This is a genomic window from Aeromonas sp. 600282 (assembly GCF_049175755.1).
In the GTDB taxonomy this organism is placed as follows: Bacteria; Pseudomonadota; Gammaproteobacteria; order Enterobacterales; family Aeromonadaceae; genus Aeromonas; species Aeromonas veronii_A.
The window spans coordinates 1-57671 of record NZ_JAAKVR010000009.1 but is presented as its reverse complement, the minus strand read 5'-3'; the positions used below and the strand labels follow the sequence as shown (position 1 = coordinate 57671).

Genomic DNA, 57671 nt, shown 5'->3' with positions numbered 1-57671 from the left:
CCTGACAACGGTGCGCCCGTTGCCAGCGCTCGGGAACAGGTGATCGATCGCCAGGCCGAACGGGAGCGAATGGAGCGGGAGATCCGTGCCGAGCTGGAGCGGGAGCGGGCCGAAGCGGCCAAGGCCAAAGCGGCTAACCCGCCAGCCCAGACCGCAGCCGCCGACAGCAGTCGCTATATGATGCAGTGCGCGGCTCTGCGCTCGCAGGATTCCGCAGAGTCGCTAAAGGCACGTATCGCCTTCACCGCCGGTCTCTCTTCCAGCCTGCAGGTGGTCAACACGGCCAACGGCACGGTCTACAAGGTGATGGTGGGCCCCTTCAACGGCAAGGCGGCCGCCGACGCGGCCAACGGCAAGCTGCAGAGCTCCGGCATCAGCGGCTGCATTGCCAAGAAGGGTTAGCATACTGTCAGGCTGAACCAGCAGAGAACCAGAACATGACAAATTCGAAACAGCCACCAAATGGCCTTCCGGTTTACCGCTTGATTACTGGGCCTGATGACGCGGCATTTTGTTTTCGTGTCAGCGAAGCACTAGCTCAAGGCTACACGCTGTATGGTTCTCCCTCGGCGACGTTCAATGGCCAAACTGTGATCGTGTGCCAAGCGGTAGTCTGGTCTGAAACAACATAATGCGGACAGTTTGCAGCAGGGCCGGGTGGCAACACCCGGCCCTGTTCTTTTGGTGTCACTCGCACCCACCCTGATTGCTACCCCGTTTATCCCGACCAAAGGCAGGGTTGAAAAGCCCGTTTGCCATCCCCATCTTTCTTGCCATGCACAGTCAGGCCGTCATTCGGCTCAAGCGAGGTAAGTAAAGTGACTACCATAGTTTCAGTTCGCCGCAACGGTCAGGTCGTCATCGGTGGCGATGGCCAGGTCTCTCTTGGCAACACCGTCATGAAGGGCAACGCCCGCAAGGTTCATCGCCTCTATAACGGCAAGGTGCTGGCAGGTTTCGCTGGCGGTACCGCCGACGCCTTCACCCTGCTCGAACGTTTCGAAGCAAAACTGCAGGCCCATCAGGGTAATCTGGAGCGCGCCGCCGTGGCGCTGGCCAAAGATTGGCGCACCGATCGCGCCCTGCGCCGCCTCGAAGCACTGCTGGCCGTGGCCGACGAACACAAATCCTTCATCATCACCGGCAACGGTGACGTGGTGCAGCCGGAGCACGATCTCATCGCCATCGGCAGCGGTGGCAACTTCGCCCAGTCCGCCGCCATCGCGCTGCTGGAAAACACCGAGCTGGATGCCAGGAGCATTGTCGAGAAGTCCCTCAAGATTGCGGGCGACATCTGCGTCTTCACCAACGGCAACCACACCATCGAAGTGCTGGACTACGTTGCCAAATAAGGCGCCAGCCAACCCAATTTCCCAAGGGGTGGGCACTGCCCGCCCCGGATACAGGAACACCATCATGTCCGAGATGACCCCGAGAGAAATCGTCCACGAGCTGGATCGTCACATCATTGGTCAGGCCGATGCCAAGCGTGCCGTTGCCGTTGCCCTGCGCAACCGCTGGCGCCGGATGCAACTCAACGAAGAGATGCGCCATGAAGTGACCCCGAAAAACATCCTGATGATCGGCCCGACCGGTGTCGGCAAGACCGAAATCGCCCGTCGTCTGGCCAAACTGGCCAACGCCCCCTTCATCAAGGTGGAAGCGACCAAGTTCACCGAAGTGGGCTATGTCGGCAAGGAAGTAGACAGCATCATCCGCGATCTGACCGATGCCGCCATCAAGCTGGTGCGCGAAACCGAGATGGAGAAGATGAAATATCGCGCCGAGGAAGCCGCCGAAGAGCGCATCCTCGACGCCCTGCTGCCCAACCCGCGCAACACCTGGGGTGAGGAAGAGAAAGCCGACAACTCCAACACCCGCCAGATCTTCCGCAAGAAACTGCGGGAAGGTCAGCTGGATGACAAGGAGATCGAGCTGGAACTCTCCGCCTCCCCGATGGGCGTCGAAATCATGACCCCGCCGGGCATGGAAGAGATGGCCAACCAGTTGCAGGGGCTGTTCCAGAACCTGGGCCAGAGCCAGAAGAAGAAGCGCAAGATCAAGGTCAAAGAGGCCATGAAAGCGCTGATCGAAGAGGAAGCTGCCCGTCTGGTCAATCCGGAAGAGCTGAAGCAGAAAGCGATCGCCGCGGTCGAGAACAACGGCATCGTCTTCCTCGACGAGATCGACAAGATCTGCAAGCGTGGCGAGAGCTCGGGCCCCGACGTCTCCCGTGAAGGGGTACAGCGCGACCTGCTGCCGCTGGTTGAAGGTTGCACCGTCAACACCAAGCACGGCATGGTCAAGACCGACCACATCCTGTTTGTCGCCTCCGGCGCCTTCCAGATCGCCAAGCCGTCCGACCTCATCCCCGAGCTGCAGGGCCGTCTGCCGATCCGCGTCGAGCTGACCGCCCTGACCACAGATGACTTCGAGCGTATCCTGACCGAACCGAACGCCTCCCTGACCGATCAGTACAAGGCGCTGATGGCCACCGAAGGGGTCAATATCGAGTTCACCAAGGATGGCATCCGCCGTCTGGCCGAAGCGGCCTGGCAGGTCAACGAGCGTACCGAGAACATCGGTGCCCGTCGTCTGCACACCGTGATGGAGCGCCTGATGGAAGATATCTCCTACGACGCCTCCGAGAAGTCCGGCGAGACCTTTGTCATCGACACCGACTACGTCAACGCCCATCTCGGTGCGCTTGTCGAGGATGAGGATCTGAGCCGCTTTATTCTGTAAGCGCGATCGATGGATCTGAAAACGCCTCCCTTTTGGAGGCGTTTTTATTTCTCCACCGCCTCCGTCATCTACACGGATTCTGGCCCTTATCTGCGGCAACCCATTAAATCAAAAGACGTTTTCAAACCATCCCTTTCGAATGCCCGCCGTTTTTCATCCCTGCTGATATCTGCTCAAAAAAAGATCTATCAACTTCTGTGTGATTGATTTATACATATGTATAAATCTGTGCAGCAGGAACCAGAAAGATGAATCCAACCCGGCAGAAACTGCTCGATACCGGCCTCGCCATCGCCACCGAGAAGGGGCTGCGCGGCCTGACGGTGCGCGAGCTGGCGGCGGCGGCCGAAGTGAACCTCGGCTCCTTTGTCTACCACTTCGGCAACCGCGACGCCTTTATCGATGAGCTGGTAGAGCTCTGGTACGCCCCCCTCTATGACGAGCTCAAATCGGTGGCAGCCAAAGGTTCCTACCCCTCTGCCATCGCCATGTTCGAGGCCACCATGGAGGCGCTGATCGGGCTGGTGGCGCGCCAGCGCGGCTTTATCAACCACCTGTTTGGCGATGCGCTGGCAGGCGAAGGGGCGGCCCAGCGTTTTCTGCTCAGCCTGCCGCGCCGCCATCCCCTGCTGCTGATCGAACAGGTACGGATGGCACAGGCGGAAGGGTCGCTGGTCGCGGGTCACCCGCTCCAGCTGATGATCTTCATCATGGGGTCGGTCGGCCTACCGCTGGTTATCGCCGGCAGCGGTCGTCAGCTCGGCTGGCTGCCTGAACAGGCCGCCCCCTTTATCAGCCAGATAGACAACCCCGAGGCCGCCAGACAGCGGCTGGTATGGGCCCTGCGCGGCCTGCGCCCCACCGACATGAAGGAAGGAGAAGCGGCATGAAACAACGCATTGCAATCGTAGCCCTGCTGCTGGCCGTTCTCAGTGGTTACCTCTGGTTGCAGAGCCATCCTCAAGGAGAAGCGGTATGAAGCAACGCATTGCAATCGTAGCCCTGCTGCTAACCGTTATCGGCGGCTACCTCTGGTGGCAGGGGCGCCCGGCCGACGGCTCCATCCTCTACGGCAACGTCGATATTCGCGACGTCAATCTGGCCTTTCGTGTCGGCGGACGCGTCGATCAGGTGCTGGTCGATGAGGGGGATAGGGTAAAAGCCGGTCAACTGCTGGCCCGCCTCGATCCGGTTCCCCTCACCCACAGCCGCGACAGCGCCCGCGCCAATCTGGCCGCGCTCACTGCCGCCAACGCCTTGATCCACAAAGGCTATCGCAGCGAAGAGACCGACCGTGCCCGGGCCGCACTGGCCGCCGCCGAAGCCGCTGCGCTGGAGGCCGACCAGCAGTGGCGCCGCCAGAGTGCATTGGCCGCCACCGGCGCCATCTCACGCGGTCAGCTCGATACCGCCCGCTCCCAGCGGGATCAGACCCAGGCGCAGGTGCGCTCCGCACGCGAACAGCTCGCCCAGCTCGAAACCGGCTACCGCCCGGAGGAAATTGCCCAGTCCGATGCCCAGCTGGAAGGGGCCAAAGCGGCGCTCGCCAGTGCCGAACTGGCGCTGGCAGATGCCAGCCTGACCGCCCCCAGCGACGGCATCATCATCAGCCGCGCCGTCGAGAACGGCAGCATGGTGCAGAGCGGAGCGACCGCCTTCAACCTCTCCCTGACCGCGCCAGTCTGGGTGCGCGCCTATGTGGAGGAGCCCTGGCTCGGCCACTTCCCGAGCGGCGCCAAGGTGACCCTCACCACCGACTCGCGGCCGGATCAGCCCTATCACGGGGTGGTGGGATTTGTCTCGCCCACCGCCGAGTTCACCCCGAAATCGGTGGAAACGCCGGATCTTCGCACCCACCTCGTCTACCGGCTGCGCATCGTGGTGCAGGATCCCGACCCGGCCCTGCGCCAAGGAATGCCGGTCACCGTCAGGCTGGCGCCATGAGCTGCGCCATCTCCCTTGAGGGGCTCACCAAACGCTTTGGTGAGCGGGTCGCCCTCAACGCCATCTCGGCCACCATTCCGGCTGGCGGCATCACAGGGCTGGTCGGCCCCGACGGCGCGGGCAAGAGCACTTTGCTGCGCCTGCTGGCCGGTTTGCTGATCCCCGAAGCGGGCACCATCCGGGTGCTGGGGCTGGACCCGGTGAGCGAGGGGGATCTGCTGCGCCAGCGCCTCGGCTACATGCCCCAGCAGTTCGGCCTCTACGAGGATCTCAGCGTGCTGGAGAACCTCACCCTCTACGCTGACTTGCGCGGCGTACTGGAGCCCGAACGTACGCCCACCTTCGCGCGGCTGCTCGCCTTCACCGACCTTGCCCGCTTCACCGCACGACCGGCAGGCAAGCTCTCTGGCGGGATGAAGCAGAAACTCGGTCTGGCCTGCGCCCTGCTCGGCACCCCGGATGTGCTGCTGCTGGACGAACCGGGGGTCGGGGTCGATCCCATCTCCCGCCGCGCCCTCTGGCAGATGGTGCGGGAGCTGGCCAAGGGGGGGATGACGGTGCTCTGGAGTACCGCCTATCTCGACGAGGCAGAGCTGTGCGACCACGTGCTGCTGATGGCAGATGGCGAGGTGCGCACCAGCGGCACGCCAGCCGATCTGATGGGGGCCATGGCCAGCCGCTGCTGGCTGCTGGAGGCGGGGCTGCTGGATGGCCGCGAGCGACGCGCCCTGCTGCGCCGGGCACTGGCTCACTCGGCGGTGATGGATGGCGCGGTGGCGGGGGAGCGGGTTCGCCTGCTGCTGCACCCCGGCATGACGCCCCCGCCGCTCCCGGAGCTACATCTCGCCAACGGCGCATTTCAACCGGCCCAGCCCCGGCTGGAAGATGCCTTTATCGACCTGCTCGGCGGTGGCCCCGGCGGGGAGTCGAGCCTGGCAGCCGGGATGCGGGAAGCCGAACTGCCGCAGGGGGTCTCCCCCGAGGCGGTGATCGAGGCGCGCCACCTCACCAAGCGCTTTGGCGATTTTGCCGCCACCGATGATGTCAGCTTTGCGGTGCGCCGCGGCGAGATCTTCGGCCTGCTCGGCCCCAACGGGGCGGGCAAGTCCACCACCTTCAAGATGGAGTGCGGCCTGCTGCGCCCGAGCGAGGGGCAGGCGCTGGTGACCGGCATCGATCTGGCCCACAGCCCCTCGGCGGCACGCCAGCGCCTCGGCTACATGGCACAGAAGTTCTCCCTCTACAAGCAGCTCACCGTGGCGCAGAACCTCTCCTTCTTCGCCGGTATCTACGGCCTGTTCGGCCGCCACCAGCAGACGCGGATCGACGCTATGGTGACTGCCTTTGCCCTCGCCCCCTGGCTCGATCAGAAGGCGGAATCCCTGCCCCTCGGCCTGCGCCAGCGCTTATCGCTGGCCTGCGCCCTGCTGCACGAGCCGCCGCTGCTGTTCCTCGACGAGCCCACCTCCGGGGTCGATCCGGTGACCCGGCGCGAGTTCTGGTCGCACATCAACGCGCTGGCCGACCACGGCGTCACCGTGCTGGTCACCACCCACTTTATGGACGAGGCGGAGTATTGCGACCGCATCGCCCTCATCTATCGCGGCAAGCTGCTGGCCCTCGGCACCCCGGACGATCTCAAGGGGCTGGCCGCCAAAGAAGCGGCGACCTCTTTGCCAACCGGCTCCTTGTCGACCTGTTCTTTGCCAACAATGGAAGAGGCCTTTATCACCCTGGTCGAGCGGGCCAGCGAGGAGGACGCATGAGCATCAACCGTCGGCGACTGCTGGCCCTCTGCCGCAAGGAGACGCTGCAAATCGTCCGTGACCCGAGCAGCATCCTCATCGCCTTCATCATGCCGGTGGTACTGCTGGTGGTAATGGGTTACGCCATCAATCTGGATGTGGACCACCTGCGCCTCGGCATCTGGCGTACCGACAGCGGCGCCCCGGCGGTGCGGCTGGAGCAGGCCCTGCGCGGCTCTACCGCGCTGGAGATCCACAGCGGCCCGAGCAAGGAGTCCCTGCTCGCCAGTCTGGCCCGCGGCGAGATCCGCGGCCTGCTGGTGATCGATGACGGCTTCTCCCGCGCCATGGCCGGTCAGGGCAATGGCACGCCGCAGGCGCTGCTGCTGACCGATGGCTCCGAGCCCAACACCGCCAACTTCGTCACCAACTATGTGCAGGGGATCTGGCAGGGGTGGCTCGCTGGCGAGGGGGTCGCCATACCGGTGTCGATAGAGAGCCGCGCCTGGTTCAACCCGGCGCTGGTGAGCCGCAACTTTCTGGTACCGGGCTCCATTGCGGTGGTGATGACCATCATAGGGGCCCTGCTCACCTCGCTGGTGGTGGCGCGGGAGTGGGAGCGCGGCACCATGGAGGCGCTGCTCGCCACCCCGGTCACCAAGGGGGAGCTGCTGCTCTCCAAGCTGTTGCCCTACTATGGCCTTGGCATCATTGCCATGCTGCTCTGCCTGCTCTTCTCGGTGACGGTGATGGGCGTGCCATGGCGCGGCTCCCTGCTGCTGCTCTTTCTGGTCACCAGCGTCTTTCTCGGCAGCGCCCTCGGACTCGGGCTGTTTCTCTCCACCGTGATGCGCAGCCAGTTCAATGCCGCACAGGCAGCGCTGATCGCCGCCTTTCTGCCCGCCGTGATGCTGTCGGGCTTCGTGTTCGAGATCGCCAGCATGCCGCCGCTGCTGCGGGCCATCACTCACCTCATTCCGGCCCGCTACTTCGCGAGCTCCCTGCAGACCCTCTATCAGGCGGGCAGCGTCTTCTCGATCCTGCTGGTCAACGGTTTCTGTCTGCTGCTGCTGGCGGGTTTCTGGCTGGCCCTGACCGCCCGCAAGACGCGGCGCACTCTGGAGTAACCCATGCTGATCCGACTCTGGTGGCTGATCCGAAAAGAGCTGCAGGCCCTGATGGGCAATACTCAGGGGCGCTTTCTGCTCATCATGCCGGTGCTGCTGCAGACCGCCCTCTTCCCGTTCGCCGCCACCCTGGAGGTGACCGGCAACACGCTGGCCATCTACAACCAGGATGGCGGTGCCCAGAGCCGCGAGCTGCTGGAGCGCCTCACCCATATGCCTGCCTTTACCACCATCATCCCGGTGCAGGGCGAGGCGGGCATGACCGATGCCATCACCGGGCAGCAGGCGCTGCTCGGGCTGATTATTCCGGGGGATTTCTCGCGCCGGCTGGCGCGGGGCGAACCGGCCAAGGTGCAGCTGATTATCGACGGCCGTCGCTCCAACGGTGGTCAGGTGGCGGCGGGTTACATCAGTCAGGTGATCGCCCGCTGGCAAAGTGAGGGCAAGGGGCAACCCGAGCTGGCGGTGCGCAACCTCTACAACCCCAACGTCGAGTTCCACTGGCATATCCTGCCGGCGCTGGTGGCCATCATCACCACCACCGGCTGTCTGATCGTTACCGCCCTCTCGGTCGCGCGGGAGCGGGAGGAGGGCACCTTCGATCAGCTGCTGGTCTCCCCCCTCACCGCAGGCTGGATCATGGCGGGCAAGGCGGTGCCCGGCATCATGGTGGCGGTGGGGCAAGGGTGCATAGTCGCGCTGGCCGCCCGTTTTGTCTTTCACCTCCCCTTTGCCGGCAGCCTCAGCCTGCTGATGGCGGGCATGGTCTGCTACGGGCTGGCACTGGCCGGGATCGGGCTCTTCATCTCGTCGTTCTGCTCGACCCAGCAGCAGGCCTTTCTCGGAGTCTTCTCCTTCACCGTACCGGCGGTGATCCTCTCGGGTTACATCTCGCCGGTGGAGAACATGCCGCAGGTGTTCCAGTGGCTGGCGGCCATCGACCCCCTCACCCACTTCATCGTGCTGCTCAAGGGGGTCTTCCTCAAGGGGTTTGACTGGTCGGCCGCCTGGCCCCTGCTCTGGCCGCTGCTCGCCATCGCCGGCGTCACCCTGTCGCTGGCGCTCGCCATGTTCCGCCGCCATATCGCCTGACGCGCAGCCTTGCTCGGCTGATGCCCATTGATGCCGGTCTCGCCAGTGCGAGGCCGGCCTTTTTCCGCCAGAAGTTTTCACTCCCCGGCTTTTGCTAAAGCGCTCTTGCTCTCCACCATCCCTCACCCCGAGCCAGCGCAGAAATCATCAACTGGTATACCTATTTTTGTATATCTTTGAATTTTATCGAATTACCCCTGACGAGATATATAAATAGACACTTGATTTGCATCAATTGCCCGCCCCGACTGACTGGGTAGCCTAGCCCCAGAATGATGTTTTATTACTCCAAACTAGAGGCAATCATGAGCAAAGTCAGACTGGTCGTTGTGGGCAACGGCATGGTGGGGCACCGCTTCATCGAAGAGTTGATCGAGCGGGCCGACCCGGGCCGCTACGAGATCACCGTCTTCGGTGCAGAACCCCGTCCCGCCTACGATCGCGTCCATCTCTCCTCCTACTTCTCCCATCACACCAGCGAAGATCTCTCCCTCGTCAAACCCGGCTTCTACGACAAGCACGGCATCCGCCTGCTGCTCGGCGAAGCGGTGAAAAAAATCGACCGGGCCAACCGCGAAGTGCACTCCAACAAGGGCACCGTGGTCGGGTACGACAAGCTGGTGCTGGCCACCGGCTCCTACCCTTGGGTACCGCCCATTGCGGGCAGCCAGCACCACGAGTGCTTTGTCTATCGCACCATCGAGGATCTGAAAGCCATTCGCAGCGCCGCCAGGAGTGGCAAGAGCGGGGTGGTGATCGGGGGCGGCCTGCTTGGCCTCGAAGCGGCCGGTGCCCTCAAGGCGCTGGGTCTCGAGACCCACGTTGTGGAGTTTGCTCCGGTACTGATGGCCGAGCAGCTCGACGGTCAGGGCGGCCAGCTGCTGCGCCGCAAGATTGAATCCATGGGCGTGCAGGTGCACACCAGCAAGAGCACCAGCGAGATCCTGATGCATGGCGGTGAGCAGGCGAAACACCGCCTCGCCTTTGCCGATGGCAGCCAGCTGGAAGTGGATGTGGTGGTCTTCTCCACCGGCATTCGCCCGCAAGATACCCTCGGCCGTTACGGTGATCTCGCCATCGCCGAGCGCGGCGGCATCGTCATCGACGATCACTGCCTCACCTCAGACCCCGACATCTATGCCATCGGCGAGTGCGCCGCCTGGCAGGGCCGCTTCTTCGGGCTGGTAGCGCCGGGCTACAAGATGGCCCAGATCACCGTCGACCATCTGCTCGGCGGTGACAGCCGCTTCGAAGGGGCAGACATGAGCGCCAAGCTGAAACTGCTCGGCGTCTCCGTCGGCTCCATCGGCGATGCTCACGGCCGCACCCCGGGCAGCCACAGCTATGTGTTTCAGGACGATCAGGCTGGCGTCTACAAGAAGATCGTGGTGAGCGAAGACAACAGCCGATTGCTCGGCGCCGTGCTGGTGGGTGACGTGGAAGATTACGGCAACCTGCTGCAGATGATGCTCAACGCCCTGCCGCTGCCGAGCCACCCGGACACCCTGATCCTGCCCGCCTACGCCGGAGCCAAACCGACGCTGGGGGTGGATGCCCTGCCGGAAAGCGCCCAGATCTGCTCCTGCTTTGACGTCTCCAAAGGCGACATCGCTCAGGCGGTGGCCGAGGGTCACACCACCCTGGCCGCCATCAAGCAGCACACCAAGGCCGGAACCGGCTGCGGCGGCTGTGTGCCGCTCATCAGTCAGGTACTCAACGCCGAGCTGGTGAAGCAGGGCATCGAGGTCAACAACCACCTCTGCGCCCACTTCCCCCACTCCCGTCAGGAGCTGTTCCATCTGGTCAAGGTGGAGGGGATCAAGAGCTTCGACGAGCTGCTGGCCAAGCACGGTCAGGGCTATGGCTGTGAGGTGTGCAAACCGACCGTCGGCTCCATCCTCGCCTCCTGCTGGAACGAGCATGTGCTGAGCCCGCGCAACATCCCGCTGCAGGACACCAACGACATCTTCCTCGGCAACATGCAAAAGGACGGCAGCTACTCCGTCATCCCGCGCATGGCCGGCGGTGAAGTGACCCCGGAAGGGCTGCTGGCGGTGGCCGAAGTGGCCCGCGACTACAAGCTCTACACCAAGATCACCGGCGCCCAGCGCATCGGCCTGTTCGGGGCTCAGAAGGATGACCTGCCCGCCATCTGGCGCAAGCTGCTGGCAGCCGGATTCGAGACAGGTCAGGCCTATGCCAAGGCGCTGCGTATGGCCAAGACCTGTGTCGGCAGCACCTGGTGCCGCTTCGGCGTGCAGGACAGCGTCGGCCTCGGGGTCTTCCTCGAGAACCGCTACAAGGGCATTCGCACCCCGCACAAGATGAAGTTCGGCGTCTCCGGCTGTACCCGCGAATGTGCGGAAGCCCAGGGCAAGGATGTCGGCATCATCGCCACCGATGCGGGCTGGAACCTCTATGTGGGCGGCAACGGCGGCATGAAACCGCGCCACGCCGATCTGCTGGCTTCTGACCTTGACCGCGAAACCCTCATCAAGCTGATCGACCGCTTTATGATGTTCTACGTCACCAGCGCCGACAAACTGCAGCGCACATCGGTCTGGCTCGGCAATCTGGAAGGGGGTGTCGACTACCTGCGCGAGGTGATCGTCGACGACAAGCTGGGGCTGGCCGAGACGCTGGAGCGCGATATCCAGACCCTCATCGACAGCTACGAGTGCGAATGGTCGCGCACCCTCAACGAAGAGGAGGCGCTCAAGCGCTTCAGCCACTTCATCAACAGCGACAAGCGTGACCCGGACGTCCAGTTCGTCAGCGAACGCGACCAGCACCGACCGGCGACCCCGGCCGAGCGCATCCCCGTCTACCAGATCGAAGTGGAAACCAAATGATGAAATTCGCCTGCCAACTCAACGACATCCTGCCGGGCACCGGCGTCTGCGCACTCATTGAGGGTCGCCAGATCGCCCTGTTCCGCCCGAGCGCGGCCGCCGAGGTGTTCGCCATCGACAACCGGGATCCCTTCTTCGCCGCCAACGTGCTGTCGCGGGGTTTGATCTGCGAACACGACGGCGAGCTCTGGGTCGCCAGCCCGCTCAAGAAGCAGCGCTTTCGTCTGAGCGATGGCCACTGTTTCGACAACCCCGCCATGTCGGTTCAAAGCTACCCCGTTGAAGTGCGCGACCAGCAGGTCTGGGTCGCTGTCTAAAGACAAATTCACTCTCTTTCGGGCTGCCTGTGGGCAGCCCTTTCAAGGACTCACAAGATGTACACGGAAACCATCAACAAGTGCGCCGCCAACGCGGCCCGCATCAACCGCTTCGAGCGCAGCGACAAGCTCGGCTTCTGGCTCAGCTCCGCCATGGCGGGGGCCTATGTGGGCCTCGGCATCATCCTGATCTTCACCCTCGGCAATCTGGTGGATCCCGCCATCCGGCCGCTGGTGATGGGGGCCACCTTCGGTATCGCCCTGACGCTGGTGATCATCGCCGGCTCCGAGCTGTTTACCGGCCACACCATGTTCCTCACCTTCGGGGTGAAGACGGGCAAAATCACCATGGCCGACCTGCTGCGTATCCTGCCGCAGACCTGGGCGGGCAACCTGATTGGCTCCGTTGTGGTGGCGCTCATCTACTCCTACGGCGGCAGCCTGCTGCCGGACGCGGGCAGTCTGGCCCACAAGGTGGCGCTGGCCAAGACCCAGGCTCCGGCCCTGACCCTGTTTATGAAGGGGATCCTCTGCAACTGGCTGGTCTGCCTCGCCATCTGGATGGCGCTGCGCACCGAAGGGGCCGCCCGCTTCATCGCCATCTGGTGGTGCCTGCTGGCCTTTATCGCCTCCGGCTACGAGCACTCCATCGCCAACATGACCCTGTTCGCCCTCTCCTGGTTTGGCGCCCACTCCGAGGCCTACACCCTGGGCGGCATCGGCCACAACCTGCTGTGGGTGACGCTGGGCAACACCGTCTCCGGCGTCCTCTTTATGGGCCTCGGCTACTGGTATGCCACCCCGAAAGCTGAACGCCCGGTTGCAGTGAGCGAGACCACCAGCACCGCCAACCAGACCCGAACCGCCTGATCCGGAGGCCCCATGGACTACTTGCCCATCTTTTGCCGACTCGACAACAAACCCGTGCTGCTGGTCGGCGGCGGCGAGGTAGCGGAGCGCAAGGCGCGCCTGCTACTGGATGCCGGTGCCCACCTCACAGTAGTCGCGCCCGAGCTCGACCCCGAGCTGGCGGAACTGGCTGCCAACGGGAGCATCGAGTGGCTGGCCGGTGAATTTGTGCCGCAGCAACTGGCGGGCAAGTGGCTGGTGGTGGCCGCCACCGATCGGCGCGAGGTGAATGCGCTGGTCTACCAGAGCGCCAATCAGGCGCGGATCTTTGCCAACGTGGTGGATGACCCGAAACGCTCCAGCTTCATCATGCCGTCGATCATCGACCGCTCGCCGCTGATGGTGGCCATCTCCTCCGGCGGCAAGGCACCTGTTCTGGCCCGGCTGCTGCGGGAAAAACTGGAAGCCCTGCTGCCGCAACATCTGGGGGCCGTGGCGACCTTTGCCGGTAGCCTGCGGGAGCGGGTCAAGGCCCGCTTCGCCAGCATGGGGGAGCGGCGTCGCTTCTGGGAGCGGCTGCTCGGAGCGGATCGGCTCGGTCAAGCGCTGGCCCGCGGTGATAGTGCCTCTGCCCACCAATTGGCCGACAACCTGTTTGCCGACGGGAGCCAGACCGGAGGCGAGGTGGTACTGGTGGGAGCCGGCCCCGGCGATCCGGGTCTGCTCACCCTGCACGCCCTGCGCCAGATGCAGCAGGCGGACGTGGTGGTTTACGACCGGCTGGTCTCGGACGAAGTGATGGCGCTGGTGCGCCGCGACGCCAAACGCATCTTCGTCGGCAAGCAGGCGGGCAACCACTGCGTGCCGCAGGAGGGGATCAACCAGCTCTTGCTGGAGGAGGCGAAGAAGGGGCAACGGGTGGTGCGTCTCAAGGGGGGCGATCCCTTTATCTTCGGCCGTGGCGGCGAGGAGCTGGAGACGCTGGTCGGCACAGGCATCGGCTTTCAGGTGGTGCCCGGCATCACCGCGGCCAGCGGCTGCGCCGCCTACGCCGGCATTCCGCTCACCCACCGCGACCACGCCCAGAGCGTGCGTTTCGTCACCGCCCACGGCAAGGGTGGCGCCCGGGATCTCGACTGGCCGCTGCTGGCCAAAGACAAACAAACCCTAGTGTTCTACATGGGGCTATCGAGCTGCGCCACCATCCGCGAGCAGCTGCTGGCCCACGGCAAGGGGGGCGACACCCCGGTGGCGCTGATCGAGCGCGGCACCCAGCCCTGCCAGCGGGTCATTCGCGGCACCCTTGATGAGCTGCCCGCGCTGGCGGTGGGGGTCGAGAGTCCTGCCCTCATCATGGTGGGCTCGGTGGTGACCCTGGCCGACCGGCTCGCCTGGTTTGGCGAGGCCCCGCAGCGCCAGCAAGCCCTCGCCTGAGGGATCCTCGGCAACTCGCCATGAGGCCACCAGCAGGTGGCCTCACTTTTACCTCCCTCTTCTCCCATCACGGTCATAACCTGTTGTTTTAAGTCTGGTATCCTATGGGCATTGAGCCCTTGGCTACCATCTCAGGAATTCATCCCATGTCTCTTCCCATCAAGAACAGCGCCCGGCAGCGCGCGGATGACAGATCCCGCATTCTCACCCTGCTGCTGCGCGATGATGCCCTCACCGACAGCCTGCTCGACCCGCAGGTGGTGCAGGATGCCGAGCAGCGCGATCAGACCAGCGAACTCACCACGCTGGTCAACGGGTTGCCCGCCGCCGACGTCGCCGATGCGCTGGAATCGCTGCCGCCCGATGAGCGTCATGCCCTGTGGGCGCTGGTGGAGGAGGAGAAACGCGGCCAGATCCTGGTCGAAGCGTCGGAGACGGTGTGGGACAGCCTCATCAGCGGGATGAGCGACAAGGAGCTGCTGCACGCCCTGCGCACCCTGGATATCGACGACCAGATCTATCTGGGCCAGTACCTGCCGCGCAACCTGATGGGGCGGCTGCTCACCTATATGGCCCCCGCCGACCGGGATCGGGTGCGGGAGGTGATCCGCTACGGCAAGCACACCGTCGGCGCCATGATGGACTTCGAGATCATCACCATCCGCCCCGAGGTGACGCTCGCCACGGTGCAGCGCTATCTGCGGCTGCGCGGCAAGATCCCCGCCAACACCGACAAGCTGTTCGTCATCGATCGGCGCAACCACCTGCTGGGGGAGCTGGCCCTCACCACTGTACTGCTGCACAAGCCCGCCACCCTGGTGAGCGACGTGATGGAGCGGGATCCGGTCACCTTCGATCCGGAGGATAACGACGAAGCGGCGGCCCGCACCTTCGAACGGGATGACCTGCTCTCCGCCGCCGTGGTGGATGGCAAGGGCAAGCTGATGGGCCGCCTCACCGTCGAAGAGGTGGTGGATCTGGTCTATGAGGAGAGCGACACCGACCTGCGCCGGATGGGGGGTATCAGCGAGGATGAAGACGTGTTCGCCCCGGTCTCCAAGGCGGTCAAGACCCGCTGGGCCTGGCTTGCCATCAACCTCTGCACCGCCTTTGTCGCCTCGCGGGTGATCGGCCTGTTCGAGCACACCATCTCCCAGCTGGTGGCACTGGCGGCCCTGATGCCCATCGTCGCCGGGATCGGCGGCAACACCGGTAACCAGACCATCACCATGATAGTGCGGGCGCTGGCGCTGCAGCACATTCAGGCAGGCAACCTCTCCTTCCTGCTGCTGCGGGAACTTGGCGTCGCCTTTATCAACGGGCTGGTGTGGGGCGGCACCATGGGCATCGCCACCTATCTGCTCTATCAGGATGCGGCGCTCGGCGCCGTGATGACCCTGGCCATGATGCTCAACCTGCTGGTGGCCGCCCTGATGGGGGTCATCATCCCCATGACCATGACCCGCCTCGGCCGCGACCCGGCAGTCGGTGCCAGCGTGATGATCACCGCCATCACCGACACAGGCGGCTTCTTTATCTTCCTCGGGCTGGCGACCCTGTTCCTGCTGTAAACCGTGCGTTGAAAACAACAAGGGAGCCACTGGCTCCCTTGTTGTTTCAGGCGTGTTTGCCCGCCCCTGCCGTTGGGCTGCTTACCGCTTGTCAGCGGTGATCAGCAGGCCATTGGTGTCGGGGAAGCCGATGACCAGCGCCTCTTTTTTGGCATCCGTGGTATAGGTGGTGACATAGGCGACGCGGTTATCCATCGCCCGGGCCAGAGCGGCATTCCAGAGGTTTTCGATCGGCGTGGCGGCAGCGGATTGCTTGAAGTTGCACTTGCCAAACCCGGTCATGGTCAGCTTGCTCAACCCGGTAGTGGCACTCCCCTCGCCCACCAGCGTACAACCTGCCGCCGGAAACTCGATCGCTACCGTCAGCTTGCCGCCGTTGTTGGTGGTATCCACCTTGCCCACCATGTCGCTACTGAAGCCATCGCTGTCCGTGGCACTCCAGCTGGCCGTGGTCACCGCTTTGGTGGTCAGGGCCGTCACCGCCACATGACCGCTGAAACCGGAATAGATGGGTGAGTTGTCGGAGAACTTGGTGCCGGTCCGGGTGAAATCAAAAACCCAGCGCTTGATCTCCTTGCCCTGCAGATCGATGACCGGCTGATCCTGGAAGGTGATGAGGTTGTGGTCGTTGGTCACCGAGCTGAGCGCCGTGCTGGTACCGAGCCGTTCGCTGTTGCGGATCAACTGCACCGGGTAGATCCCGTCTTTGTCGGCTTTCTGGTCAGCCTGGCCCAGCCACTGGCTGTTGGTCTCGACCTTGCCCACCTGATGATCCACCCAGACACCCCAGTACTGCACGGTTTCACCCTTCGGGTAGACCAGCGCCAGACCATCCAGATCCTTGATCATGCGCGGCGTCGCCTTGTCGCCGTCGCGGCTCAGCAGATTCGCATGGTAAAGACCCGCCTCCGGCAGAGCCAGCGGCACCCGCTTGGCAATGCTGTTGGCAGCTTTTTCGCTGTCACAGGCAGACAGGGCGGCGGCGCAGGCGATGGCCAGCAGCGCTTTGTTGTGCATTTTCATGAGTTTTTATTCCTTGCTGTCGCTTTGTAATTTTTAGATGCAATCAATCGCCGCTGAATTTAAGGGAAAGGTCATCTATCAGTCGAATGGAGATCTGTAACCAACCATTACAGCCTCGCAGGAGCGGCAGACCGCGCCGCTTGCCCCGACCGCACGGCGGTGACTACCAAGTGACTCACTGCGGAAAAGCAGCGAGGGTGGTGGCCCTGAAGGAAGAGAAAAAAGAGATGAAAATCAGAGCCATAACTCTATTAACAGGAAGGCAATTAACCCGAATTGCCAGCCGGCTCACAATAGGATTCTTTTGCTATCGATAGAATGCACCACGCTGGCATACCCATAACAAGAGAATTCAACAATGAAAACCACCCTCAAACTGAGCGCGGTGGCAGTTATCTTTTTGCTGTCCGGCTGTGATGACAACAACTCTCAGGCCCCCGGTGATCTCACCCTGCGGCTGATCGAAACCTCTGATATCCACTCCAACCTGCTGAGCTACGACTACTACCAGAACAAGCCGGATGCCTCGCTGGGCTTTGCCCGCACCGCAGTGCTGATCCGCAAAGCCCGCGAAGAGAACGCCAACAACTTGCTGATCGACAACGGCGACCTGATCCAGGGCACCCCGCTGGCCGACTATATCCACGACCAGCAAGTCAAACAGCAGTGGCTGAGCAAGCAGACCCACCCCGCCATCAAGGCGCTCAACACCATGAGCTATGATGTCGGCAACCTGGGCAACCACGAGTTCAACTTCGGTCTCGACTTCCTCTCAGAGACCCTGAAAGGGGCCAACTACCCCTACATCAACGCCAACGTCTTCCAGGCCGATGCCTTCAGCCGTGATGGCAAGGGCACCATCGACTGGAGCAAGCAGAAGTTCAAACCCTATGTGGTGCTGGATCGTCAGGTGAAGGATGCCAACGGCAATACCCAGACCATCAAGGTCGGGGTGCTGGGCCTGACTCCGCCCCAGATCACCCAGTGGGACAAGCGCAATCTGGAAGGCAAGGTGGTGGTGGCTGATATGGTCGAGACCGCCGAGCACTATGTGCCCGAAATCCGCGCCAAGGGCGCTGACATCGTCGTGGTCGTGGCCCATACCGGCATCATAGGTGACCCGCGCGAACCCATGATGGAGAACGCCGCCCTGCCGCTGGCCAAGGTGAAGGGGGTCGATGCCCTGCTGCTGGGCCATGCCCACCGCACCTTCCCGGGTGACTACCCCAACATGACCGACGTGGACAACGAGAAAGGCACCCTGGCGGGGGTACCGACCGTGATGCCGGGCGTCTGGGGTAACCACCTCGGCATCATCGACCTGCACATGACCTGGAAAGAGGGTCGCTGGCAGGTCAGCTCCAGCCAAGCACAGCTGCGCAAGATCGACAGCAGCGCCACCAGTGTGGAAGATCAGGCTGTGGTCGATCAGGTCATTGCCGAGCACGAGCAGGCCAACCAGTGGCTGGACGAGCCCCTCAGCAAGATCACCAAGCCGATCCACAGCTTCTTCGCGCTGGTGCAGGATGACCCCTCCATCCAGATCGTCAGCGACGCTCAGCTGTGGCACGCCAAGAAACTGCAACAGGATGGTCAGCTCAAGGAGAAATGGCCCATCCTCTCCGCCGCCGCGCCATTCCGTGGCGGTCGCAACGGCCCGACCGACTTCACCTATGTACCGGCTGGCGATATCTCCCTGCGCAACGTGGCCGACCTCTATGTCTACCCCAACACCCTGCAGGTGGTCGCCATCAATGGCGCGACCGTACAGGAGTGGCTGGAGAAGAGCGCCGTCCAGTTCAACAAGATCGATGCCGCCAGCACCGCTACCCAGTGGTTGGTGAACGAGAAGTACCGCACCTACAACTTCGACGTGATCGACGGGGTGAACTATCAGGTCGATGTGACCAAACCCGCCCGTTACGATGTGGATGGCAACAAGGTGAGCGACAGCTATCGCATCACCAACCTCACCTATCAGGGCAAGGCGATCGACCCGACCCAGATGTTCTACGTGGTGACCAACAACTACCGCGCCAGCGGTGGTGGCAACTTCCCGGGCATCAACGCCAAGGTGATCGTCCATGAAGATCAGTTCGAAACCCGCGAAGTGCTCTCCGAATACCTCAAGGATCTGGCAGAGAAGAATCCGGCCGGTTTCGAGCCCCCGGCAGACAACAACTGGCAGCTGGCACCCCTGCCCGCCAATCTGGATCTGCGCATCTACAGCTCGCCACGCAGCGAGGCGCAAGCCCTGACCGGTGGCAAGCTGAACTATGTGGAGACCCTGCCACCCACCGATGCCAAACACCCCGGCTTTGGCGTCTACAAGCTGGTGCTGGCACCCTGAACCTCAGGGTTAATCCGGCAATAACCTCTGCAACCCCCTCCTGATACGAGGGGGTTTTTAATGGTACTGGCAGCGGGATATGCACCTGTAAGCCAGCCGCTCCCCGCAGCAACTCACGCAGCCCCTTTATCCCTTCACGCCATCGCCTCCCTCTATCACACCATCCAGATCCCGACTGTTCTGTCCCATCCCGCCCATAAAAAAACAGGCCCACCGAAGTGGGCCTGCTGTTATCTGTGTAGTCGGGACTATCGCGATAGAGGGCGCTACTCCCGTTCCTTCACATAGGGGGTGCCGAGCGCCTTCGGCGCCACCGCACGGCCGATAAAGCCGGCCAGCAGGAACACGGTCAGGATGTAGGGCAGTGCCTCGATGGCCTGCACCGGAATGGCGAAGCCGCCGATGCTGACCCCTTGCAGCCGGATGGCGACCGCATCGAGGAAGCCGAACAGCAGGCAGGCTGCCATGGCATTCCAGGGACGCCACTTGCCGAACACCAGCGCCGCCAGTGCCATAAAGCCCTTGCCCGCACTCATGTTGGGGATGAACTGGGCCGTCTGGGCGACCGCCAGATAGGTGCCACCGATACCGGCCAGCAGGCCGCCGATAAGGAGCGCGGTGTAGCGCATCCGCACCACAGAGATACCGGCGGTATCGACCGCTGCGGGCGCCTCACCCACCGCCCGCAGACGCAGACCGAAGCGGGTACGGAACATCACCCACCATGCCAGCGGCACGCAGGCGAACGCCACGTACTCCAGCAGGGAGTGGCCGCTCAGCAGCTCGCTGTAGAGCTGGCCGATCACCGGCACATCCCACAGCTCCTTGGCATAGGGCAGATCGATGGGGGCGAAACGGGCATCACCGGAGAGCGCCGGGGTCTGGCCACCCTGATCGAACCAGTAACGGCCCAGGGTCACGGTCAGACCGGCCGCCAGAATGTTGATGGCCATGCCGCTCACCACCTGATCACCGCGGTGGGTGATGGTGGCAAAGCCGTGCATCAGGGCAAACAGCACCGAGATGGCAACCCCGGCACCCAATCCCACCCAGGCGGAACCGGAGACCGCTGCCGCCGCACCACTGGCGAACGCCGCCGCCAGCAGTTTGCCTTCCAGCGCAATGTTGACCACCCCGGAGCGCTCGCAGAACATGCCGGCCATGGCAGCCAGAATGAGGGGCGGCGCGGTACGGATGGTGGCATCCAGCATCAGGATCAGAATTTCAAACATGATCAGGCCCCCTTGACTTGCGCAGAGCGGTTGGCAAACGCCAGATAGAGCTGCTCGATGCGCGGACGCATCATGTGCTCAAGGGCGCCACAGAACAGGATCACCAGACCCTGCAACACCACGACGATGTTGCGGTCGACACCGAACTCGAAGCTGAGCTCGGCGCCCCCCTGATAGAGGAAACCGAACAGCAGGCTGGCGATGATGACGCCGACCGGGTGGTTGCGCCCCATCAGCGCCACCGCGATACCGGTGAAGCCGAACCCTTCCACGAAGTTGAGCTTGATCTGGTGCAGCTCACCCTGCAGCACGTTGAGGGCGAAGAAGCCCGACAACATGCCGGAGATGACCATGGCCAGGATCACCACCTTGGGATAGGAGATACCGGCGTAAGCGGAGGCGCTTTGGCTGGCGCCGACCGAGCGGATCTCGTAGCCCCAGCGGGTGTGCCAGATAAAGACCCACACCAGCGCCGCACAAATCAGCGCCCAGAAGAAGCTGATATTGAGCGGGCTGTTCGGCATCTCGACGCCAAACAGGCTCGCCAGCCCGGTCATCTTGGGCAGCCAGCTCGCTTCGGCGAAGACCCGGCTCTCGGTCGCCATCGAACCGGGCGGCTTGAACACCTCCACCAGCAGATAGGCCATCAGCGAGGCGGCGATGAAGTTGAACATGATGGTGGTGATAACGATGTGGCTGCCGCGCTTGGCTTGCAGCCAGGCCGGAATAAAGGCCCACGCCGCACCGAACAGACCACCGGCAACGATGGAGAGCGGCAACAGCAGGGAGAACGGCAGCACATCGCCGAGGGTCAGACAGACCAGCCCCACCCCCAGACCACCGATATAGGCCTGACCTTCACCACCGATGTTGAACAGACCGGCGTGGAAGGCGACCGCTACCGACAGACCGGTGAAGATAAAGCCGGTTGCGTAGTAGAGGGTAAAGCCAAACCCTTCACCGGTGCCAAACGCGCCGTACCACATAATCTTGGCGGCATCGACCGGGTTGATCTCGAGGTAGTAGAACAGGATGGCCGACACCAGGAAGGCCAGCAGGATGTTGATCGCAGACACGACGCCCACGGAGACCCAGGCAGGAATACGTACTTGGCTCATCAGTGGGCCTCCTTGGCAACTTCATCCGGCACTATGTTGGCCATCATCAGGCCGATAGTGCGCTCGTCCGCTTTGGCGGCATCCAGCTCGCCGACGATGCGACCGTCGGCAATAACCAGAATGCGGTCAGAGAGACTCATGATCTCGTCCAGCTCTACCGAGACCAGCAGCACCGCCTTGCCCTTGTCGCGCATGGCGATGATCTGCTGGTGGATATACTCGATGGCACCGATGTCGACCCCACGGGTCGGCTGGCCGATCAACAGCACATCCGGGTCCTGCTCCACTTCACGGGCGATCACCAGCTTCTGCTGGTTGCCACCGGAGAAGTTGGCGGTCTTGTGGTCGGGATGGGGCGGGCGCACGTCCCACTTCTCCATCTTGGCCTGGCAATCCTGCAGGATCGCCTCCTTGTTCTGCAGCCACCCCTTGTTGTACTGCGGACGGCGGTGATAACCGAGGATAAAGGCCTCTTTCGCCTCGAAGCGGTTGATGAGCCCCATCTTGTGGCGATCTTCCGGCACATGACCGAGGCCGAAGTTGCGTACCATCTCGGGATCGGCTGCCTGCTCGGCGCTCACCTTGTGCACGCCGCTGCGGCTGCTGATGGTAAAGCCGCCCTTGCTCGGCTTGATGATGCCGCCAAGCAGGCTGAGCAGCTCGGACTGGCCGTTGCCGGAGACCCCGGCGATGCCAACCACTTCACCGGCGCGCACCTCGAAGCTGACCGATTTGACCCGCTCCACCTTGCTGGCGTCGAAGTAGCTGAGCCCCTCGACCTTCAGCTTGGCTTCGCCCGGCTGGGTCGGCCCCTTGTCGACCTTGAGGCGCACCTTGCGGCCCACCATCAGTTCGGCCAGCTGCTCCTTGTCGGTATCCTTGGTGGCAACGTGCGCCACCATCTCGCCGCGGCGCATGATGGAGACCTGATCCGTGATGGCCAGGATCTCGCGCAGCTTGTGAGTGATGAGGATGATGGTCGCCCCCTGATCCCGCAGCTTCTCCAGCACCTTGAACAGGTGATCCGCCTCTTGCGGGGTCAGTACCCCGGTCGGCTCGTCGAGGATCAGGATGCGGGCGCCGCGATAGAGCGCCTTGAGAATTTCGACCCGCTGTTGCAGGCCCACCGGCAGATCTTCCACCTTCTCGTGCAGCGGCACTTCGAGACCATAGTCCCGCGCCAGCTCGCCGAGCAGCTTCTCTGCCGACGCCACGCTCTGCTGAAGGTGCCAGCCATTTTCAGCGCCGAGGATGACGTTTTCCAAAACCGTAAAGTTGTTCACCAGCATGAAGTGCTGGTGCACCATGCCCACGCCTGCGGCAATCGCATCTTGTGAACCGTGGGGTTTGAAAGGATTCCCGTCGATGAACATCTCGCCTTTATCGGCATGGTAGAAGCCGTAAATGATGCTCATCAGGGTGGATTTACCGGCGCCGTTTTCGCCAACGATGCCGTGAATACTGCCTTTCCGAACCTTAAGGTCGATCAGCTTGTTGGCGTACACTTCGCCGAACCGCTTATCGATACCTCTTAATTCGATGGCATAGCGATCTGTCTGGTCCATGATGCAGCCCTGCGTTTCATGAAATAAGACTGTAAAAACCGGCCCGTGCGGGCCGGTCGGTGCGTTGAGAGTCGTAGCAGCAACTATCTAATTAGTATTTGCAGGTATTGTCGCTCATGTAGTCATGAACCTTGACCTTGCCTGAAATAATCTCGGCCTTGATGGCATCCACCTTGGCTTTCATCTCCGGAGTGATCAGCTTCTCGTTGTCCTTGTCGAGCGCCCAATCCACACCGCCTTCGGCCAGACCCAGGTTCTTGATCCCCGGTTTCCACTGGCCTTTGGCCGCGTCATCCCAGGTTTGGTAAGCAGCCAGACCCACAGACTTGACCATGGAGGTCAGCATGGTGCCCGGTTGCAGGTGGTTCTGGTTGGAGTCTACGCCGATGGCAAACTTGCCGCTGTCCTTGGCTGCCTGATAGACACCGATACCGGTACCGCCGGCTGCGGCGTAAACCACGTCAGCGCCCTTGGCGAACTGGGACTTGGCCAGCTCGGCACCTTTGGCCGGGTCAGCAAACGCGGCCGGGGTGGAGCCCGCCATGTTCTGGAACACTTCGATCTTCGGATTGACGTACTTGGCGCCCTGCTCGTAACCACACTCGAACTTGCGGATCAGCGGGATATCCATGCCGCCCACGAAACCGACCTTGCCGGTTTTGGAGGCGATGGCAGCCAGCGCGCCCACCAGGAAGGAACCTTCATGCTCCTTGAAGATGACGGACTGGACGTTCGGCTTGTCGACCACCATATCGATGATGGTGAACTGGGTTTTCGGGAATTCGGTCGCAACCTTCTCTACCGCAGAACCCATGTTGAAGCCGACCGCTACGATCGGGCCGTTGCCACGGCTGGCCAGACGACGCAGACCCTGCTCGCGCTGGGCTTCGTTCTGGGGCTCAAACTCTTTGACCTTTACCCCTTTGTCCTTGTTGTAAAGCTCGACGCCGTTACGGAACACGGCTTCGTTGAATGATTTGTCGTACTTGCCCGCGGTGTCATAGATCACGGCCGGCTCGGAAGCAGCCTGAGCAGAGAGAGCAGCGAGAGTGAGGGAGGCCACAGTGGCCAGTTTGAGCACTTTAGTCACGATCGTATCCTTGATTGTTATTAAGTGAGGGAACTTGCTTGCCCGCCGAAGCGGGTCATCTAGCACGCAGGGTTACTCTAAGTCAGCCCCGGTGCGGGTCAAGCAAATGATAAGGGAAAAACGTTTGCGTTAACGGTTTGAATTATAAGCAAATAACCTTATAAGCAGTTGTTTTTTAGCTACTTTTCAGTTGTTTATGCTGACAACTCAGAGACCCAAACGACATTTCTCTTATTGTTCAATTGGTTACTCTAAACCGTTTTCCCCGGTTGGGCATCCGCCCCACCCATCGCCCCGTGATCCGGCTCGCAAAATAACCGCGCGGCGCGCAATCCTGCCGCTGGCTACAGCTGGAAACCATCCCCTCTCCGCAACCATTTTGCCAACCAGAAACCGCCGCAGTCGCCCTGCCCGACTCCCCTCACCTGCCCGCCATGCGGAGTTTGCAGTTGGTCTGACGGGGGGATGGCCGTATAATCGCCGCCTGTATAAATAAACAGGAGTGGTGATGGACGTTTCAACCCTGCTCGACGGGCTCAACGACAAGCAAAGAGATGCCGTTGCGGCGCCCCGCAGCAACCTGCTGGTGCTGGCCGGTGCCGGTTCGGGCAAGACCCGGGTACTGGTGCACCGTATCGCCTGGCTGATGCAGGTGGAACGCTGTTCACCCTTCTCCATCATCGCGGTCACCTTTACCAACAAGGCGGCGGCCGAGATGCGCGGCCGGGTCGAAAAAGTGATCGGCGACGGCGTGCGCGGCATGTGGATCGGCACCTTCCACGGCATCGCCCACCGCCTGCTGCGGGCCCACCATCTGGATGCGGGCTTGCCGCAGGATTTCCAGATCCTCGACTCCGACGACCAGTACCGCCTCATCCGCCGGGTGCTCAAAGCGCTCAACCTCGACGAGAAGCACTGGGCCCCGCGCGCCGTGATGGGCTACATCAACGGCAAGAAGGATGAGGGCTTGCGCCCCGGCGACATCGACCTCTACGGCGATCCCGTCACCCGCACCTATCAGCAGATCTACAAGACCTATCAGGAGACCTGCGATCGCTCCGGTCTGGTGGACTTCGCCGAACTGCTGCTGCGCGCCCACGAGCTGTGGCTGAACAAGCCGCACATCCTCGAGCACTACCGCGACCGCTTCCAGAACATCCTGGTGGACGAGTTTCAGGATACCAACGGCATCCAGTACGCCTGGCTGCGGATGCTGGCGGGCAACAGCGGCAAGGTGATGATCGTCGGCGACGATGACCAGTCCATCTACGGCTGGCGCGGCGCCAAGATCGAGAACATCCAGCGCTTCCTGACCGACTATCAGGGCGCCGAGACCATCCGCCTCGAGCAGAACTACCGCTCTACCGCCAATATCCTCAAGGCCGCCAACTGCGTTATCGCCAACAACGCCGAGCGCCTTGGCAAGGAGCTGTGGACCGAAGGAGCCGAGGGTGAGCCGATCTCCCTCTACGCCGCCTTCAACGAGGTGGACGAAGCGCGCTTCGTGGTCGGCCGCCTCAAGGATTGGAAGGAAAAGGGCGGCCTCCTGGCCGACTGCGCCATCCTCTATCGCTCCAACGCCCAGTCGCGGGTGCTGGAAGAGGCACTGATGCAGGACGCCATGCCCTACCGTATCTACGGCGGCCTGCGCTTCTTCGAGCGGCAAGAGATCAAGGACGCCATGGCCTACCTGCGGCTTATCAACAACCGTGGCGACGACGCCAGCTTCGAGCGGGTGGTCAACACCCCGACCCGCGGCATCGGCGATCGCACCCTCGAGATCCTGCGCGGCAACGCCCGCGATCAGGGGCTCAACCTCTGGCAATCGGCCAAGGCCCTGCTCAACGACAAGGTGCTGACCGGTCGCGCCGGTAACGCGGTGCGCGGCTTTGTCGAGCTGATCGACGCGCTGGAGGAGCAGGTCGCCATGCTGCCGCTGCACCAGCAAGCGGATATCGCCATCCAGCACTCCGGCCTCAAGGCGATGTATCTGGCGGAAAAGGGCGAGAAATCCCAGGCGCGGGTAGAGAACCTGGACGAACTGGTCACCGCCTGCCGCCAGTACCAGCGCCCGGACGAGCTGGAGGACATGAGCGATCTCTCCGCCTTCCTCGCCCACGCGGCGCTGGAGTCCGGCGAGAATCAGGCCGACGAATATGCCGACGCGGTGCAGCTGATGACCTTGCACAGCGCCAAGGGCTTGGAGTTCCCGCTGGTGCTGCTGGTCGGCGTCGAAGAGGGGATGTTCCCCAGCCAGCAATCCACCGAGGAGTCGGGCCGGCTGGAAGAGGAGCGCCGCCTCTGTTACGTCGGCATGACCCGCGCCATGGAGAAGCTCTACATCTGTTATGCCGAGAGCCGCCGTATCTATGGCCGCGAGATGTTCCACAAGCCGAGCCGCTTTATCCGCGAAATGCCCGCCGAGTGTCTGGAGGAGATCCGGCTGCGCACCCAGGTCAGCCGCCCCACCCAGTACGGCCGCTTTAGCCAGAACGAGGTGCAGCAGAGCTTTGACGCCAGCGGCATCAAGCTCGGCCAGCGGGTGCTCCATCCTAAATTCGGGGAAGGGGTGGTACTCAACTTCGAAGGGGTCGGCCAGCAGAGCCGGGTGCAGATCCAGTTCGATGACGTCGGCGCCAAGTGGCTGGTGACGGCGTATGCCAGATTGGAAGCGCTTTGATTTTTCCCGTCTTTTGATACAACCAACCCGGCTTAGGCCGGGTTGGTTGTTTAGTCCTCCTCCTCCGCCCAAATACGCCCTAAGTTGATATTCAATATCCATTTTGTGAGCTATCGGCGCACTACATAGATTTTATAGCTTCATATAGAACTTATTTCTTAGTAAACTAAGTTATCAATAAGGTGCGTTTCTAGCTTGAGGGTTCAGTTAAAAATGGGCGAGATGATTAGTATTGAAGATGCTGATTTTGACATGATGAAACAAAAAGCTGTATCACTACTGAATGACATTTCATGTCGAGTACCTTGGAGCATTTTTTCAAAACTCTTACTTGAAGACGCCATGATCAAGGCGAGAGGCTTCGAAAGACTCTCAAAAAAATTATTAGATTTGAATAATAGCCTAGTTAATAGAATCTTGCTGGGACGATTTCTTGCATTATCTAGCGTACTAATTGAACATTATCTCTCTGGGGAAAAATCCCTCAGACTATTTAAAGTCCACGACTCTCTAGATACGGCGAAGTTTAAAGCGACCCTAGACTCAATAAGACCAGACCAAAAGTACAAAGGCATACTATTAATTAACAAAGATGACTTTGTTGCTAGCCCTACCCTTGTATACAAAAAAGTAGATGGCCTTGGGTACTATTTTGGTTTTGCATCAAATCGTCGTGTAAAATTAAAACAGAAAATCCCATCAGATGCTCTTACAGAAGAGTACTCAAAGGGTGTTCCTTTGGGCTCAGAAATGTATATTATCAAAATGGAAGAGAAATTCTGTTTTGATGTTATATTTATACCATTGGGTATGGACAGAATTGAGTTTAGAATCGATACAACTGAGGGATTAACACCAGAATACAGATCTTTGGCATACTCTCAATTAAGCTCACTATTTTTCTCTGAATGTAGAAAACATGGTTTTGAAGTAACCGGTAGCCTAATAGACTTCTATCCCGCCATCAGAAAGGTTTTAGAAATCCCAGTTGGTGATGGTCGAGTTGTGGAGCTTAAGTTCACCACCGATGAAGGTGCAATGAAACACCATAAAAACAGACGTGGTAACAAATGCATTCTCAGAGATAAGTACCATCTAGCCGGAGCAGAGGTGATAAAAGATCAATTCGATCCATATTATATTTCTCGAGTATGGACTAATCCCACAACTGGTACTGAACCTGAATTAGTATTGCCTGGATCGATGAGATCTAATAGTGCTTATGGGGCAACTATTTTAGATGAGGCAATTATCACAAAAACACTAAATGAGGATGATTATAGATTTATAGTGATGAAACTTTTAGATATAATGATCCATTAACAACCGCCGAACATAAAGGGCTATTGGTATGAAGGTGGCAGATAAAAACTATATCATGGAATATGCTAAAATCTGGCATAATAAGCCTATGCATATGTCTGCTGCTTACAAAATACTTGTCCATCTGGTTGAACAACCATTATATAATTTACAACACTTAAGTTTTTCTTCAATAAAAAGAATCACTAATTCAGAGTTAAATGACTACGATATCATGTCCATCACAATGTCAATAGCTCTTGTTTCTGGACTACTAGAGATAAAGCATGAACTAATTGATGGTGATGATCAAATTGACATCGATGCAGAAGAAATAAAATCAGCCGAACAATCTGGCTACTTAGTTCATCCTGTTACCGGAAGGGAAATTCACGACTACAAATCTCATGTTTTCATTTATTTTGAATATAGCAGCATGCTATATGCTATGAAAGAGAGTGACTCTAGCGGAAGTGTGGAGGCCCTATCATGAATTGTAATATATCCCTGCAAGACATTGATAGAATGGCACAACATCCACAATATCAAAGCATGATATTTGAGTGGCAGTACAAAGTCATGGGAATCGAGCAGAGCTACTCTGATTTTGCAGATAGGATAGAATCCGAAATTGAAAGCATAGTTCTGGATATTGAGTCTAATAGGCCATATTACACAGAGAGTGAAGAAGACCAAATATCTTCCCACATTGTAAGTATGCTTAAACAAAAGTGTATTGATGCTACTCATGGTAGTTTTTATGCTGGTTCTACAGACATTTTAGTAAAACATGGCAGCTGTCAGTGGATCGGCGAGGCAAAATGGCACAGAAGCGATGACAATATTCTAGAAGGGATGAGGCAACTATCTACAAGATATAGCAGTGGGTCTGATAAATGCTGTCGAGGGGGGCTGATAATCTACAATAACACCTCCAACGTAAATGAAAAGATAACGCGCCTGAAAAAACACTGGGAAAACAATGGTGCTAATGAGTACGTAAACATGAAAGTACTAACGTGTCTTAAATCTTCCAGCTCATTTCTGACCACGCATGTACACTGCTCTTCTGGTCTTTCATATCTAGTGAGACATCGCTGGATATCCCTTCATCATGACCCGCAAGATAAAAGTGCCAAAGCCAAGAAAAATAGAGAGCCGTAGGTTCGATTAGCGAAGCGTAATCGGACGATCGCGTAAGACGTTCGCGTAATCGAACGCTTACAACGGAACAACCCTTTAGGGGTTTACTCCAATCCCCCCAACACTCCATCCACCGACCCGCACCAATCCGGCGGATAGATGCCGCTCGCCACGTAACGATGGAAGGTGGAATACGGCCAATCGACCACCCTCGTGACATGACCATGTTTGAGCGGGTTGATATGGACGTAATCCATATGGTGACGGTAATCCTGCTCATCCCGGATCAGGTGTTCCCAATAATGGCGTTGCCAGATGCCCCGCTCCCCGTGACGTAACCGCGTCTGGCTGCGGCGCTCGTTTACCGGCAAGGCGCGGGAAAAGTGACTTTTGATCAGCCGCCAACGCAGGGGGAAATCGGTATCCCCCTCCGGCAATGAGAGAATGCAGTGGAGATGGTCGGGCAACACCACCCATGCGTGAATGGCGAAGGGGTGAGCCTGTTGCACCTTGGCAACGCTGTGGCGCAGCAGGTCGATCTGCTCCACCAGCAGCCGGTTGTTGCGCCGCTCCAGCAGGTTGACCGTAAAGAACCAGGTTCCTCCGGGCCACCATGCCCGCCGCCAGTTGGCCATCCCTTTCCCCTCATCGAGACCGAAAAGCCAAGCATAGCCTTGCCTCACTTCGATCTGCTTGCAGGCGTGATGGTGCGGATGTTCCATTACGAGATTGTTCGATTACGCGATCGTCCGATTACGCTTCGCTAATCGAACCTACATGGCAACTCAAACCGGCTTGAAGCATTGCAATAGAAAGGTGGGTAAAACAGAAAGGGAAACTTAGAAACCCGGCCGCCAGATGGGGCGCGGCGGCCGGGTGAATTGTAAAGAGTAGGGTGACAGGGAAAGGGATCAGCCTAGTCTAATCAACTCGATGGGGGCGTAGCGCTCACCGGAGTTTGCCAGCAGCACGCACTTCTCATGCTCCGCCTGATAGGGGGTCATATTGTCGGTGTGGGCCTCTTTCAGAAAATCGACTGCGCCAGTGGCGGCAATCATGACGCGCTGACCCAGGTTCAGCACATTGCGGTTACGGTCATAGATCTTCATTTCATTCTCCTTTTCTTGTGTCCTGGCGGATGCGCAGGCGTCTGTCCAGGACAACGGCATTCAGCCTACGCCCCTGAAAAAAGGTGATTTATGTCACAGATCAAAAAAGGGGCGATAAGGGACTCATAGGTTCAAAAAGCGAGCATGGCCGCTTGGCCAGTGGTTGTCGCGCGAAGTAGCGCTACCCTGCCCTTTTCATCGTGGCAGGCTCGAACCCGGCAGCGGTTGGGGTATATTGGTGGCCGATTAGCCAGTCTCATTCACCGTGGCCGCGCACGCGGGCCGCTGTTTCAACAAGATGGAGAGTGCTCATGAATCGCGATATCACCACCCAGTTCATCAAGATGCTGACCAATCTGGATCACTGTCTGGCCAAGGCCGAGGCCCACGCCGCGGCGAAGCAGTTCAACGTGGACAACTTCTTCGGCGATCGGCTGATCGTCGATATGCTGCCGCTGTCCAAGCAGGTGCTGATCTGCTGCGATTCGGCCCGCGCCGTGGTCGCCACCGCCAGCCACAGCGAGCTGCCGACCATGGGCGATGACCCCAAGACCATGGCGGATCTACGCGCCCATATCGGCAAGACCATCAGCTATCTGCAAGGCAAGCTGGACGCGGACTACAGCCAGTACGCCAGCGGTCGTTACGTGCCCCACTGGGCGGGCGGCAAGGGGATGGATGGCCATACCTGCGTCCATGAGTACGGCATTCCCAACTTCTACTTCCACCTCACCATGGCCTACGCCCTGCTGCGCCGCGCCGGGGTCGATCTCGGCAAGCGCGACTATCTGGGCGGGCTCAACCTGCAATAAGCGCCGCTCGCCACAAGCGGCAAACAGATAGCAAAAGCCTGCCACGCGGCAGGCTTTTTTATATCGGGTGGTGCAGGGCTGGTGCGCAGAAGAGCTCTGCCCTAGAAGGGGACGTTGCTCTCGCGCAGCTTGTCGGGCAGGCCGTCGTGATCCCCCAGCTCGCGCTCGGGCACGTCATCCCAGTGCAGCTTGCCGAGGGTGATATTGCGCTCGGGGTGCACGGCGTAGTGGATGCGGTTGTCCTCCCGATCGGTATCGCCGATGCAGAGCAGCCGGACAGTCTCTTCGGTGTTGTTGATAAAGGCGTGGGCCAGCCCGTCACCGGCCTTGAAGCCCACCGAGTCGCCCGGTTGCAGCCGATAGAGGACGCCATCGAGCCAGACATCCGGCGTCCCTTCCAGCACGTGAACAAACTCGTCCTCGGTCTTCTCGGCATGGGGCCAGCTGGTGCGATGGCCGGGCTCGACGATCTCGTGGTGAATGCCGATGCGGCTAAAGCCGAAGTGTTTGCCGAGGGCGCAGCCGCGAGAAAGGGGCTCCTGACTGCCGGAGTAGTAGCGCGGCGTCTGCTCTTGCAGCTCGCTCCAGTGTTTGATGCAGGGGTGGCGATTCATAGCGGTTCCTTTTCCATGAGGATGCAGTCACGGGAAGGGTCATCCTGACTGTCAGAATGCGGGGAGAAAAGCAGAAATTTTCTGGTCAGATGAGCCCCTCTGACGAGGGGCTCATCAAGCAGGAATTACTTGGCCTTGACGCAAGGCAAGGGAGGAAGCTCGCCCTGTGCAGCCGGGCGGGTCATCTGGTAGTTGCCGGCAAGATCCCGATAGACACGGGTGTTCCACACCTCTCCGTTGTCGAGCTGGAACTCGATGTCGTAGTTGACCCCGGAGACCACCTGGCTGCGCACCTCGCGGATGCTCTGCAGTTTGGCGGCCGTGTTCATGCGAGCCAGCACGCTGGCCAGCGCAGCCTCTCCTTCCGCATTGGGCAACGGCTGACTCTGCCAGCCACCCGCCATCGGCGCACACTCAGGCGTGGGTGACGAGATGCTGCAGGCACTCAACAGGCCAGCAACAAGGATGGGTAACAACACGCGTTTCATATCATTTTCTCCTGCCTGCAAAATGACCACCTTATCAACATCTTGCCATTATTGCAGCCCAAAAGGCTCCCGCTGCGCCCCGCTTGGACGCACCAATCGATCAGCGCCCCAGATTGTCCGCCAGCTGTTTGGCGCGGCTGGCCGCCCACTGGTCGATCATCTTCTCCATCTCCTCGGCGGTGATGGGCTCATCCTTGTGGGTGCTGTCCGGGCTCTCGCGGGCATCCATCACCCGCACCAGCAGCTTGCCGCTCTGGGAGTCGAGCAGCTGGGCCATACTGCCCACCTTGAGCAGGTAGGGCTCCTTGCCGATCACTTCGCGGGTGACATTGATGGCGATCTTGGCTGGCAGCAGGTCACGCAGCTTGGGGTCGGGGCGGGTCAGGTCGAAGTTGGTGACGGCGGCCTGGATCCGCATCACTTTCGGGCCGGGGGCGGTGGCAATCTTGACGCCCTGCTTGATCAGCTCGCTCTGGAACTTGTCGTGGTAATAGCGGCCAATCTGGTTCTGTTCGTTGGCGGTCAGCAGATACCACTGGCCGTTCTCCTGACGAATAAACTGCAGCGGATCGAGCAGCACCTCATTGTATTGGCGCAGGTCAACGCCCGGCTCCTTGTAGACGCGCTGATTGGGGTTGCTCTCGCTCTGCTGGAAGGCTGTCAGCGGGATCGCCTGCAAGCTGTGGGATACCTGATTCTTGACGGCGCAGCCACCCAGAAGGGCTGCAGCCACGGCAACCATCACGACCTTTTTCATATTTGCTCCTGCATTTTACTGTTTGTTTTTGCTGTGGATTTCGCACCACATGGCTGGAGAACCCGTGCCGGATGCCGCCAATGTCACAGAGAAATAACCTATTCATCACCTTCCCACAAGGGACAGATCAGGATTGTTCAGCTCACATCCAAGTTGTCACAATTGAGGCACTTTTGTACAGGGTCAGCCAGGGTATGAACGGCAATCTGGCGAGGGTTCGGTTGTTTAATCCGGCTAAATGGGATTGCGGAAAGCGCGCAGTTTTTTCAAACGATGGGGGCCAACGAGCGGCGTGAGTTGAACGGGGGAATGCCCTGGAACGGGCGATGACCGATCATCAGCCATCTTGCGCAAACTTGCCTGCCGCCGGAGAAGCGGCAGGCTCATTCATCAATTATCGAGATCCCAGGGGCACTGCTTGACCAGCCCCTCTTTGCCGCTGGCGACGATCGCCTGCTGCACCATCCGTTTGTAGCGATTCTTGATATGGGCGGGCAACGCGGGCACCAGCAGCCGCTCGTCAAACTCCGGCAGCGGGCGATCCGGCAGCACCGCCTGCTCCTGCGGGCTGAGGGGTGGCCGGGAGGCAATATTGCTGGCCGAAATGGTGGGCGTGCCCACCAGCATCTGGCGTTGCAGCGGCGCGCTCAGCAGAAAATCCACCAGCAGGTAGGCCGCCTTGAGCCGTGCGGGATCATCCCCGACATGGCGGGCGATGGAGATCGCATCGAGGGCATAGATGGCCCCCTCCTGCACCATGGCGATCCGCCACTGCTGCTCGTTCTGCTTGTTGCACTCCACCAGCTCCAGCCCCCAGGTGGTGGCAAAGGTCTGCTGGCGCAGATCCTCACAGCGGTTGGCCTGATTGAACCAGAAGCCGCGACTGGCTTGCAGCCGCTGCGAGAGCTGCTGCTCCACCTCTTGCTGCAAGGTCTTGTCGGCCAGCATCTCGCCGCTGGCAAACAGGGCGGGCGACTTGCCCAGCGAGAGCAGCACCGAAAAGAGCAGCGGCTCGAACTGGTCGCAGAACTCGGCAAACTGGCCCGACGGCGAGCTGTTGGCGAGCACCTGCCAACTGGTGGGCGCTTGCGGCACCTGCTTGCTGTCATAGGCGAGGCTGAACATGGCGTAGGAGAAGGGCACCGAGTAGTTACGCTCCCCCTGCTTGTCATACTCGGTGTTCTTGAGGGCGGGCTTCACCTCGGCGTAGTGCTGCAGGCGGCTGAAATCGATGGGGAGCAGCAGCTTGAACAGCGGCTGGTGATGGGCCTTGTAGAAGTAGCTGGTCGGCAGCACCACATCGGCGCTGCGGGTGCGCAGGGAGCGGTAGACGCTGTCGAAATCGGTCAGCAGCGGCTCGATCCGGCTGACCGTCGCCTCCACCCCATGGGCTTTGGCGTAGTCGGCAAACTGTTGTTCATAACCCGCTGGCAGATAGCCCCACTCCAGCAATTTGAGCTGAACCGGGGCCGCCAGCGCCGGGGTCATCCCCAACAACCAGCAAAGAGGCAGTAGACGCATGGCCGGGCACTCCTGACAGGTAAACCTTGTTGGAGTATAGGCCCATGCGCCGACTCGTCAGGCCACCAGCTCGGCCCCCATGCTCGCCAGAATGGAGAGGCTGACCACCGCAAACAGCACGCCAGTCACCAGATTGAGTGGTCGCTGTACCCGCAGCAGCAGGCGCTGGGCACGATCGGTGGAGAGGCTCCACGCCAGCAACCCGAACCAGCAGAGGGAGATGATAAAGAGCTCGCCCACCAGCAGGCTGCGGGTCATCCCATCCACCTCTGGTGTCACCATGGCGGCCAGCAGACCGATAAAGAAGACCAGCGCCTTGGGGTTAAGCAGGTTGGTGGCAAGGCCAGTGCGCACGCCCCTGCCCCAGCCGCGCAGCTCGTTGGCGGCGTTGGCCATCACGGTACTGCTCTGCTGCCGAGCCGCCATCAGGGCGCCCCACCCCAACCAGCCCAGATAGAGGGCGCCGCAGCACTTGATTACCATAAACAGCAGCGGATGGCTCGCAATCAGCATGCTGATCCCGGTCAGGCTCAGGGTGGCGTGCACCATGATCGCCAGCGAGATGCCCAGCGCCGCGCCAAGGGCGGTCGGCCGGTGCAGGCTGGTGCGCAGGATCAGGGCGAAATCGGGGCCGGGGCTGGCCAGTGCAATCAGGTGCATCAGGCCGAGGGTAACGAACAGACTGGTCAGCATAACAACTCTCGCTTTAACGACGGAGAGCCAGCATGGCGGATCAGCGGGGGGCGCGGCTTGTAAAAGATTGCATCTGGGCACGAAATTCGGCGGGCGTCAGACCGAATGCCTGGCGAAAACCGTGGTGGAAGTGACTCTGATCGAAGAAGCCAACCGCCAGCGCCACCTCGCTCACCGCCATCCCGCTCGCCAGCAACCGCTTGCCCTGCTCCAGCCGCAGCCGCTTGAGCCAGGCGTAGGGGGTCATGCCGCTGCGCTTCTTGAACTGGCGCAGGAAGGCGAAACGGTCAAGCCCGAGCAGCCCCGCCAGCTCTTCCAGCGAGTGGGGCTCGTCAAGGGCGGCCATCAGGTAGTCGCGCAGGAATCGCAACTGAGGATCCGCCAGCTGGTGTACCTCGGGGGCCAGATGCAGCAGCTCCCCCAGCAGGGCGAGCAGCTGGCTCTCGATCAGCAGGCCATCGGCCTTGGGGTTGTCGAGATAGCCGTGCAGCTGGGCAAAGCCCTGATAGAGGTCGGGGCGGCTCTGCAATCCCTTGTCGAAGAAGGGTTCCGGCTGCTCCGGCAGCCAGAGCGCCAGCTGCTGCGGATCGATGGCAAAGACCCGTACCTCGTACCCTTCCGGCAGCAGGCTGAGGCCGTCGTGCACCTCGTCCGGGTTGACGGTAGAGAGCACCCCGCGCACCAGATGGTGGCTGTTTCCCTTGTGGATAAACTTCTGGCCACCCCGCTGCACCAGCCCGATATGGTAGTCGAGATGGACATGGCGGCCGTAGCTGAACGCCCTGTGGTGGGAGTGTGACAGCTCGACCCCCGGCAGGTGCGGGGATTGCCAGTAGCGGATAAGGGAATCGGTGGTATTCATGGGTTATAGATACACCGCAAACAAGCTGAAAGCTTGTAGATTATTGCATTCCGGCTATGCCTTTGCAGCTGGTGCAATGGCAACCAAAGCAGGTCGGCTACGCCACCAGCGATAACCGGCAACCACAACCCGCTTATTGAGCTACCGAAAAAGCAAAGGGAGGCAGTACGCCTCCCTTCGACTGATCACACAACCCAGTTACTTGGGTTGCAGCTTCATCTCCTGCAAATACTCCTGCACCTGCTGCTTGTAGTCCGCCTGATAGGAGAACTTGGTGCTGTCGCTCGCCGCAATCAGGTTCACAGCGGTGCAGAACAGGGTGGCTGCCAGCAGCCCCTTGCCAACCCACTGAGGATGGTTGCGGCTCCAGCTAACCAGCAACAGCAGGATCGGGAACAGGGCATAGGGGAATATCAGCATCAGGTGCCAATAGTTAAAGATGATGGGCGAGAGCGCCGCACTCACCAGCACAGCCAATACGGCCGCCAGCGCATAGAGGCCGAGCCAGCTCGTGCCGTCCACTGATGCACGGTCGCTGCGCAGCAGACGCGGCTTGAGATCCCGCCACAGTTGCCAGTTGGCCTTGGCCGCCAGCAACACGGTGGCAGAGCCCACCCCGTAGATCACCACCCGCCACAGCCAGACTGCTGTCATCTGCAAATATTCATGACCCGCCAGCCAGATGAACTGGGTGTCGTTGACCAGCTTGCTGGCAAACAGCCAGGAGCCGTAACGCAGCCAGTAGATCACCGATTTCAGCACCGGATAGACATGCACCAGCCCCCATCCGATATAGCGCTGACGCGCTTCGGGATCGACGTTCTGGGTGATATGGCTGTTGCTCATCACTTCCATGGCGTAGGGGATCAGAGATGCACCGATCAGCAGGGCAGCGACCACCACCCCGCTCCAGCTCACCTTGAGGATGCGGCGCCAGAAGAGGTAGGTGGAGATCACAGCCAGCAACGGCCAGGAGTAGTGCAACTGCATCGCCATACCGATAGCCAGCAGATGAACAATCATGTGCCAGAAGGAGGCTCGCTCGCGCATATGCCAGGCCGACCAGCAGTGCATGGCCGAGAAGAGGAAGAGATAGGAGGGGTTGTAGAGCAAACTCTCGTACTGGAACCAGGGGTTGAGCCAGCAGAGCACCAGAAACAGCAACCGCGCATTGCCCTTCGATACGGGGTCAACAAACACCTGGCGGATAACCGCATCAAATAGCAGAAAACCGACCAACCGCATCACCAGCAGCAACACCATGGGGGCATAGGGAGAATCCCACAGTAGCAGCGGCCCACCAATCAGCCAGGCCGACAAGCTCCCCGGCACATTGCCCACCGCACTCGCCGCATTGCCATAGCTGAGCCAGACCCCCTCATAAGCCCCTAGGTAACCCTTGTAGAGCATCTGGGTCTGATCGCCGGTGAGGAGCTGATTAACAGTAAACAACCAGGAGAGCAGCAGCCCAGCAAATATACAGGCCGCGAATAATGCGTTATGGTAGCGCCCACTAAGACCAATCATTGATCCACACCTATTGAAAAAATTGCTAACGACTTTAACAGTTGCCACCTGATTTTGCTCGTTTACGATTCACATTTTTAGTAGATTTACCAGTCAGTTATGAGACCCGCGGAGCAGTTATGACCCCACCAGTTAAAAAGTTTTTATTCATTGTTGAAGACTTGTATGGTGGTGGTGCGGAAAAGGTTCTGCTCAATACCGCATCCTTGCTAAAAGATGCAGGTGTCGATGTTACCTTGTTTACCTTGCGGGAAAAAATAGACCATACGCTACCTGACAACATTCACCCGATTAATCTTGGCATTGTCACAAAGCTGACTAAAGCCATATCCAATGTTGCGGTTGAAAAAATACAAGCATCTCTGATCTTGAAAAAAGTCCAAGAGATCTCGCCTGACGTAATTATCTCATGCTCATGTGACAAAATTACCAGACACCTGCCTGATACACTGAATATTTATTACTGGATCCACGGAAATGTCACCGGCTTTGCCAAAGACAATGCCAAAGGATATGAAAAATTCAAGCGTTTCTATAATGGCAAGAAACTGATCTGCGTATCTCGAGGCATCGCGGACGACATTTTGCACAATGTAAGAGCCACACCAAAATCGTGTCAGGTTATCTACAATCCGTTTGATATCGAGAAAATTCAGGCGTTGGCCGATGAGCCTTTCAACAAGCCATTTGAAAAGTATTTCATCCATGTCGGCACTTTCGAAGAACGAAAACGCCACGATCGTCTCTTGCAGGCATATCAGCTAAGCGGCGTTGCTACGCCACTCGTTCTGATGGGCAAAGGGGAGCGACGCCCTCACATTGAAGCCATGATCGAGGAGATGAACCTTGCCAACAAGGTGAAGATCATCGACTTTCAGAAGAACCCCTACCCCTATATCAAAGCCGCTCAGGCGCTCATCCTGACATCCGATGCTGAAGGGCTGCCAACAGTGCTTATTGAAGCACTCATCTGCCATACCCCGGTGATCAGCGTGGATTGCCCGTCTGGGCCGGCAGAAATTCTTACTGGGCCACTGCAAGATAACCTTTGCTCCCTTTTTGACATTCCCAAAATAGCGCAAAAAATATCTCGTATGGATATTGATAAAATGCATATACCAGATCATTTTTACAGCCCATTCTCTAGTACAGAGACCATAAAATCATTTATGTCACTTTAGTTTATTAAATTTAATGAAATAACATTGAAATGTCATTTTGAGAGCTAATCCAATGAATATCCTATTAATAGGTATCGATAACGCAGGGCTCATTACCCCGATAGTTGAAGAGATGCGACAACAAGGACACGTGGTTACATTTATTGAGAATGGAGAAATATCTAGATATGATTACCTGCACCCAGTAGAGAGAATATCAAACTTAATTTCAAAGGCTCTGTTTAAAAGAAATTTAAAACAAGAAAGAAGCTGGCTGTCGACCACCCAGTTTTTGAATGGTTTTACAAAAAACCGCCACTTTGATATCACTATCCTCACTAATCCTGATATTTACACGGCAGAACATCTGACACAGCTCAAAAAATGCACCAACAGGATGATTTGCCACCTGTGGGACAGTACTCTCAGAATGCCAAATAATATCAAAAACATTTCACTTTTTGATAAAGTTTTGAGCTTTGATCCGCAAGATGTTAAAAAATATGGCTTTACACCAGTAACTAACTACTATAAAAAGAATTTAACCCCACTCCAACCAAACAGAAACTATGATGGTGATGTGTTTGGTATTTTTAGCTTTGATCGTGAACGCTACGCCTTTATGACTGCATTTCTGGATGCCAACCCAGACTTAAAAATTAAAATCATGATTTATGTTGATCACCACCGAAAGATCAAAAAAATAAGAGACAAGAGAATCGAAATAATTACCAAGCCAATTACTGGTGATGAACTATTGGCAATCTCATCGGCTTATCACTGTATTCTTGATATAGGATACCAGTCACAAAAAGGCTTGTCTTTTAGATTCTTTGAGTCTCTTGCCTATGAACAAAAAATAATATCAAATAACAATACCGCAGAGACATTTCCGTTCTTTCATCCCAACAATATATTTTGCATAACAGATACAGATCTAAAAGTCTCACCTGACTTTTTAACGATCCCTTATCATCACATATCTGACGAGATAAAAAATCAATACAGACTAGATATATGGGTAAATAAATACATAAAGGCGATGCTTTAATTTTTATTCTGCACCAGGCTATGGTGCAGAAATCTAAATTATTGTGCTATGTACTGAACATACCAATCATTAAATTGATTCTCAAACTCCTCCATATTAATGTAGTTTACATTTTGTTCTTTTTTGGCATCAACATACATTACCATGGCTTTCTCAAAATTTGGTAACCACTCCCGGTTTTCACCTTTACCAAAATTATCATTATATATTCCAAATATAGGTTTTTTCAGCCCTGCGGCAATGTGTACTGTCGCCGTATCTACAGACACGATACCGATACTATTTCTTATTTGAGCGAATAGAACACCTAAAGAATGGGATGAGTCATGTGTGATAACTCTTTCCCTTAAGATATCAGGCATTCTCCTGATATTGTGTTCTGTTTCAATTTTCTTTATCGGTGGATAGAGCAAACATACATTATATCCAGGCTTGCTCAACATAACCTTCAGGATCTCGATAATTTTTTCATCATTAAATGTTCGTGAGCTGCCACTACCGTAAGGATTAAAACAGATTGTGGGATTATCAGGCCAGCTAGATTTAACGCTTGACTCATCTTCAAGATATTCTGGAACAATATAATCTGTATCGGGGTTATCAACCCCCATTTTATTAACGGCCAAGGCAAACTTCTGTGAGAAGTGAATATTCTTGGTTAAATGACCAATTTTAATATTCACACATTTTATTTTGTCATCTATACCAATAACATTTTTTACAGATAATTTTGAGATAAAGAAAATATCTTTCATCTTCATTTCATTAGTAAGATGAACAAGATATTCAATATCTCCTATATCTCTAGCCAATGAGGCGAGTGCTGCATAACTTGGTCTTTTCGGAATAGAATAAACTTCATCAAAAAGAAACTGGTTTTTAAATAAAGACCTCATCTCAGGGGTTGTAATTGCAACTACTTTTTTGCCTGGAAACTTCTTTTTTATTTCACGAGTGACCCAAGATGATACTATGGCATCACCCAATTTGGCATCCCAACGAACAAAGACTATAGCACCATCTTCATTTGAAGACGATCTCAAAGATCGGTCAAAAAGCACAATCCCTATTTTACGACGAATGATATCGCGCCATGATTGCAATTTCTTAATCATTTTCTTCCCTCCAAAGGCGATACCTTTATTGTGGTAATTAAAGCCGAAAATAAAAACATGAAGAATATCATCCCGGAGTTATGGCTTATAAATGCTTGACTCAAGCTATAATCAACAAGAGTTAATGATGAAATCGCCAACATACTACTGACCAATAAGTTATCTCTATTTTTACTCGCAACCCAAAGTGGATAAAAGTACAGCAGGGCTAACATCAAGAAGCCTATAATGCCGCGTTTAGCCAATTCATCTAAAAATTGATTATGTGCATGTGAGTTAAAATTATAAATGAACTCGGATATAGAACCATTATTATATTGGTTTAATTGTGATAAGCGAATTCCGTTATTTCCCCAACCAAATATTGGTTTTTCCAAAAAAGAGTTATATGCACTTTCCCACAACTGCAATCGAATGCCTAGAGATGTATCCGGATTCACACCATCAAAATAATGAACAACATCTGCTTTGGCATTATATATCCTATCCATTACGCCACTTTGCGGAAGCATAGCCAAGAAAAGCAACAAGGCACATACAGTGCTTGCATAGAGACCATCTTTCAGGGATAGCTGTTTTCTAAAATAAAAAACTATTGTAAACAAGACGATTGGAAGTAAAACCCAGCCACCTCTGGTCCCGGAGAGAAAACTGCCTATACCCCCCATTAAAAATGAAAGAAGCATAAAGGTAGCAATGTTTTTCTTCCCTAAATGGCGGAACCAGAAAAAAGCACACAGACATAACAATGCCAATGTCATGCTGATGTTTCCTGACTGAATTGGCATGCTTTCATCAAAAGCTCGAGGCATTCCAAGATAAAACTTTTCATATATTGCGATTAGACCTGAACTCACTGCTCCTATAGAGAGGCCAGCAATAAGAACGTTTATGTTAATGGGGAACACACTTAATAAAGGTAAGGTCATTGCAGCCATTAACAAGCGACTTGGTCGGTCTAACTCTTTGAGAGCGCCACCATCAATCCCGATTGATACTGCTTGGATGACAAAAAAAGAGATGAATATATATGATAATATTTTCACCTCTGAACTCATTGCCAAATAATATTTTTTACGCCAAAAGACAAAAACACTTGTCAAAACTAAAATGCTGGGCCCATATCCATAGCCACTGGGGACCGTTAAAACTATTGCGCCAAATAAAAAAGCTGCAAATTGCACAATAATATTTAGTCGTAGGCAATTATTATCTAAATTCACAAGTTATTTCCTGAACACATAATTCCCACGAATTTTTCGCCACAGCCCGAATACATCGGTACGGGGGAAGATGGCAATCCGGCGGATCTGGAAAGGGTCCTGGTGCATTGCTTTGGGGCCGCTATTGGTAGCGACGGCAAAACGATACCCGGCGGCGATAGCCTGCTCCTTGGCACTCTCGTTCATATCTCCGTAAGGGTAGGCGAACGAGAGCAGCGGATGGCCAAGCAGGGCCTCCAGTTGGCGTTTATTCTCCTGAATTTCATGGGCTTGTTGTTCGGGTGTGAGCTTGCTCAAGCGGGGGTGAGTCAGGGTATGACCCCCAATCTCCACATGACCGCTAGCGGCCAACGCCTTGACCTGCTCACCACTCATCAATGAAACCTTGGTGTCCGGATTGGTCGGATGCTCCACATCCCAACGGTTATAGCCTTCACCGGTGACCACGTACACCACAGCTTTGTAACCATATTTTTCCAGCAGTGGCAGCATGCGGGTCAGATTGTCCTGATAGCCGTCATCGGCAGTGATCATCAGGTACTTCTTGCCGTATTGCAGACGGTGGATAAAGCCTTTGTCCGCCAGATCGCGGAACGTCAGGGTTTCGTAGCCGAGCCACTTCATCAGGCGCAGATGCTTCTCGAACATGGTGATCGGCATCCAGGTACCGTGCACCCCTTTCTCGCTATCCTGTTCGATAAAGCGGTGGTACATGATGACGGGCATCTCGCGGCGCAGGGTTTCGACTACGGCATCCTGATAGATGGTTTCTAGGCCAGATACTACCCCCTGCAAGCCATACTCATCCTGAATGCGTTGGCGAATGACTTCCGGCACCGTCTTGCTGGCCAAGGCGGTCTCGATTTCTCCCTTCAGGGCAGCAAAATCGATAGCCAGATCCTTGGGGCCGATATCACCAAAATTACTCGCCAGAGCATCATCCAGATTCTGTTCGGTCACCAGACCAATGGCCCTGGCTTCACCAATGGCAAAGGCGGGCCGACCACAGAGCAGTGCTTCCATCGCTACCCGACCGGCGCCGATCACCAGATCGCAACTCGCCAGCAGAGCGGGTACATCATCGACATAGCCAACAAACTCGGCGCGTCCTTCGAAACGGGCAAAACGCTCCGGTACCTTGGTACCGCTGACAATCCGCACCTTGCAGGCATCCAGATCGAGCACTTCATCGAGCAGACGGTAACAAAGCTCACCTTTGGGGCCGCTCAAACGGCCAATGATGGCAATCACCGGCTTTGGGTTGTCCGGCGCTGGCACAGGCTGGAATTTGTCGGTTTCGATACCATTGCGCAGCACCTGTACGATCGCAGGATCGACCCCCAGATTGTCGACAATCTGATGGGCAATATCCTCACAAACGGCAACCGCCCTAAGCCCAAGGGCATGGAAGGCTTTGCGGGATGCGTGTACCGGCTGACGACCATGAACCGTGGTGATCATCGGGGTGCCAGTCAGCTTGCAAGCCACATAGCTGCTCCAGCCGGAGGCGCGGGAGTGAGCATGCACCAACTGAATATGATGCTTCTTGATGAGATAGATGAGGTAAAAGACGTGCCAGAAGCGGCGCAGTATGCTGCGCTTGTTGAATCTCAGTTTGAAGACGGGGCCAAGCGTCGGCTTGGTCAGAGTATCTGAAACGTAAAAAACGTTGTGACCACGCCGGGTCAGTTCGTTACCGACCGTGGTGGCATAGACCTCAGCTCCCGTTACCTCGAGCTGGGAGAGTGCCATCAATATATTCATCGCGCGGTTACCCGGTAGAGAAGAGAGGAACGGCAAGCAGCCACAGAGACCAGAAACCGGAAGCAGGCGAGTGCCCACTTCCGGTTTTGCGCTCAAACTGCCGCGTTGTGCTCACCTGTTAGCGGTTGAGCCAGGCCATGTAATCCGCTACCCCTTCGGCAACGGTTTTAAACTCGGCGTCATAACCCACGCTGCGCAGCTTGGTCATGTCAGCCTGGGTGAAGCTCTGGTAGCGACCCTTGAGGTGATCCGGGAAGGGAATGTACTCAATGGATCCCTTCTGATGATGCTTGATCACCGCTTCGGCCACGTTCTGGAACGGCTCGGCACGGCCGGTACCACAGTTGAAGATGCCGGAGTGCTGCGGGTTCTGCCAGAACCAGAGGTTTACCTTGCAGACGTCGTCAATATAGATGAAGTCACGCATCTGACCACCGTTCGGGAAGCCATCGCAACCTTCGAACAGCTTGGGATTCTCGCCCTTCTTCACCTGGGTATTGAGGTGGAAGGCAACGGAAGCCATGGAGCCTTTATGCTGCTCGCGCGGGCCGTAGACATTGAAGTACTTCAGGCCAACGACCTGAGAGTTGATCTCCGGCATCCAGCGGCGCACGTACTGGTCAAACAACTGCTTGGAGTAGCCGTAGACGTTGAGCGGCTGTTCGAACTTGGGATCTTCGATGAAGTTGTCGTTGCGGCCACCGTAGGTCGCGGCAGAAGAGGCGTAAATGAACGGAATTTCACGCTCGATGCAGTAGTGGAACAGATCCTTGGAGTACTCGTAGTTGACCTCCATGATGAACTTGCCGTTCCATTCGGTGGTGGCAGAGCAGGCGCCTTCGTGGAAGATCACCTCGATGCCGTTATCCCACTCTTCAAACTCGTCACCGGAGACGATCCGAGCCTGAAACTCGTCCTTGTCCATGTAGTCAGCGATGGTCAGATCGACCAGGTTGACGAACTTGGTGCCGTCGGTCAGGTCATCAATGACCACGATATCGGTCCGTCCTTGAGCGTTCAGCTGCTTGACCAGATTGCTGCCGATAAAGCCAGCACCGCCAGTTACTACGATCATGGAGTTTGCCTCTCGTACGTTGATGGCTACATGTGACTGCTTGTTAAAGCTGTGTATAGTGAGCCAATTTGAAATTGCCGAAAAGTTTATCACGGGCCGTCCGGGGATTCGACCTTGTTCAAAACTGCCCCGAGCGGAACCTGTTGGAGGAATGAGTGATGAAAACCAGAGACAGGATCATTCACAGCGCGACCGAGCTGTTCAACGATCAGGGTGAACGCAACATCACCACCAACCACATTGCGGCGCACATGGGTATCAGCCCGGGCAACCTCTACTACCACTTCCGCAATAAAGAAGACATCATCCACTCCATCTTCGACCAGTATGCCCGTCACCTTAGCGAGAGCTTCGTGCCGACCCGCAACCGTGAAATCACCCTGCAGGATCTGATGGGCTATCTGGATGCCATCTTCTATCTGATGTGGCAGTTCCGCTTCTTCTACGCCAACCTGCCGGACATCCTGAGCCGTGACGAGCCGCTGCAACAGAAGTACCTCAAGGCCCAGGAGCAGATGCGCTCCTCCGTGGTCGCGCTGCTCAGAAGCCTGCGCGAAGGGGGCATCATAGATGTCAGCGATGACGACCTGCCGGATCTGGGACAGACCATCAAGATGGTGGTGACCTGCTGGATCCCCTTCCAGATTGCCCAGGCCCCCAACACCCGCATCACCAAACCTCTGCTCTATCAGGGCGTATTAAAGGTGCTGTTCCTGCTGCGCCCCTATGTGCAACCCCAGGTGGCCGGACAGATCCAGCAGCTGGAGCAGCACTACCGCCAGCTGGCCCAACCAGCTGGGTGAGATCTGTTTCACATTTGTTGAATATCAGCACAATCATTTGAATTTACCGCAACAGATTGCAGTAAAATGTCGCCCTCTGTTGATACGCAGCTGAAATAGCCACTAAGGATCGAGGATGTCTAACGGATTCTATCGTCACCTGACCGAGCAACTGAACCAGGTGCAAACTGAAGGGTTGTACAAGCAGGAGCGCATCATCACCTCCGCCCAGCAGGCCAGCATCGCCGTCGGCGGTGAGCAGGTACTGAACTTCTGTGCCAACAACTATCTGGGGCTGGCCAACCACCCGGATCTGATCGCTGCCGCCCATCAGGGACTCGACAGCCACGGCTTCGGCATGGCCTCGGTGCGCTTCATCTGTGGCACCCAGGATCAGCACAAAGCGCTGGAGCAGAAGATGTCTGCCTTCCTCGGCACTGAAGACACCATCCTCTACTCCTCCTGCTTTGACGCCAATGGCGGCCTGTTCGAGACCCTTTTTGGTGCCGAAGATGCCATCATCTCCGATGCCCTCAACCACGCCTCCATCATCGACGGCGTGCGGCTGTGCAAGGCCAAGCGTTATCGCTACGCCAACAACGACATGGCCGAGCTGGAAGCCCAGCTCAAGCAGGCTGACGCCGATGGCGCCCGCTTCAAGCTGATCGCCACCGACGGCGTCTTCTCCATGGATGGGGTCATCGCCGACCTCAAATCCATCTGCGATCTGGCCGACAAATACGATGCGCTGGTGATGGTGGATGACTCCCACGCCGTCGGCTTTATCGGCGAGAATGGTCGTGGCACCCACGAATATTGCGGCGTGATGGATCGGGTCGACATCATCACCGGCACCCTGGGCAAGGCGCTCGGCGGCGCATCCGGCGGCTATACCTCCGGCAAGAAAGAGGTGATCGACTGGCTGCGTCAGCGATCCCGCCCGTACCTCTTCTCCAACTCGCTGGCCCCCTCCATCGTTGCCGCCACCATCAAGGTGATCGACATGCTGGCGGAAGGTCACGACCTGCGCGCACGTCTGAAAGAGAACAGCCGTTACTTCCGCGAGCGGATGAGCGCAGCCGGTTTCACCTTGGCAGGCGCCGACCACGCCATCATTCCGGTGATGCTGGGGGATGCCAAACTCGCCTCCGAAATGGCAAGCCGCATGCTGGCAGCCGGCATCTATGTGGTGGGCTTCTCCTTCCCGGTCGTGCCCAAGGGTCAGGCGCGCATTCGCACCCAGATGTCTGCCGCCCATACCCGCGAGCAGCTGGACAAGGCGATCGACGCCTTTATCCGCATCGGCCGTGAACTCGGCGTTATCTGATTTGAATCAAGGGGCTGCAGCCCCTTTTTTCTGCATTCATATTGAAGGAACAGCCATGAAAGCACTCTCCAAACTGCACAAAGAGGTCGGCATCTGGATGACGGATGTGCCGGCTCCCGAGCTCGGCCACAACGATCTGCTGATCAAGATCCGCAAAACCGCCATCTGCGGCACCGACATCCATATCTACAACTGGGACGAGTGGTCCCAGAAGACCATTCCGGTACCCATGGTGGTCGGCCACGAATATGTCGGCGAAGTAGTCGCCATCGGTCAGGAGGTGCGCGGCTTCGCCATCGGCGATCGGGTCTCCGGCGAAGGGCACATCACCTGCGGTCACTGCCGCAACTGCCGCGCCGGGCGCACTCACCTGTGCCGCAACACCATTGGTGTTGGTGTCAATCGCCCGGGTGCCTTCGCCGAATATCTGGTGATCCCCGCGTTCAACGCCTTCAAGCTGCCGGACAATATCCCGGACGAGCTGGCTGCCATCTTCGACCCGTTTGGCAATGCGGTGCACACCGCCCTCTCCTTCGATCTGGTGGGTGAAGATGTGCTCATCACCGGGGCTGGCCCCATCGGCATCATGGCCGCCGCCGTCTGCCGCCATGTGGGTGCGCGCCACGTGGTGATCACCGACGTCAACGAATACCGGCTGGAGCTGGCCCGCAAGATGGGCGCCACCCGCGCGGTCAACGTGGCCAAGGAGAAGCTGGCCGACGTGATGAGCGAGCTGGGCATGACCGAAGGGTTCGACGTGGGGCTGGAGATGTCCGGCGTCCCGAGCGCCTTCCAGGAGATGCTCGACAAGATGAACCACGGCGGCAAGATCGCCATGCTTGGCATCCCCCCCTCCACCATGGCCATCGACTGGAACAAGGTGATCTTCAAGGGGCTGTTTATCAAAGGGATCTATGGCCGCGAGATGTTCGAGACCTGGTACAAAATGGCCAGCCTGATCCAGTCAGGGCTGGATCTCTCCCCCATCATCACCCACAGATTCCACATCGACGAATTCCAGCAGGGGTTCGATGCGATGCGCTCCGGCCACTCCGGCAAGGTGATCCTGAGCTGGGATAAATAACCCTTTTCACCCTTTGGTTACTCGAAACCCGGCGAATGCCGGGTTTCTTTTTATCTCCACCACCAGAATTGCCGTGAGATCGCCCAAAACTTTGTACGCAGAGTGTTTAACACTTCACACACAAGCGTTTAAATGGCTGTAACTATTCGGTTATAATCCCGTCGTTTACATGGATAATAAAAGACTGCTGGGAGTATATGAGCGTGTTGAAAAAACTGAGCTATTTGCTGGCTGTCGGGATGACGGCCGCCAGCTTGTCTGGGGCAGAGCTTGCTGCCGATGAGATGTCACCGGAGGCCATTGCCGAGCGGATCAAACCGATCGGTCAGGTCTATACCGCCAAGGATCTGGAAGGTATTGCCGGCGCGGGTGCTGCACCTGCTGCGACCGCCTCTTCCGGTCCCCGCAATGGCGAAACGGTATACAAGGGCGCCTGCTTTGCCTGTCACGACACCGGCGCCGCCGGTGCCCCCAAACGGGGTGACAAGGCAGCCTGGGATCCTCGCATCGCCCAAGGCATTGATACTCTCAAGAAACATGCCATTGAAGGCTTTACCGGCAAGTCCGGCATGATGCCTCCGCGCGGCACCTGTGCGAACTGTAGTGATGAAGAGATTGAAAACGCCATCCACTACATGATCGACAAGCTGTAAGTATTTGAAAGGGCCGCAATTGCGGCCCTTTCAATCTATCGGCTTCCGACTACTCTTGTAGGGTAGGCATAGTCGGGAGTTGCTCATGTCGCCCCATTCCACCGAATCCCACTACTCAACTCCTCTGCTGGCGTTGGTCTCTGCCATTATGGATTTTCCGGCTCCCCCTACAGCGCAGAGCAGCGATTATGATGATCTGATAAAGCAGATAAACCAGCTCTGCCCGTTGCAGCATTTCGGCATGCTGGGCCTCTCCGACAGTGGTCTGAACTGGCTCTACGCCTACAAAATCAGCGATACCTTCAAGCAACAACTGGGGCGGGAGCAGTCCCGCATCACCGATCAGCTCACCCAGCTCGATGAGGCCGAAGGGTGGTGCGTCTTTCCTATCGAACATGGTCAGGTGCAGTGGCTGCTGGCTCGCGGCGAACCATCCGACCTGCCCACATTACGCCTGCTGCTGGAGTGTCTATCCAAACGGCTGACCGAAACCCAAGCGGGCTCCCATCTCACCGAGCTGCCTTCTCCGCTGATCCGCAAAGACCCGAACTGGAAAAAGAAAATCGAGAGCATCAGCCGCATCATGCGACTGGCCAACACCCTGCCCGGTCAGGCGCTCTTCTCCCAGCTGGAGGCGGTGCTGCGCCAGATGCTCGCCATTGAGGATATGCTGCTGGTCAGGCTCCACAGCCATACGCTTGAGAAGATTTATCCCGCACATCCTCGTCAAAGCGACGAATTCATCAGCGGTTTGTGCCACAGCACCAGCAATATCGAGGTCAACAGGGAGGCAACCTACTGGCACAGCATGCCGCTACGGCTGCAACAACAGTACTTCGCCCACTTCATCATCAGCACCGCGCAACCGCTGGAGACAGACGACAAGCTGTTTCTCGACTTCCTGCGTGGTCAGCTCACCCTGCTGTTGGAGCTGAAGCGGATCCGCCAGCAGCTTAACGACATCAATAGTGAAGACTCCATCAACCAGCGGCTGCAACAGCTGCGTCAGACCAACCTCAGGCTGCAAAAGCAGCTCAAGCAGCATCAGGAGCTGGAACGGCGGCTGCAATTCGATGCGCTTCACGACCCGCTGACCCAGCTACCGAACCGGGCACTGTTGATGAACCACCTCAATCAAGCCATGACCCACTACAACCGCTACAAGTCACCGGGGTTTGCGGTGATCTTCATCGATGTGGATCACTTCAAGCAGATCAATGACACCCTGGGCCACAGTGCTGGTGATCAGCTGCTCAAGGAGGTAAGCCGCCGCCTCCAGACCTGCATCCGGCAAAACGATATGGTGGCCAGATTGGGGGGCGACGAGTTCGTCATCTATCTCGATAGCAGCAAACATGAAGATGACATCAGCCCGGTGCTCAACCGTATCATCAGCCGCCTCTCCTATCCGTTCCGGCTGCTTGGCAATGAGCTGAGTATTACCGTCAGCCTGGGGGTATCGAGTGTGTCCGAACAGACATCGGATATCAGCCAGTTACTCCACCAGGCCGATCTGGCCATGTACCAGGCCAAACGCAATGGCCGCAGCCGCATCGTCAGCTACTCGGATGATTGCATCAACCAGAACTGGAATTCGCCGGAAGAGATGCTGGCTCGGGCCCTGCGGGAAGGGCGTATCGTCCCCTACTACCAGCCGGTGATCCGGCTACAGGATAGCCGCCTGACCGGTCTGGAGGTGATGGCGCGCTGGCTGACCGAAGAGGGAATTCTGAAGGATGCATTCGACTTTATTCCGCTGGCGGAGCAATGTGGCCTGATTCTGGAGCTGGATTATCAGATCCTGCGCCACACCTGCCAGCAACTGAAAGTGTGGCTTCCGATCTCGGGCCAGAGCAAGTTCAAGGTCGCCATCAACCTCTCCGGCAAACATCTGGTCAACCATGATCACATCATGCGGTTGGTGGACATTATCGATGAGGAGGGGATAGCACCAGGCTATCTGATCTTTGAATTCAACGAGCGGGAGCTGTCGCGGCAGGATTCCGATGCGCTGGCCTCCCTGCATGAACTGCGTGCCAAGGGCATTCAGATCAGCCTGGACGACTTTGGTACCGGCTTCTCCTCCCTCAACGCCCTGTTCCATTTCCCGGTAGATTACATCAAGGTGGATGACAGCTTTACCCAGCGGATGCTGCAGTCCCCCAAAGATCTGGCGCTGATCCGCGCCATGCGGGATATCTGTCAGGATCTCGATTACACCCTGGTGGTTGAAGGCATTGAGAACCAGCAGCAGTTACAGAAGCTGATAGATATCGGCTGCCGGATGGGGCAAGGACGCTATATATCTCCCCCCATGCCGGGAGCAGACATCATTCCACTGCTATCCCCCGGCAACGCAACCTCCTAATCTTTCTTGAACATGGCGCGCAGATTGGCCACCGCCATCTGCCCCTTCTGCTGGCGCTCCTCGGCAGTCACCTTCTTCTGGTTTTCCCATTCAAGGTCATCCTGCGGCAGCTCCAGCAGGAAGCGGCTCGGCTCTGGCCGTACCGACTCGCCAAACTGGCGCCGCTCCTTGCAGAGGGTAAAGGTCAGCTCGGTCTGGGCCCGGGTAATGCCCACGTAGGCGAGACGCCGCTCCTCCTCCACGTTGTCTTCATCGATGCTGGTCTGGTGGGGGAGCAAGCCCTCCTCCATCCCCACCATGTAGACATAGGGGAACTCCAACCCCTTGGAGGCGTGCAGGGTCATCAACTGCACCTGATCGGCATCATCCTCCCCCTCGTTGCGCTCCATCATGTCGCGCAGGGTGAGGCGAGTGACCACCTGAGCCAGCGTCATCGACTCCTCCAGCTCATCCCCTTCCAGCATCTCGGTGATCCAGCGATAGAGGGTGGAGACGTTCTGCATCCGCATCTCGGCTGCTTTCGGGCTGGGGGAGGTCTCGTAGAGCCACTCTTCATAGTGGATCTCCTTGATCATGTCCCGCACCGCCTCCACCGGATTGCCGCGCAGCGCCTGATCACCAAGGCGAACCAGCCAGTTGGTAAAGGCCTGCAAAGCCGTCAGGCCACGGCCGGACAGGTGCTGTTCCAGCCCCAGCTCGAAGCTGGCGGCAAACAGGCTCTTGCCGCGCTGGTTGGCGTATTGGCCAAGCTTTTCGAGGGTGGTGGGGCCGATCTCGCGACGCGGCAGGTTGACCACCCGCAGGAAGGCGGTATCCTCGTCCGGATTCACCAGCAGTTTGAGGTAGGCCATGATGTCCTTGATCTCGGTGCGGGAGAAAAACGAGGTGCCGCCGGAGATGCGATAGGGAATCCGGTTGGTCATCAGCGCCTTCTCGAAGATGCGCGACTGATGGTTGCCCCGATAGAGGATGGCGTAATCCTTGAACCGGGTGCGGTTCATAAACTTGTGGCCCATCATCTCGGCAGCGATCCGCTCCGCTTCGTGCTCCTCGTTCTTGGCGAACAGCACCTTGAGCTTCACCCCCTCATCCAATTCGGAGAAGAGCGCCTTGTCATAGACGTGCGGGTTGTTGGCGATCAGGATGTTGGCGCACTTGAGGATCCGCCGCTTGGAGCGATAGTTCTGCTCCAGCTTGATCAGCTTGAGGCTGGGGAAATCTTCGCTCAGCAGCACCAGATTCTGCGGCTTGGCACCGCGCCAGGAGTAGATGGACTGGTCATCATCCCCTACCACGGTAAAACGGGCCCGCTCGCCAACAATCTGCTTCACCAGTTCGTATTGGCTGGTGTTGGTGTCTTGGTACTCATCGACCAGCAGATAGCGGATCTTGTTCTGCCAGCGCTCGCGTACCTCCTGATTGCTCTTGAGCAGCAGGGTGGGCATCACGATGAGGTCGTCAAAATCCAGCGCGTTATAGGCCACCATCTGGCGGTGATAACGTTCGTAGAGCTGGGCCATCAGCACCTCTTCCGGCCCGCGGGCGATGCGCATGGCACGGGCGGGCAGGATAAGGTCGTTCTTCCAGTTGGAGATTTGGCTGATAAGGGCCGAGAGCTTGTCCTTGTCGTTGTCGAGCTCGTCTTCAGTCAACTCTTTCAGCAGCGCCAGCTGGTCGGTGTCGTCGAACAGGGAGAAGTTGGCCTTGAGATTCAGGCTCTTGTGCTCACGACGAATGATCTCGAGCCCCAGAGTATGGAAGGTGGAGACCATCAACCCCCGCGCCTCCTTGCGACCCAAAGTCTGGCCGACCCGCTCCTTCATCTCCCGCGCCGCCTTGTTGGTAAAGGTGACGGCAGCGATGTTGCGCGCACTGTAGCCGCACTGCTGCACCAGATAGGCAATCTTGTTGGTGATGACGCGGGTCTTGCCCGATCCGGCACCCGCCAGCACCAGGCAAGGGCCGGAGACATACTTGACCGCTTCGTTCTGATTGGGGTTGAGCTTCATGGGCCGGATCTCTTGGCTTATGATGAGGGGCGGCATTGTACCAGAAATCACCCGATGAGCCGTACCTGCTGCACGGCAGGCAACTGCCCATCGGGCTTATCGCGCCTTGTGTTCGGGCGCTATTTTCAGGATCATGACCGACCTTTCGAGATAATGACTTTTTCCAGATGATGAGGGGAGCATGAATCAGCAACAGCATGACCAACTGCGCAGCCAGTTTCCGGCCTTGGCGCAGGAGGTAAACGGCCACCCTCTGGTCTATCTGGACAACGCCGCCACCACCCAGAAACCGCAAGCGGTGCTGGATGCCATCGCTCACTACTATCGGGCCGACAACGCCAATGTACACCGCGCCGCCCACGCCCTGAGCGGCCGTGCCACCCACGCCTTCGAAGCTGCCCGCGAAACAGCCGCCCGCTTTATCAATGCGCCCCGCAGCCACGAAGCTATCTGGACCCGTGGTACCACAGAAGCGATCAATCTGGTGGCCCAGAGCTGGGGGATGAGCGAGCTCAAGGCGGGGGATGAAATCATTCTCAGCACCTTAGAGCACCACGCCAATATCGTCCCGTGGCAACTGGTCGCCCAGCGCACCGGCGCGGTGATCCGGGTGATCCCCCTCGATGAGCGGGGCGATCTCGATCTGGCCGCCTATCACGCAATGCTGGGGCCACGCACCCGGCTGGTGAGCGTGGCCCACGTCTCCAATGCCCTCGGTACCGTCAATCCAGTCAAAGAGATAGTGGCTGCCGCCAAGGCAGTCGGCGCCGTGACGCTGATCGACGGCGCCCAAGCGGTGGCCCATCTCGAGGTGGATGTGCAAACTATCGGTTGCGACTTCTACGCCTTCTCCGGCCACAAGCTCTATGGCCCGACCGGCATCGGTGTGTTGTGGGGCCGCACCGAGCTATTGGAGCGGATGCCGCCCTGGCAAGCAGGTGGTGAAATGATCGACCGGGTCAGTTTCAGCGGCACCACCTTCAATAGCCTGCCCTTCAAATTCGAGGCGGGCACCCCCCATATCGCTGGCGCTATCGGCCTCGCCGCCGCCATCGACTTTGTGATGGGGCAAGATCGGCAATGGCTCGCCAGCCATGAGCAGACACTGACCGACTATCTGGTCGCTGGCCTGCAACAGGTGACGGGGCTGCGTCTGGTCGGCGAACCCGGCCAACGTGCCGGTGCGGTCTCTTTCTTGCTCGACGACATCCACCCGCAAGATGCTGCTACCCTGCTCGACATGCAGGGTATCGCCCTGCGAGTCGGCCATCACTGCGCCATGCCGTTGATGGAGTCGCTCGGAATCGGCGGCACCATGCGCGCCTCGCTGGCCTGCTACAACAATCGGGACGATGTCGACGCCCTGCTGGCCGCCCTGCACAAACTCAGTGACTTCTTCTAAGGCAGACAACCGAATGAGTGACCTCGCAAGTTATACCCAGATTGGCCTTGAGCCCAACGCCGACACCATCCGCCAGCAGTTTGCCGCCGCTCATGGCTGGGAGAACCAGTACCGGCTCATCATCCAGCTCGGCAAGCAGCTGCCAGCGCTACCCGCCGAATGGCAGCAGGAGGAGTTCCGCCTCAAGGGGTGTGAAAGCCAGGCCTGGCTGCAGGGAGAACAAAGCGAGGATGGCTGCTGGCACTTTGCCTGTGATTCCGATGCCCGGATCGTGCGGGGCCTTATCGTCATCGTGCTGGCGGCACTCAACCACCAATCGTCTGCGGCGATCCAGGCTTTTGATATAGAAGGCTATTTCAGCGAACTGGGACTTCAGAAACACTTGAGCCCGTCACGAGGTAACGGGCTCAGAGCGATCGTGCTGGCGATCCGGGAGCAGGCAGTCTAATCAGCTTTGTGCAGAGGTCGATTAGGCTTCGCCAATCGACCCTACTTCTTCATTCCCGGCTTCTTTCTCAGCGCGGGCCCCCCGCTCGGCAATCTTCTTCAATACCCGGGACGCGGCAACCAGCCCAAAGGTTGCCGTCACCGGCGTCACCGCGCCAAAGCCGGAGGCGCAATCCATCTTCATGGTGCCATCGCTGGCCGCTTTTGCCTGACAGGTGCCACCATTACCATCCGGATAACTCAGCTGCTCGGTTGAGAAGACACATTCCACCCCGAATTTGCGCGCCGGATTCTTGCTGAAGTTGTGCAATCGGCGCAGGTCGGAGCGCACTTTCGCAGCGAGCGGATCCTGAATGGTCTTGGCCAGATCGGCCACGGTGATTTGAGTCGGATCCATCTGCCCGCCGGCACCACCGGCCACAATTACCGGTATCTTGTTGCGCTTGCAGAAGGCAATCAGCGCCACCTTGGCCTTGACCGAGTCGATGGCGTCCACCACATAGTCAAACTCCCGCTTGATATGCTCGGCCAGATTATCGGCAGTGACGAAATCATCCACCTCGATCACGTCGCAATCCGGATTGATGGCGCGAATACGCTCGGCCATCACCTCGGTCTTGAGGCGACCAACAGTCCCCTTCATGGCGTGGATCTGGCGATTGGTGTTGGTGATGCAGATATCGTCCATATCGATCAGGGTGACCTGGTTGATACCGGCGCGGGCCAGCGCCTCCGCCGCCCAGGAGCCCACGCCACCGATCCCCACAACACAGACTTTCGCCTGGCTAAAGGAACGCAGGGCATTCTGACCATAAAGACGGGCAATGCCCCCGAATCGCTGTAGATATTCTGCTTTCATACCACCACCTTGCTTGAGGGCGGCCATTATAACGACAACCAACGCCAGCGGCGATGGCAGAACCGGAGAAAGTCGAGGAGGAAAAATGGAGAAAACGGCAGGGAAGAGAGAATAAAAGGTCAATTATCAGACGACATGCTGAATTGCAGCCAATAAGAAACCCCGCTCATTGAGCGGGGTTTCTTGTATTGGGTGCCTGGCAGTGTCCTACTCTCGCATGGCGAATGCCACACTACCATCGGCGCTACCGCGTTTCACTTCTGAGTTCGGCATGGGATCAGGTGGTTCCACGGCGCTATGGCCGCCAGGCAAATTCTTAATCTAGAAAGCTGACGTGAGTAGTGATGTTGCGCTTGGCTTGTCACTATCACTGAATTTGAGTAGTTCGTTCATTCGCTACAAGCCTTAGAACACTTCTTGGGTGTTGTATGGTTAAGCCTCACGGGTAATTAGTACGGGTTAGCTCAATGCATCGCTGCACTTACACACCCCGCCTATCAACGTTGTGGTCTCCAACGGCCCTTTAGGACCCTCAAGGGGTCAGGGATGACTCATCTCAGGGCTCGCTTCCCGCTTAGATGCTTTCAGCGGTTATCGATTCCGAACTTAGCTACCGGGCAGTGCCACTGGCGTGACAACCCGAACACCAGAGGTTCGTTCACTCCGGTCCTCTCGTACTAGGAGCAACTCCCTTCAATCATCCAACGCCCACGGCAGATAGGGACCGAACTGTCTCACGACGTTCTGAACCCAGCTCGCGTACCACTTTAAATGGCGAACAGCCATACCCTTGGGACCGACTTCAGCCCCAGGATGTGATGAGCCGACATCGAGGTGCCAAACACCGCCGTCGATATGAACTCTTGGGCGGTATCAGCCTGTTATCCCCGGAGTACCTTTTATCCGTTGAGCGATGGCCCTTCCATTCAGAACCACCGGATCACTATGACCTACTTTCGTACCTGCTCGACCTGTCCGTCTCGCAGTTAAGCTGGCTTATGCCATTGCACTAACCTCCTGATGTCCGACCAGGATTAGCCAACCTTCGTGCTCCTCCGTTACTCTTTGGGAGGAGACCGCCCCAGTCAAACTACCCACCAGGCACTGTCCGCGAGCCCGATTCAGGGCCCTGCGTTAGAACATCAAACATACAAGGGTGGTATTTCAAGGACGGCTCCAGCGCAACTGGCGTCACGCCTTCAAAGCCTCCCACCTATCCTACACATGTAGGTTCAATGTTCAGTGCCAAGCTGTAGTAAAGGTTCACGGGGTCTTTCCGTCTAGCCGCGGGTACACCGCATCTTCACGGCGAATTCGATTTCACTGAGTCTCGGGTGGAGACAGCATGGCCATGGTTACACCATTCGTGCAGGTCGGAACTTACCCGACAAGGAATTTCGCTACCTTAGGACCGTTATAGTTACGGCCGCCGTTTACCGGGGCTTCGATCAAGAGCTTCGCTTGCGCTAACCCCATCAATTAACCTTCCGGCACCGGGCAGGTGTCACACCCTATACGTCCACTTTCGTGTTTGCAGAGTGCTGTGTTTTTGATAAACAGTCCCAGCCATCTGGTCACTGCGACTCCCAACTGCTCCATCCGCAAGGGACTTCACTGTCAAGAGCGAACCTTCTCCCGAAGTTACGGTTCTATTTTGCCTAGTTCCTTCACCCGAGTTCTCTCAAGCGCCTTGGTATTCTCTACCCGACCACCTGTGTCGGTTTGGGGTACGATGACTTGTAATCTGAAGCTTAGAGGCTTTTCCTGGAAGCAGGGCATCAATGGCTTCC

Annotated in this window: 49 protein-coding genes and 2 rRNA genes (1 of these 51 running past the window's edge); 29 read left to right on the top strand and 22 right to left on the bottom strand. The window is 57.9% G+C overall.

Features of this window, described 5'->3' with window-relative positions; all coding sequences use genetic code 11:
- The 14 genes from G5137_RS10305 to mgtE form a co-directional block, all read left to right on the top strand.
- Positions 1 to 402, top strand: partial view of an SPOR domain-containing protein gene (locus tag G5137_RS10305; protein ID WP_227341619.1) — the 3' portion only. 441 nt of this gene lie to the left of the window's left edge; the window shows 402 of its 843 coding nt (coding positions 442-843); its start codon lies off the left edge, out of view; the stop codon is at positions 400 to 402.
- A 35-nt stretch (positions 403 to 437) separates the two neighbouring features.
- Entirely contained in the window at positions 438 to 632 is a 195-nt protein-coding gene (locus tag G5137_RS10300) for a DUF1737 domain-containing protein (RefSeq protein ID WP_227341620.1), read from the top strand.
- Between the two features lie 186 nt (positions 633 to 818).
- Complete coding sequence (gene hslV, locus G5137_RS10295) at positions 819 to 1352, top strand: ATP-dependent protease subunit HslV (protein ID WP_204384878.1); 534 nt, start codon at positions 819 to 821, stop codon at positions 1350 to 1352.
- Positions 1353 to 1416: 64 nt separating this feature from the next.
- Positions 1417 to 2745 (top strand): HslU--HslV peptidase ATPase subunit, encoded by a 1329-nt coding sequence (gene hslU / locus G5137_RS10290; protein WP_421221979.1) that lies wholly within the window; start codon positions 1417 to 1419, stop codon positions 2743 to 2745.
- Positions 2746 to 2993: 248 nt separating this feature from the next.
- On the top strand, positions 2994 to 3635 hold the full coding sequence (locus G5137_RS10285; RefSeq protein ID WP_005355553.1) for a TetR/AcrR family transcriptional regulator: 642 nt from the start codon (positions 2994 to 2996) through the stop codon (positions 3633 to 3635).
- A gap of 85 nt (positions 3636 to 3720) precedes the next feature.
- Positions 3721 to 4689, top strand: coding sequence for a secretion protein HlyD (gene hlyD / locus G5137_RS10280; RefSeq protein ID WP_216949952.1), 969 nt, complete (start codon positions 3721 to 3723; stop codon positions 4687 to 4689).
- Positions 4686 to 6455, top strand: coding sequence for an ATP-binding cassette domain-containing protein (locus G5137_RS10275; protein ID WP_421255343.1), 1770 nt, complete (start codon positions 4686 to 4688; stop codon positions 6453 to 6455). Before hlyD ends, G5137_RS10275 begins: the two co-directional genes overlap by 4 nt.
- Complete coding sequence (locus G5137_RS10270) at positions 6452 to 7561, top strand: ABC transporter permease (protein ID WP_201995014.1); 1110 nt, start codon at positions 6452 to 6454, stop codon at positions 7559 to 7561. The genes G5137_RS10275 and G5137_RS10270 overlap by 4 nt, the downstream gene beginning before the upstream one ends.
- Before the next feature lie 3 nt (positions 7562 to 7564).
- A complete protein-coding gene (locus G5137_RS10265) occupies positions 7565 to 8653 on the top strand; it encodes an ABC transporter permease (protein WP_041209775.1) in 1089 nt (362 codons plus the stop codon).
- Between the two features lie 305 nt (positions 8654 to 8958).
- On the top strand, positions 8959 to 11505 hold the full coding sequence (gene nirB / locus G5137_RS10260; RefSeq protein ID WP_421255342.1) for a nitrite reductase large subunit NirB: 2547 nt from the start codon (positions 8959 to 8961) through the stop codon (positions 11503 to 11505).
- On the top strand, positions 11505 to 11822 hold the full coding sequence (gene nirD, locus G5137_RS10255; protein ID WP_039039697.1) for a nitrite reductase small subunit NirD: 318 nt from the start codon (positions 11505 to 11507) through the stop codon (positions 11820 to 11822). Before nirB ends, nirD begins: the two co-directional genes overlap by 1 nt.
- 57 nt (positions 11823 to 11879) lie before the next feature.
- Positions 11880 to 12692, top strand: a complete 813-nt coding sequence (gene nirC, locus G5137_RS10250; RefSeq protein ID WP_005340778.1) for a nitrite transporter NirC — start codon at positions 11880 to 11882, stop codon at positions 12690 to 12692.
- Positions 12693 to 12704: 12 nt separating this feature from the next.
- Positions 12705 to 14105, top strand: a complete 1401-nt coding sequence (gene cysG / locus G5137_RS10245) for a siroheme synthase CysG (RefSeq protein WP_421221988.1) — start codon at positions 12705 to 12707, stop codon at positions 14103 to 14105.
- A gap of 146 nt (positions 14106 to 14251) precedes the next feature.
- Positions 14252 to 15676, top strand: coding sequence for a magnesium transporter (mgtE, locus tag G5137_RS10240; protein WP_219296754.1), 1425 nt, complete (start codon positions 14252 to 14254; stop codon positions 15674 to 15676).
- 81 nt (positions 15677 to 15757) lie between these two features.
- On the opposite strand, the gene G5137_RS10235 is transcribed toward mgtE, so the two are convergent.
- Complete coding sequence (locus G5137_RS10235; protein WP_219296753.1) at positions 15758 to 16699, bottom strand: hypothetical protein; 942 nt, start codon at positions 16697 to 16699, stop codon at positions 15758 to 15760.
- A gap of 358 nt (positions 16700 to 17057) precedes the next feature.
- Between G5137_RS10235 and G5137_RS10230 the strand changes: the two genes are divergently transcribed.
- Entirely contained in the window at positions 17058 to 19049 is a 1992-nt protein-coding gene (locus G5137_RS10230; RefSeq protein ID WP_421221990.1) for a bifunctional 2',3'-cyclic-nucleotide 2'-phosphodiesterase/3'-nucleotidase, read from the top strand.
- Between the two features lie 266 nt (positions 19050 to 19315).
- On the opposite strand, the gene G5137_RS10225 is transcribed toward G5137_RS10230, so the two are convergent.
- The 4 genes from G5137_RS10225 to G5137_RS10210 form a co-directional block, all read right to left on the bottom strand.
- The gene (locus G5137_RS10225) at positions 19316 to 20281 is read right to left on the bottom strand and encodes an ABC transporter permease (RefSeq protein WP_421255341.1); all 966 of its coding nucleotides are present in this window, start codon (positions 20279 to 20281) and stop codon (positions 19316 to 19318) included.
- 2 nt (positions 20282 to 20283) lie between these two features.
- Positions 20284 to 21399 carry an ABC transporter permease gene (locus G5137_RS10220; protein ID WP_421248347.1) on the bottom strand — a complete coding sequence of 372 codons (1116 nt, stop codon included), beginning with the start codon at positions 21397 to 21399 and terminating at the stop codon, positions 20284 to 20286.
- Positions 21399 to 22964: an ABC transporter ATP-binding protein gene (locus G5137_RS10215; RefSeq protein ID WP_049046807.1), complete on the bottom strand. Its 1566-nt coding sequence runs from the start codon at positions 22962 to 22964 to the stop codon at positions 21399 to 21401. Before G5137_RS10215 ends, G5137_RS10220 begins: the two co-directional genes overlap by 1 nt.
- 91 nt (positions 22965 to 23055) lie before the next feature.
- Positions 23056 to 24054, bottom strand: coding sequence for a BMP family lipoprotein (locus G5137_RS10210; RefSeq protein ID WP_033115676.1), 999 nt, complete (start codon positions 24052 to 24054; stop codon positions 23056 to 23058).
- Positions 24055 to 24562: 508 nt separating this feature from the next.
- On the opposite strand from G5137_RS10210, the gene uvrD reads away from it, so the two are divergent.
- The 4 genes from uvrD to G5137_RS10190 all read left to right on the top strand — a co-directional run bounded on the left by uvrD (position 24563) and on the right by G5137_RS10190 (position 29200).
- On the top strand, positions 24563 to 26734 hold the full coding sequence (uvrD, locus tag G5137_RS10205) for a DNA helicase II (RefSeq protein ID WP_421248346.1): 2172 nt from the start codon (positions 24563 to 24565) through the stop codon (positions 26732 to 26734).
- Between the two features lie 213 nt (positions 26735 to 26947).
- On the top strand, positions 26948 to 28057 hold the full coding sequence (locus G5137_RS10200; RefSeq protein ID WP_421255340.1) for a hypothetical protein: 1110 nt from the start codon (positions 26948 to 26950) through the stop codon (positions 28055 to 28057).
- Positions 28058 to 28085: 28 nt separating this feature from the next.
- Positions 28086 to 28529: a hypothetical protein gene (locus G5137_RS10195; protein WP_421255339.1), complete on the top strand. Its 444-nt coding sequence runs from the start codon at positions 28086 to 28088 to the stop codon at positions 28527 to 28529.
- Entirely contained in the window at positions 28526 to 29200 is a 675-nt protein-coding gene (locus tag G5137_RS10190; protein WP_421255338.1) for a hypothetical protein, read from the top strand. Before G5137_RS10195 ends, G5137_RS10190 begins: the two co-directional genes overlap by 4 nt.
- Before the next feature lie 83 nt (positions 29201 to 29283).
- Here G5137_RS10190 and G5137_RS10185 read toward each other — a convergent pair whose 3' ends face one another.
- Both G5137_RS10185 and ydfZ read right to left on the bottom strand, forming a co-directional pair.
- Positions 29284 to 29814, bottom strand: a complete 531-nt coding sequence (locus tag G5137_RS10185) for an REP-associated tyrosine transposase (protein ID WP_421255361.1) — start codon at positions 29812 to 29814, stop codon at positions 29284 to 29286.
- Between the two features lie 276 nt (positions 29815 to 30090).
- A complete protein-coding gene (gene ydfZ / locus G5137_RS10180; RefSeq protein WP_005342516.1) occupies positions 30091 to 30288 on the bottom strand; it encodes a putative selenium delivery protein YdfZ in 198 nt (65 codons plus the stop codon).
- 311 nt (positions 30289 to 30599) lie between these two features.
- Here ydfZ and G5137_RS10175 point away from each other — a divergent pair, with 311 nt between their 5' ends.
- Positions 30600 to 31100 (top strand): DUF1993 domain-containing protein, encoded by a 501-nt coding sequence (locus tag G5137_RS10175; protein ID WP_421255337.1) that lies wholly within the window; start codon positions 30600 to 30602, stop codon positions 31098 to 31100.
- A 101-nt stretch (positions 31101 to 31201) separates the two neighbouring features.
- Here G5137_RS10175 and G5137_RS10170 read toward each other — a convergent pair whose 3' ends face one another.
- From G5137_RS10170 to G5137_RS10140, 7 genes are all read right to left on the bottom strand, one after another.
- The gene (locus tag G5137_RS10170) at positions 31202 to 31714 is read right to left on the bottom strand and encodes a cupin domain-containing protein (RefSeq protein ID WP_421255336.1); all 513 of its coding nucleotides are present in this window, start codon (positions 31712 to 31714) and stop codon (positions 31202 to 31204) included.
- A 125-nt stretch (positions 31715 to 31839) separates the two neighbouring features.
- On the bottom strand, positions 31840 to 32202 hold the full coding sequence (locus G5137_RS10165; protein ID WP_159157869.1) for a cystatin domain-containing protein: 363 nt from the start codon (positions 32200 to 32202) through the stop codon (positions 31840 to 31842).
- 100 nt (positions 32203 to 32302) lie between these two features.
- A complete protein-coding gene (locus tag G5137_RS10160) occupies positions 32303 to 32959 on the bottom strand; it encodes a DUF3313 domain-containing protein (RefSeq protein ID WP_421221999.1) in 657 nt (218 codons plus the stop codon).
- A 390-nt stretch (positions 32960 to 33349) separates the two neighbouring features.
- Positions 33350 to 34480: an ABC transporter substrate-binding protein gene (locus G5137_RS10155; protein ID WP_421222001.1), complete on the bottom strand. Its 1131-nt coding sequence runs from the start codon at positions 34478 to 34480 to the stop codon at positions 33350 to 33352.
- A 57-nt stretch (positions 34481 to 34537) separates the two neighbouring features.
- Entirely contained in the window at positions 34538 to 35173 is a 636-nt protein-coding gene (locus G5137_RS10150) for a LysE family translocator (RefSeq protein WP_201937692.1), read from the bottom strand.
- A gap of 40 nt (positions 35174 to 35213) precedes the next feature.
- Positions 35214 to 36035 (bottom strand): helix-turn-helix transcriptional regulator, encoded by an 822-nt coding sequence (locus G5137_RS10145; protein WP_005357044.1) that lies wholly within the window; start codon positions 36033 to 36035, stop codon positions 35214 to 35216.
- 198 nt (positions 36036 to 36233) lie between these two features.
- On the bottom strand, positions 36234 to 37445 hold the full coding sequence (locus tag G5137_RS10140; RefSeq protein ID WP_216954482.1) for a 3-deoxy-D-manno-octulosonic acid transferase: 1212 nt from the start codon (positions 37443 to 37445) through the stop codon (positions 36234 to 36236).
- Between the two features lie 236 nt (positions 37446 to 37681).
- Here G5137_RS10140 and G5137_RS10135 point away from each other — a divergent pair, with 236 nt between their 5' ends.
- Both G5137_RS10135 and G5137_RS10130 read left to right on the top strand, forming a co-directional pair.
- The gene (locus G5137_RS10135) at positions 37682 to 38743 is read left to right on the top strand and encodes a glycosyltransferase (protein WP_421255335.1); all 1062 of its coding nucleotides are present in this window, start codon (positions 37682 to 37684) and stop codon (positions 38741 to 38743) included.
- A gap of 52 nt (positions 38744 to 38795) precedes the next feature.
- Entirely contained in the window at positions 38796 to 39773 is a 978-nt protein-coding gene (locus G5137_RS10130; RefSeq protein ID WP_216952610.1) for a hypothetical protein, read from the top strand.
- A gap of 38 nt (positions 39774 to 39811) precedes the next feature.
- Here the strand turns inward: G5137_RS10130 and G5137_RS10125 are convergent, their stop codons facing one another.
- The 4 genes from G5137_RS10125 to rfaD all read right to left on the bottom strand — a co-directional run bounded on the left by G5137_RS10125 (position 39812) and on the right by rfaD (position 44950).
- The gene (locus G5137_RS10125) at positions 39812 to 40888 is read right to left on the bottom strand and encodes a glycosyltransferase family 9 protein (RefSeq protein WP_421222007.1); all 1077 of its coding nucleotides are present in this window, start codon (positions 40886 to 40888) and stop codon (positions 39812 to 39814) included.
- Positions 40885 to 42111 carry an O-antigen ligase family protein gene (locus G5137_RS10120; RefSeq protein WP_421255334.1) on the bottom strand — a complete coding sequence of 409 codons (1227 nt, stop codon included), beginning with the start codon at positions 42109 to 42111 and terminating at the stop codon, positions 40885 to 40887. The genes G5137_RS10125 and G5137_RS10120 overlap by 4 nt, the downstream gene beginning before the upstream one ends.
- A gap of 3 nt (positions 42112 to 42114) precedes the next feature.
- Complete coding sequence (locus G5137_RS10115) at positions 42115 to 43875, bottom strand: polysaccharide deacetylase family protein (RefSeq protein ID WP_421255333.1); 1761 nt, start codon at positions 43873 to 43875, stop codon at positions 42115 to 42117.
- Between the two features lie 118 nt (positions 43876 to 43993).
- Complete coding sequence (gene rfaD / locus G5137_RS10110; RefSeq protein ID WP_040069912.1) at positions 43994 to 44950, bottom strand: ADP-glyceromanno-heptose 6-epimerase; 957 nt, start codon at positions 44948 to 44950, stop codon at positions 43994 to 43996.
- Between the two features lie 158 nt (positions 44951 to 45108).
- On the opposite strand from rfaD, the gene G5137_RS10105 reads away from it, so the two are divergent.
- From G5137_RS10105 to G5137_RS10085, 5 genes are all read left to right on the top strand, one after another.
- The gene (locus G5137_RS10105; protein WP_100644767.1) at positions 45109 to 45753 is read left to right on the top strand and encodes a TetR/AcrR family transcriptional regulator; all 645 of its coding nucleotides are present in this window, start codon (positions 45109 to 45111) and stop codon (positions 45751 to 45753) included.
- 115 nt (positions 45754 to 45868) lie between these two features.
- On the top strand, positions 45869 to 47059 hold the full coding sequence (locus G5137_RS10100) for a glycine C-acetyltransferase (protein ID WP_421255332.1): 1191 nt from the start codon (positions 45869 to 45871) through the stop codon (positions 47057 to 47059).
- Positions 47060 to 47114: 55 nt separating this feature from the next.
- The gene (tdh, locus tag G5137_RS10095; RefSeq protein ID WP_005340852.1) at positions 47115 to 48143 is read left to right on the top strand and encodes an L-threonine 3-dehydrogenase; all 1029 of its coding nucleotides are present in this window, start codon (positions 47115 to 47117) and stop codon (positions 48141 to 48143) included.
- Between the two features lie 197 nt (positions 48144 to 48340).
- Positions 48341 to 48796 carry a c-type cytochrome gene (locus tag G5137_RS10090; protein WP_421255331.1) on the top strand — a complete coding sequence of 152 codons (456 nt, stop codon included), beginning with the start codon at positions 48341 to 48343 and terminating at the stop codon, positions 48794 to 48796.
- A gap of 85 nt (positions 48797 to 48881) precedes the next feature.
- Positions 48882 to 51164, top strand: coding sequence for a putative bifunctional diguanylate cyclase/phosphodiesterase (locus G5137_RS10085; RefSeq protein WP_216979758.1), 2283 nt, complete (start codon positions 48882 to 48884; stop codon positions 51162 to 51164).
- On the opposite strand, the gene rep is transcribed toward G5137_RS10085, so the two are convergent.
- A complete protein-coding gene (gene rep, locus G5137_RS10080; RefSeq protein WP_421255330.1) occupies positions 51161 to 53173 on the bottom strand; it encodes a DNA helicase Rep in 2013 nt (670 codons plus the stop codon). The two genes, G5137_RS10085 and rep, sit on opposite strands and share 4 nt — an antisense overlap.
- A gap of 181 nt (positions 53174 to 53354) precedes the next feature.
- Here rep and G5137_RS10075 point away from each other — a divergent pair, with 181 nt between their 5' ends.
- A complete protein-coding gene (locus tag G5137_RS10075; protein ID WP_421255329.1) occupies positions 53355 to 54575 on the top strand; it encodes a SufS family cysteine desulfurase in 1221 nt (406 codons plus the stop codon).
- 13 nt (positions 54576 to 54588) lie between these two features.
- Positions 54589 to 55023, top strand: coding sequence for a SufE family protein (locus G5137_RS10070; RefSeq protein WP_416004254.1), 435 nt, complete (start codon positions 54589 to 54591; stop codon positions 55021 to 55023).
- Between the two features lie 21 nt (positions 55024 to 55044).
- On the opposite strand, the gene tcdA is transcribed toward G5137_RS10070, so the two are convergent.
- The 3 genes from tcdA to G5137_RS10055 form a co-directional block, all read right to left on the bottom strand.
- A complete protein-coding gene (tcdA, locus tag G5137_RS10065; RefSeq protein WP_421255328.1) occupies positions 55045 to 55881 on the bottom strand; it encodes a tRNA cyclic N6-threonylcarbamoyladenosine(37) synthase TcdA in 837 nt (278 codons plus the stop codon).
- Between the two features lie 194 nt (positions 55882 to 56075).
- Positions 56076 to 56190: ribosomal RNA gene (gene rrf, locus G5137_RS10060) — 5S ribosomal RNA — on the bottom strand.
- Between the two features lie 119 nt (positions 56191 to 56309).
- Positions 56310 to 57671: ribosomal RNA gene (locus G5137_RS10055) — 23S ribosomal RNA — on the bottom strand; the annotation flags it as partial.

Bases quoted from the DNA above. Each gene is read 5' to 3' on its own strand.
- G5137_RS10265 (WP_041209775.1), top strand. From the start codon at position 7,565: ATGCTGATCCGACTCTGGTGGCTGATCCGAAAAGAGCTGCAGGCCCTG.
- nirC (WP_005340778.1), top strand. From the start codon at position 11,880: ATGTACACGGAAACCATCAACAAGTGCGCCGCCAACGCGGCCCGCATC.
- mgtE (WP_219296754.1), top strand. From the start codon at position 14,252: ATGTCTCTTCCCATCAAGAACAGCGCCCGGCAGCGCGCGGATGACAGA.
- G5137_RS10125 (WP_421222007.1), bottom strand. From the start codon at position 40,888: ATGATTAAGAAATTGCAATCATGGCGCGATATCATTCGTCGTAAAATA.
- G5137_RS10230 (WP_421221990.1), top strand. From the start codon at position 17,058: ATGAAAACCACCCTCAAACTGAGCGCGGTGGCAGTTATCTTTTTGCTG.
- hlyD (WP_216949952.1), top strand. From the start codon at position 3,721: ATGAAGCAACGCATTGCAATCGTAGCCCTGCTGCTAACCGTTATCGGC.
- G5137_RS10090 (WP_421255331.1), top strand. From the start codon at position 48,341: ATGAGCGTGTTGAAAAAACTGAGCTATTTGCTGGCTGTCGGGATGACG.
- G5137_RS10105 (WP_100644767.1), top strand. From the start codon at position 45,109: ATGAAAACCAGAGACAGGATCATTCACAGCGCGACCGAGCTGTTCAAC.
- G5137_RS10085 (WP_216979758.1), top strand. From the start codon at position 48,882: ATGTCGCCCCATTCCACCGAATCCCACTACTCAACTCCTCTGCTGGCG.
- G5137_RS10185 (WP_421255361.1), bottom strand. From the start codon at position 29,814: ATGGCCAACTGGCGGCGGGCATGGTGGCCCGGAGGAACCTGGTTCTTT.
- nirB (WP_421255342.1), top strand. From the start codon at position 8,959: ATGAGCAAAGTCAGACTGGTCGTTGTGGGCAACGGCATGGTGGGGCAC.
- rfaD (WP_040069912.1), bottom strand. From the start codon at position 44,950: ATGATCGTAGTAACTGGCGGTGCTGGCTTTATCGGCAGCAATCTGGTC.
- G5137_RS10130 (WP_216952610.1), top strand. From the start codon at position 38,796: ATGAATATCCTATTAATAGGTATCGATAACGCAGGGCTCATTACCCCG.
- G5137_RS10160 (WP_421221999.1), bottom strand. From the start codon at position 32,959: ATGAAAAAGGTCGTGATGGTTGCCGTGGCTGCAGCCCTTCTGGGTGGC.
- G5137_RS10150 (WP_201937692.1), bottom strand. From the start codon at position 35,173: ATGCTGACCAGTCTGTTCGTTACCCTCGGCCTGATGCACCTGATTGCA.
- uvrD (WP_421248346.1), top strand. From the start codon at position 24,563: ATGGACGTTTCAACCCTGCTCGACGGGCTCAACGACAAGCAAAGAGAT.
- G5137_RS10190 (WP_421255338.1), top strand. From the start codon at position 28,526: ATGAATTGTAATATATCCCTGCAAGACATTGATAGAATGGCACAACAT.
- G5137_RS10115 (WP_421255333.1), bottom strand. From the start codon at position 43,875: ATGAATATATTGATGGCACTCTCCCAGCTCGAGGTAACGGGAGCTGAG.
- rep (WP_421255330.1), bottom strand. From the start codon at position 53,173: ATGAAGCTCAACCCCAATCAGAACGAAGCGGTCAAGTATGTCTCCGGC.
- G5137_RS10135 (WP_421255335.1), top strand. From the start codon at position 37,682: ATGACCCCACCAGTTAAAAAGTTTTTATTCATTGTTGAAGACTTGTAT.
- G5137_RS10270 (WP_201995014.1), top strand. From the start codon at position 6,452: ATGAGCATCAACCGTCGGCGACTGCTGGCCCTCTGCCGCAAGGAGACG.
- G5137_RS10195 (WP_421255339.1), top strand. From the start codon at position 28,086: ATGAAGGTGGCAGATAAAAACTATATCATGGAATATGCTAAAATCTGG.
- G5137_RS10275 (WP_421255343.1), top strand. From the start codon at position 4,686: ATGAGCTGCGCCATCTCCCTTGAGGGGCTCACCAAACGCTTTGGTGAG.
- G5137_RS10215 (WP_049046807.1), bottom strand. From the start codon at position 22,964: ATGGACCAGACAGATCGCTATGCCATCGAATTAAGAGGTATCGATAAG.
- G5137_RS10075 (WP_421255329.1), top strand. From the start codon at position 53,355: ATGAATCAGCAACAGCATGACCAACTGCGCAGCCAGTTTCCGGCCTTG.
- G5137_RS10285 (WP_005355553.1), top strand. From the start codon at position 2,994: ATGAATCCAACCCGGCAGAAACTGCTCGATACCGGCCTCGCCATCGCC.
- G5137_RS10225 (WP_421255341.1), bottom strand. From the start codon at position 20,281: ATGTTTGAAATTCTGATCCTGATGCTGGATGCCACCATCCGTACCGCG.
- G5137_RS10170 (WP_421255336.1), bottom strand. From the start codon at position 31,714: ATGAATCGCCACCCCTGCATCAAACACTGGAGCGAGCTGCAAGAGCAG.
- G5137_RS10200 (WP_421255340.1), top strand. From the start codon at position 26,948: ATGGGCGAGATGATTAGTATTGAAGATGCTGATTTTGACATGATGAAA.
- G5137_RS10300 (WP_227341620.1), top strand. From the start codon at position 438: ATGACAAATTCGAAACAGCCACCAAATGGCCTTCCGGTTTACCGCTTG.
- G5137_RS10235 (WP_219296753.1), bottom strand. From the start codon at position 16,699: ATGAAAATGCACAACAAAGCGCTGCTGGCCATCGCCTGCGCCGCCGCC.
- ydfZ (WP_005342516.1), bottom strand. From the start codon at position 30,288: ATGAAGATCTATGACCGTAACCGCAATGTGCTGAACCTGGGTCAGCGC.
- G5137_RS10070 (WP_416004254.1), top strand. From the start codon at position 54,589: ATGAGTGACCTCGCAAGTTATACCCAGATTGGCCTTGAGCCCAACGCC.
- tcdA (WP_421255328.1), bottom strand. From the start codon at position 55,881: ATGAAAGCAGAATATCTACAGCGATTCGGGGGCATTGCCCGTCTTTAT.
- cysG (WP_421221988.1), top strand. From the start codon at position 12,705: ATGGACTACTTGCCCATCTTTTGCCGACTCGACAACAAACCCGTGCTG.
- G5137_RS10140 (WP_216954482.1), bottom strand. From the start codon at position 37,445: ATGCTCTACAAGGGTTACCTAGGGGCTTATGAGGGGGTCTGGCTCAGC.
- hslU (WP_421221979.1), top strand. From the start codon at position 1,417: ATGTCCGAGATGACCCCGAGAGAAATCGTCCACGAGCTGGATCGTCAC.
- G5137_RS10165 (WP_159157869.1), bottom strand. From the start codon at position 32,202: ATGAAACGCGTGTTGTTACCCATCCTTGTTGCTGGCCTGTTGAGTGCC.
- nirD (WP_039039697.1), top strand. From the start codon at position 11,505: ATGAAATTCGCCTGCCAACTCAACGACATCCTGCCGGGCACCGGCGTC.
- G5137_RS10220 (WP_421248347.1), bottom strand. From the start codon at position 21,399: ATGAGCCAAGTACGTATTCCTGCCTGGGTCTCCGTGGGCGTCGTGTCT.
- G5137_RS10100 (WP_421255332.1), top strand. From the start codon at position 45,869: ATGTCTAACGGATTCTATCGTCACCTGACCGAGCAACTGAACCAGGTG.
- G5137_RS10145 (WP_005357044.1), bottom strand. From the start codon at position 36,035: ATGAATACCACCGATTCCCTTATCCGCTACTGGCAATCCCCGCACCTG.
- G5137_RS10175 (WP_421255337.1), top strand. From the start codon at position 30,600: ATGAATCGCGATATCACCACCCAGTTCATCAAGATGCTGACCAATCTG.
- G5137_RS10155 (WP_421222001.1), bottom strand. From the start codon at position 34,480: ATGCGTCTACTGCCTCTTTGCTGGTTGTTGGGGATGACCCCGGCGCTG.
- tdh (WP_005340852.1), top strand. From the start codon at position 47,115: ATGAAAGCACTCTCCAAACTGCACAAAGAGGTCGGCATCTGGATGACG.